This is a genomic window from Nonomuraea sp. NPDC049714, assembly GCF_044465295.1.
Classification (GTDB): Bacteria; Actinomycetota; Actinomycetes; order Streptosporangiales; family Streptosporangiaceae; genus Nonomuraea.
In genome coordinates this window covers 1232791-1287457 of record NZ_JBITLM010000001.1, presented here as the reverse complement: position 1 = coordinate 1287457, position 54667 = coordinate 1232791, and the positions used below count along the sequence as shown (strand labels likewise).

58 protein-coding genes and 1 riboswitch (2 of these 59 running past the window's edge) are annotated in these 54667 nt (G+C 72.2%); of the genes, 39 read left to right on the top strand and 19 right to left on the bottom strand.

Annotated elements, in window-relative coordinates:
- From ACIBQX_RS06180 to ACIBQX_RS06145, 8 genes are all read left to right on the top strand, one after another.
- Positions 1–92, top strand: the 3' portion of a protein-coding gene (locus ACIBQX_RS06180; RefSeq protein ID WP_397001152.1) for a sensor histidine kinase. Its footprint begins 1114 nt before the window's first position; 92 of the gene's 1206 nt are visible here — the last part of the coding sequence; the start codon falls outside the window, past its left edge; it ends in the stop codon at positions 90–92.
- Positions 89–745, top strand: a complete 657-nt coding sequence (locus tag ACIBQX_RS06175; RefSeq protein WP_397001150.1) for a response regulator — start codon at positions 89–91, stop codon at positions 743–745. Before ACIBQX_RS06180 ends, ACIBQX_RS06175 begins: the two co-directional genes overlap by 4 nt.
- Before the next feature lie 254 nt (positions 746–999).
- Positions 1000–2322 carry an NYN domain-containing protein gene (locus ACIBQX_RS06170; protein ID WP_397001148.1) on the top strand — a complete coding sequence of 441 codons (1323 nt, stop codon included), beginning with the start codon at positions 1000–1002 and terminating at the stop codon, positions 2320–2322.
- Between the two features lie 84 nt (positions 2323–2406).
- Positions 2407–3372 (top strand): NlpC/P60 family protein, encoded by a 966-nt coding sequence (locus ACIBQX_RS06165; protein WP_397001146.1) that lies wholly within the window; start codon positions 2407–2409, stop codon positions 3370–3372.
- Positions 3373–3736: 364 nt separating this feature from the next.
- A riboswitch (cyclic di-AMP (ydaO/yuaA leader) is annotated at positions 3737–3895 on the top strand.
- 130 nt (positions 3896–4025) lie between these two features.
- On the top strand, positions 4026–4469 hold the full coding sequence (locus ACIBQX_RS06160) for a C40 family peptidase (protein WP_397001144.1): 444 nt from the start codon (positions 4026–4028) through the stop codon (positions 4467–4469).
- Positions 4470–4602: 133 nt separating this feature from the next.
- Positions 4603–5400: a hypothetical protein gene (locus ACIBQX_RS06155; protein ID WP_397001142.1), complete on the top strand. Its 798-nt coding sequence runs from the start codon at positions 4603–4605 to the stop codon at positions 5398–5400.
- Between the two features lie 10 nt (positions 5401–5410).
- Positions 5411–6910, top strand: coding sequence for a M48 family metallopeptidase (locus tag ACIBQX_RS06150; protein WP_397001140.1), 1500 nt, complete (start codon positions 5411–5413; stop codon positions 6908–6910).
- Entirely contained in the window at positions 6907–8004 is a 1098-nt protein-coding gene (locus ACIBQX_RS06145; RefSeq protein WP_397001138.1) for a glycosyltransferase family 4 protein, read from the top strand. The genes ACIBQX_RS06150 and ACIBQX_RS06145 overlap by 4 nt, the downstream gene beginning before the upstream one ends.
- A gap of 37 nt (positions 8005–8041) precedes the next feature.
- Here ACIBQX_RS06145 and ACIBQX_RS06140 read toward each other — a convergent pair whose 3' ends face one another.
- Positions 8042–9820 (bottom strand): AMP-dependent synthetase/ligase, encoded by a 1779-nt coding sequence (locus ACIBQX_RS06140; protein ID WP_397001136.1) that lies wholly within the window; start codon positions 9818–9820, stop codon positions 8042–8044.
- A 141-nt stretch (positions 9821–9961) separates the two neighbouring features.
- On the opposite strand from ACIBQX_RS06140, the gene ACIBQX_RS06135 reads away from it, so the two are divergent.
- The 7 genes from ACIBQX_RS06135 to ACIBQX_RS06105 are packed head-to-tail and all read left to right on the top strand — an operon-like array spanning position 9962 to position 15755.
- Positions 9962–10729, top strand: a complete 768-nt coding sequence (locus tag ACIBQX_RS06135) for a metallophosphoesterase (RefSeq protein WP_397001134.1) — start codon at positions 9962–9964, stop codon at positions 10727–10729.
- Between the two features lie 47 nt (positions 10730–10776).
- Positions 10777–11214, top strand: coding sequence for an SRPBCC family protein (locus tag ACIBQX_RS06130; protein WP_397001132.1), 438 nt, complete (start codon positions 10777–10779; stop codon positions 11212–11214).
- A gap of 2 nt (positions 11215–11216) precedes the next feature.
- On the top strand, positions 11217–12431 hold the full coding sequence (locus tag ACIBQX_RS06125; protein ID WP_397001130.1) for an ArsA family ATPase: 1215 nt from the start codon (positions 11217–11219) through the stop codon (positions 12429–12431).
- 34 nt (positions 12432–12465) lie between these two features.
- Positions 12466–12906 (top strand): hypothetical protein, encoded by a 441-nt coding sequence (locus ACIBQX_RS06120; protein WP_397001128.1) that lies wholly within the window; start codon positions 12466–12468, stop codon positions 12904–12906.
- A gap of 14 nt (positions 12907–12920) precedes the next feature.
- A complete protein-coding gene (locus ACIBQX_RS06115; protein ID WP_397001126.1) occupies positions 12921–13853 on the top strand; it encodes an ROK family glucokinase in 933 nt (310 codons plus the stop codon).
- 29 nt (positions 13854–13882) lie between these two features.
- Complete coding sequence (locus ACIBQX_RS06110; RefSeq protein ID WP_397001124.1) at positions 13883–14578, top strand: endonuclease/exonuclease/phosphatase family protein; 696 nt, start codon at positions 13883–13885, stop codon at positions 14576–14578.
- 37 nt (positions 14579–14615) lie between these two features.
- The gene (locus ACIBQX_RS06105) at positions 14616–15755 is read left to right on the top strand and encodes a hypothetical protein (RefSeq protein WP_397001122.1); all 1140 of its coding nucleotides are present in this window, start codon (positions 14616–14618) and stop codon (positions 15753–15755) included.
- Between the two features lie 18 nt (positions 15756–15773).
- On the opposite strand, the gene ACIBQX_RS06100 is transcribed toward ACIBQX_RS06105, so the two are convergent.
- A complete protein-coding gene (locus ACIBQX_RS06100; protein WP_397001120.1) occupies positions 15774–16259 on the bottom strand; it encodes a hypothetical protein in 486 nt (161 codons plus the stop codon).
- A 46-nt stretch (positions 16260–16305) separates the two neighbouring features.
- Positions 16306–17064 carry an alpha/beta hydrolase gene (locus tag ACIBQX_RS06095; RefSeq protein WP_397001118.1) on the bottom strand — a complete coding sequence of 253 codons (759 nt, stop codon included), beginning with the start codon at positions 17062–17064 and terminating at the stop codon, positions 16306–16308.
- Positions 17065–17210: 146 nt separating this feature from the next.
- Between ACIBQX_RS06095 and ACIBQX_RS06090 the strand changes: the two genes are divergently transcribed.
- Positions 17211–17912, top strand: a complete 702-nt coding sequence (locus ACIBQX_RS06090; protein WP_397001116.1) for a lysophospholipid acyltransferase family protein — start codon at positions 17211–17213, stop codon at positions 17910–17912.
- A 15-nt stretch (positions 17913–17927) separates the two neighbouring features.
- On the opposite strand, the gene ACIBQX_RS06085 is transcribed toward ACIBQX_RS06090, so the two are convergent.
- Positions 17928–18383: a MarR family winged helix-turn-helix transcriptional regulator gene (locus tag ACIBQX_RS06085; protein WP_397001114.1), complete on the bottom strand. Its 456-nt coding sequence runs from the start codon at positions 18381–18383 to the stop codon at positions 17928–17930.
- Between the two features lie 81 nt (positions 18384–18464).
- Here ACIBQX_RS06085 and ACIBQX_RS06080 point away from each other — a divergent pair, with 81 nt between their 5' ends.
- The gene (locus ACIBQX_RS06080; protein ID WP_397001112.1) at positions 18465–18893 is read left to right on the top strand and encodes a DoxX family protein; all 429 of its coding nucleotides are present in this window, start codon (positions 18465–18467) and stop codon (positions 18891–18893) included.
- Positions 18894–18967: 74 nt separating this feature from the next.
- On the opposite strand, the gene mmuM is transcribed toward ACIBQX_RS06080, so the two are convergent.
- From mmuM to ACIBQX_RS06065, 3 genes are all read right to left on the bottom strand, one after another.
- Positions 18968–19834 carry a homocysteine S-methyltransferase gene (gene mmuM / locus ACIBQX_RS06075; RefSeq protein WP_397001110.1) on the bottom strand — a complete coding sequence of 289 codons (867 nt, stop codon included), beginning with the start codon at positions 19832–19834 and terminating at the stop codon, positions 18968–18970.
- Between the two features lie 118 nt (positions 19835–19952).
- The gene (locus ACIBQX_RS06070; RefSeq protein ID WP_397001108.1) at positions 19953–22268 is read right to left on the bottom strand and encodes a VIT domain-containing protein; all 2316 of its coding nucleotides are present in this window, start codon (positions 22266–22268) and stop codon (positions 19953–19955) included.
- On the bottom strand, positions 22265–22894 hold the full coding sequence (locus tag ACIBQX_RS06065; protein WP_397001106.1) for a MerR family transcriptional regulator: 630 nt from the start codon (positions 22892–22894) through the stop codon (positions 22265–22267). Before ACIBQX_RS06065 ends, ACIBQX_RS06070 begins: the two co-directional genes overlap by 4 nt.
- 89 nt (positions 22895–22983) lie before the next feature.
- On the opposite strand from ACIBQX_RS06065, the gene ACIBQX_RS06060 reads away from it, so the two are divergent.
- The 4 genes from ACIBQX_RS06060 (at position 22984) to ACIBQX_RS06045 (ending at position 26285) form a co-directional block, all read left to right on the top strand.
- Positions 22984–23451, top strand: a complete 468-nt coding sequence (locus tag ACIBQX_RS06060; protein WP_397001104.1) for a Dps family protein — start codon at positions 22984–22986, stop codon at positions 23449–23451.
- 237 nt (positions 23452–23688) lie between these two features.
- Positions 23689–24495 (top strand): TIGR04282 family arsenosugar biosynthesis glycosyltransferase, encoded by an 807-nt coding sequence (locus tag ACIBQX_RS06055; RefSeq protein ID WP_397001102.1) that lies wholly within the window; start codon positions 23689–23691, stop codon positions 24493–24495.
- Complete coding sequence (locus tag ACIBQX_RS06050) at positions 24492–25121, top strand: class I SAM-dependent methyltransferase (RefSeq protein ID WP_397001100.1); 630 nt, start codon at positions 24492–24494, stop codon at positions 25119–25121. The genes ACIBQX_RS06055 and ACIBQX_RS06050 overlap by 4 nt, the downstream gene beginning before the upstream one ends.
- A gap of 84 nt (positions 25122–25205) precedes the next feature.
- Entirely contained in the window at positions 25206–26285 is a 1080-nt protein-coding gene (locus ACIBQX_RS06045) for an alkaline phosphatase PhoX (protein WP_397001098.1), read from the top strand.
- A gap of 11 nt (positions 26286–26296) precedes the next feature.
- On the opposite strand, the gene ACIBQX_RS06040 is transcribed toward ACIBQX_RS06045, so the two are convergent.
- A complete protein-coding gene (locus ACIBQX_RS06040; protein WP_397001096.1) occupies positions 26297–26890 on the bottom strand; it encodes a TetR/AcrR family transcriptional regulator in 594 nt (197 codons plus the stop codon).
- Positions 26891–26995: 105 nt separating this feature from the next.
- On the opposite strand from ACIBQX_RS06040, the gene ACIBQX_RS06035 reads away from it, so the two are divergent.
- The gene (locus ACIBQX_RS06035; protein ID WP_397001094.1) at positions 26996–29167 is read left to right on the top strand and encodes an MMPL family transporter; all 2172 of its coding nucleotides are present in this window, start codon (positions 26996–26998) and stop codon (positions 29165–29167) included.
- Here ACIBQX_RS06035 and ACIBQX_RS06030 read toward each other — a convergent pair.
- Positions 29136–30047, bottom strand: coding sequence for a GNAT family N-acetyltransferase (locus ACIBQX_RS06030; RefSeq protein ID WP_397001092.1), 912 nt, complete (start codon positions 30045–30047; stop codon positions 29136–29138). The two genes, ACIBQX_RS06035 and ACIBQX_RS06030, sit on opposite strands and share 32 nt — an antisense overlap.
- Before the next feature lie 31 nt (positions 30048–30078).
- Between ACIBQX_RS06030 and ACIBQX_RS06025 the strand changes: the two genes are divergently transcribed.
- Positions 30079–30987, top strand: coding sequence for a lactonase family protein (locus ACIBQX_RS06025; protein WP_397001090.1), 909 nt, complete (start codon positions 30079–30081; stop codon positions 30985–30987).
- Positions 30988–30994: 7 nt separating this feature from the next.
- On the opposite strand, the gene ACIBQX_RS06020 is transcribed toward ACIBQX_RS06025, so the two are convergent.
- The 4 genes from ACIBQX_RS06020 to ACIBQX_RS06005 all read right to left on the bottom strand — a co-directional run bounded on the left by ACIBQX_RS06020 (position 30995) and on the right by ACIBQX_RS06005 (position 34808).
- Complete coding sequence (locus ACIBQX_RS06020) at positions 30995–31723, bottom strand: Clp protease N-terminal domain-containing protein (protein ID WP_397001088.1); 729 nt, start codon at positions 31721–31723, stop codon at positions 30995–30997.
- A gap of 64 nt (positions 31724–31787) precedes the next feature.
- Positions 31788–32459, bottom strand: a complete 672-nt coding sequence (locus ACIBQX_RS06015; RefSeq protein ID WP_397001086.1) for a hypothetical protein — start codon at positions 32457–32459, stop codon at positions 31788–31790.
- 249 nt (positions 32460–32708) lie between these two features.
- Positions 32709–33248 (bottom strand): DinB family protein, encoded by a 540-nt coding sequence (locus tag ACIBQX_RS06010; RefSeq protein ID WP_397001084.1) that lies wholly within the window; start codon positions 33246–33248, stop codon positions 32709–32711.
- A gap of 96 nt (positions 33249–33344) precedes the next feature.
- The gene (locus tag ACIBQX_RS06005) at positions 33345–34808 is read right to left on the bottom strand and encodes an FGGY family carbohydrate kinase (RefSeq protein WP_397001082.1); all 1464 of its coding nucleotides are present in this window, start codon (positions 34806–34808) and stop codon (positions 33345–33347) included.
- Between the two features lie 115 nt (positions 34809–34923).
- Between ACIBQX_RS06005 and ACIBQX_RS06000 the strand changes: the two genes are divergently transcribed.
- On the top strand, positions 34924–35949 hold the full coding sequence (locus ACIBQX_RS06000; RefSeq protein WP_397001080.1) for a 6-phosphofructokinase: 1026 nt from the start codon (positions 34924–34926) through the stop codon (positions 35947–35949).
- 124 nt (positions 35950–36073) lie between these two features.
- On the opposite strand, the gene ACIBQX_RS05995 is transcribed toward ACIBQX_RS06000, so the two are convergent.
- Positions 36074–36928, bottom strand: a complete 855-nt coding sequence (locus ACIBQX_RS05995) for an MHYT domain-containing protein (RefSeq protein ID WP_397001078.1) — start codon at positions 36926–36928, stop codon at positions 36074–36076.
- Between the two features lie 64 nt (positions 36929–36992).
- Complete coding sequence (locus ACIBQX_RS05990; RefSeq protein ID WP_397001076.1) at positions 36993–37994, bottom strand: MHYT domain-containing protein; 1002 nt, start codon at positions 37992–37994, stop codon at positions 36993–36995.
- Positions 37995–38209: 215 nt separating this feature from the next.
- Between ACIBQX_RS05990 and thiI the strand changes: the two genes are divergently transcribed.
- Complete coding sequence (gene thiI, locus ACIBQX_RS05985; RefSeq protein WP_397001074.1) at positions 38210–39406, top strand: tRNA uracil 4-sulfurtransferase ThiI; 1197 nt, start codon at positions 38210–38212, stop codon at positions 39404–39406.
- Between the two features lie 13 nt (positions 39407–39419).
- On the opposite strand, the gene aroF is transcribed toward thiI, so the two are convergent.
- Positions 39420–40448: a 3-deoxy-7-phosphoheptulonate synthase gene (gene aroF / locus ACIBQX_RS05980; protein ID WP_397001072.1), complete on the bottom strand. Its 1029-nt coding sequence runs from the start codon at positions 40446–40448 to the stop codon at positions 39420–39422.
- A 275-nt stretch (positions 40449–40723) separates the two neighbouring features.
- Between aroF and ACIBQX_RS05975 the strand changes: the two genes are divergently transcribed.
- The 5 genes from ACIBQX_RS05975 to ACIBQX_RS05955 all read left to right on the top strand — a co-directional run bounded on the left by ACIBQX_RS05975 (position 40724) and on the right by ACIBQX_RS05955 (position 45288).
- Complete coding sequence (locus ACIBQX_RS05975) at positions 40724–41320, top strand: molybdopterin-dependent oxidoreductase (protein WP_397001071.1); 597 nt, start codon at positions 40724–40726, stop codon at positions 41318–41320.
- Between the two features lie 67 nt (positions 41321–41387).
- Complete coding sequence (locus ACIBQX_RS05970; RefSeq protein WP_397001069.1) at positions 41388–42530, top strand: sensor histidine kinase; 1143 nt, start codon at positions 41388–41390, stop codon at positions 42528–42530.
- 66 nt (positions 42531–42596) lie between these two features.
- Positions 42597–43337, top strand: a complete 741-nt coding sequence (locus ACIBQX_RS05965) for a LytR/AlgR family response regulator transcription factor (protein WP_397001067.1) — start codon at positions 42597–42599, stop codon at positions 43335–43337.
- The gene (locus tag ACIBQX_RS05960; RefSeq protein WP_397001065.1) at positions 43334–43624 is read left to right on the top strand and encodes a hypothetical protein; all 291 of its coding nucleotides are present in this window, start codon (positions 43334–43336) and stop codon (positions 43622–43624) included. Before ACIBQX_RS05965 ends, ACIBQX_RS05960 begins: the two co-directional genes overlap by 4 nt.
- On the top strand, positions 43621–45288 hold the full coding sequence (locus tag ACIBQX_RS05955; RefSeq protein WP_397001063.1) for a hypothetical protein: 1668 nt from the start codon (positions 43621–43623) through the stop codon (positions 45286–45288). Before ACIBQX_RS05960 ends, ACIBQX_RS05955 begins: the two co-directional genes overlap by 4 nt.
- Positions 45289–45589: 301 nt before the next feature.
- On the opposite strand, the gene ACIBQX_RS05950 is transcribed toward ACIBQX_RS05955, so the two are convergent.
- Positions 45590–46429: a deoxyribonuclease IV gene (locus tag ACIBQX_RS05950; RefSeq protein ID WP_397001061.1), complete on the bottom strand. Its 840-nt coding sequence runs from the start codon at positions 46427–46429 to the stop codon at positions 45590–45592.
- A gap of 115 nt (positions 46430–46544) precedes the next feature.
- On the opposite strand from ACIBQX_RS05950, the gene ACIBQX_RS05945 reads away from it, so the two are divergent.
- The 8 genes from ACIBQX_RS05945 to ACIBQX_RS05910 all read left to right on the top strand — a co-directional run bounded on the left by ACIBQX_RS05945 (position 46545) and on the right by ACIBQX_RS05910 (position 52618).
- Positions 46545–47534: an aldo/keto reductase gene (locus tag ACIBQX_RS05945; RefSeq protein ID WP_397001059.1), complete on the top strand. Its 990-nt coding sequence runs from the start codon at positions 46545–46547 to the stop codon at positions 47532–47534.
- A gap of 13 nt (positions 47535–47547) precedes the next feature.
- A complete protein-coding gene (locus tag ACIBQX_RS05940) occupies positions 47548–48132 on the top strand; it encodes a TetR family transcriptional regulator (RefSeq protein ID WP_397001057.1) in 585 nt (194 codons plus the stop codon).
- A gap of 126 nt (positions 48133–48258) precedes the next feature.
- A complete protein-coding gene (gene uraD / locus ACIBQX_RS05935; RefSeq protein WP_397001055.1) occupies positions 48259–48768 on the top strand; it encodes a 2-oxo-4-hydroxy-4-carboxy-5-ureidoimidazoline decarboxylase in 510 nt (169 codons plus the stop codon).
- Positions 48765–49064, top strand: coding sequence for a hydroxyisourate hydrolase (gene uraH, locus ACIBQX_RS05930; protein ID WP_397001053.1), 300 nt, complete (start codon positions 48765–48767; stop codon positions 49062–49064). The genes uraD and uraH overlap by 4 nt, the downstream gene beginning before the upstream one ends.
- The gene (gene pucL, locus ACIBQX_RS05925) at positions 49065–49925 is read left to right on the top strand and encodes a factor-independent urate hydroxylase (RefSeq protein WP_397001051.1); all 861 of its coding nucleotides are present in this window, start codon (positions 49065–49067) and stop codon (positions 49923–49925) included.
- A gap of 4 nt (positions 49926–49929) precedes the next feature.
- Complete coding sequence (locus ACIBQX_RS05920; RefSeq protein ID WP_397001049.1) at positions 49930–50790, top strand: FAD binding domain-containing protein; 861 nt, start codon at positions 49930–49932, stop codon at positions 50788–50790.
- Positions 50790–51263: a (2Fe-2S)-binding protein gene (locus ACIBQX_RS05915; protein ID WP_397001047.1), complete on the top strand. Its 474-nt coding sequence runs from the start codon at positions 50790–50792 to the stop codon at positions 51261–51263. The genes ACIBQX_RS05920 and ACIBQX_RS05915 overlap by 1 nt, the downstream gene beginning before the upstream one ends.
- Positions 51260–52618, top strand: a complete 1359-nt coding sequence (locus ACIBQX_RS05910) for an 8-oxoguanine deaminase (protein WP_397001045.1) — start codon at positions 51260–51262, stop codon at positions 52616–52618. Before ACIBQX_RS05915 ends, ACIBQX_RS05910 begins: the two co-directional genes overlap by 4 nt.
- A 34-nt stretch (positions 52619–52652) precedes the next feature.
- Here ACIBQX_RS05910 and ACIBQX_RS05905 read toward each other — a convergent pair whose 3' ends face one another.
- A complete protein-coding gene (locus tag ACIBQX_RS05905; protein ID WP_397001043.1) occupies positions 52653–53300 on the bottom strand; it encodes a CGNR zinc finger domain-containing protein in 648 nt (215 codons plus the stop codon).
- Positions 53301–53345: 45 nt separating this feature from the next.
- Here ACIBQX_RS05905 and ACIBQX_RS05900 point away from each other — a divergent pair, with 45 nt between their 5' ends.
- Positions 53346–54533 (top strand): hypothetical protein, encoded by a 1188-nt coding sequence (locus ACIBQX_RS05900; protein ID WP_397001041.1) that lies wholly within the window; start codon positions 53346–53348, stop codon positions 54531–54533.
- Here the strand turns inward: ACIBQX_RS05900 and ACIBQX_RS05895 are convergent.
- A protein-coding gene (locus ACIBQX_RS05895) for a winged helix DNA-binding domain-containing protein (protein WP_397001039.1) crosses the window boundary here: on the bottom strand, positions 54487–54667 show its 3' end. It continues 971 nt past the right edge of the window; 181 of the gene's 1152 nt are visible here — the last part of the coding sequence; its start codon lies beyond the right edge, outside the window — the gene reads right to left on this strand; the stop codon is at positions 54487–54489. The two genes, ACIBQX_RS05900 and ACIBQX_RS05895, sit on opposite strands and share 47 nt — an antisense overlap.

The following is a 54667-nucleotide window of genomic DNA, read 5'->3' as shown; positions in this document are numbered from 1 at the left end:
GGCGGCTGGAGCACGGCGCGACCCCCGAGGGAGACTTCCTCGTGCGAGCCTGGCTACCATGGCCGGCCGACGACCCCAGGGAGGATGCATGACCGCGCCGATCCGCGTCCTGATCGTCGACGACGACGCGCTCGTCAGGGCCGGGCTGTCCATGATCCTGGGCGGCCAGGACGACATCGCGATCGTGGGGGAGGCGGGCGACGGGTCACAGGTGCCGCCGATGGTCGCCGAGCACCGGCCGGACGTGGTCCTGATGGACATCCGCATGCCGGAGGTCGACGGGCTCGCCGCGACCGAGGCGCTGCGCGGCACCAAGTCGCCGCCTGAGGTGCTGGTGCTGACCACCTTCCACGCCGACGCGCAGGTGCTGCGCGCGCTCCGCGCGGGCGCGGCCGGGTTCCTGCTCAAGGACATCCCACCGGCCGAGCTGGTGGCGGCCATCAGGAAGGTGGCGGCGGGCGAGCCGATCCTGTCGCCGGCGGTGACCCGCCAGCTCATCTCGCACGTGTCCGGCGACGGCGCGGGACAGCGCACCGAGCGCGCCCGCGCCCTGCTCGACCGGCTCAGCGAGCGTGAGCGCGAGGTGGCGGCGGCGGTCGGCCTGGGCAGGTCCAACGCCGAGATCGGACGTGAGCTGTTCATGAGCGTGCCCACGGTCAAGGCGCACGTCTCACGCATCCTCACCAAGCTGGGGCTGAACAACCGGGTGCAGATCGCGCTGCTGGTCTACGACGCCGGCCCGTGAGCGGCCGGTCGATCGTCGGAGCCGGTTCCCGGAGGCTGAGGGCTGGAATTCCAGCTTTTCGCCTGGCCGGCCGCGTCAGGTCGTACCGCGTTCCCTGACAGGGCCGGACGTGGCGCGCCTGCTGGGCGAGCGCCGGTCCTCGCGCGGTCCGCTGACGCCCACCAAGCGCTTGTCCCCTTTCGGGTGTCCGTTACGGACAGGTAGCCGACAGCCGTACCCTTGTCTGAAAGAGCATGTCATGAAGGGACAGTGGGATGAGTTCAGCGGGTGAAGGCCTGTCTCGCCCGCTTCCCGAGCAGGTGCGGCTGAATGTCGTCGACCTGGCGGCTCAGGTTCTCGGCTCGATGCCGCCTGTCGCCGTCCCGCCGCCGCTGCGCGGCATCGCCAAGTTCGACCCGCGCAAGCGCGCCAGGCTGGGCAGCGCCCCCATCGCCGCCCAGCTGGAGAACGACAAGGAGTTCCGCGAGGCGGTCGCCGAGTCGGTGGCGGCCGGCTGGCCGGAGCTCATCGCCTCACTGGCCGAGGGCAACGTGCCGCCCGCCGCCGATCCGGTGCTCGTCGCCGCGGCGGCCTACCTCATCCGCCCCCCCGGCTGGGCGGAGATGGTGGAGTCGGCCAGGGCGGATCTGGAGCGGTCGGCGGTCGCGGCCGAGGGCTCAGAGCGCGAGGAGGTCGTCTCCCGGCTGCGCGAGCAGCTCGCCGCCCTGAAGAGCACCGCCAAGGAGGAGGCCGAGCGGTTGCGCGAGCAGCTCAAGTCCGCCCGCGCCGAGAACTCCGACCTGCGCCGCAAGCTGCACGAGACGCGCGAGCGCGCCAAGGCCGCCGTGCGCCGCGCCGATGAGATGGCGCACGCCGCCGAGGACGCCAAGATCGCCGCCTCGGCCGCGGGCAGCGCCGGCGAGTCCGAGCTGCGGCGGCTGCGCGAGCGCCTGGCCGACGTCGAGAAGCAGCTCGAAGCCTCGCGCCGGGCCGCCCGCGAGGGCAGGAGCATCGAGGACGCCCGCATCAGAGTGCTGCTCGACGCGCTGCAGGACGCCTCGGCGGGGCTGCGCAGAGAGCTGGCCCTGCCCACCACGATCAGCAAGCCCGCCGACTCGGTCGCCGCGGCCACCGGCGAGCGTCCGGGGGTGCGCGGGGTGCCCGCCCGCGCGCTGGCCGACGACGACCCCCAGCTGCTCGACCAGCTCCTCGCGCTGCCCCAGGTGCATCTGATCATCGACGGCTACAACGTGACCAAGTCCGGCTACGGCACCCTCACCCTCGCCGACCAGCGCACCCGGTTGATGACCGGCCTCGGCGGGCTCGTCGCCCAGACCCGGGTCGAGGTGACCGCCGTGTTCGACGGCGCCGAGCTCAACTCGCCGGTGCAGGTGGTGGCGCCGCGCGGGGTGCGGGTGCTGTTCAGCGCGCCGGGCGAGATCGCCGACGACCTGATCCGCCAGCTCGTACGCGCGGAGCCGCCGGGCCGGGCCATCGCCGTGGTCTCCTCCGACCGCGAGGTGGCCGAATCGGTGCGGCGGATGGGAGCCAGACCCGTTCCGTCTGGATTGCTGCTTCGACGGCTGGGCCGCGCCTAGATTACAAATATGACGTTTAGGTGAGACTTACCCCGTCACTTCTGTACTATTTCGCCCCAGGTATATCCCCTGGGAGGCGACGCTGTGAGGTTGGGCCGGATACCCCTGGCCACGGGTCTTGCGATCGGGCTGCTGCTGACCCCGATGGGAGGCGCGCTGGCCGATCCCAAGCCCACGGTCAGCCAGGCCAAGGCGAAGCTGAAAAAGCTGAATGACAAGGCCGACAAGGTCGTCGACCGCTACAACACGGCGACCGAGAAGTACAAAGCGGCCAGCGGCCGCTACGCCAAGCTCAACGAGAGCTACAAACGCAAGCTGGCCACCGTGGCCGATCTGCGCGAGCAGGTGGTCGCGATGGCCGTCGACACCTACAAGATGGGCGACTACACCTCGTTGCCCACGATGATGACCAATGACGAGCCCGGCGACATGCTGTACAGCATGTCGCTGACCCAGCAGCTCTCCCAGGAGCGAGCCGACAAGCTCGCCGCCTTCGACCGGGAGAACCGCGGCCTCAAGATCGAGCGCGACAGCGCCCAGGACGCCCTCGGCGACGCCGACAAGGAGCGCGACGCGGTCAACAAGGACCGCAAGGAGATCCTGGCGCTCATCGCGCAGCAGAAGAAGCTCCTCAACAGGCTCGGCGCCTACCGCGCCGGCAATCCCAACAGCACCGGTCTGAAGTACACCGGTCCGGCCTCGGGCAACGCCGCGGCGGCGCTGTCCTTCGCCTACGGCCAGATCGGCAAGCCGTACGTCTTCGGCGGCACGGGACCGGGTGGGTTCGACTGCTCCGGCCTCACGCAGGCCGCCTGGCGCGCGGCGGGCGTCGAGCTGCCGCGCACCACCTGGCAGCAGTGGACGGCCGGCCGTGCGGTGGACATGAACGACCTGCAGCCCGGCGACCTCATCTTCAGTCAGGGACTGGGGCACGTGAGCCTCTACGCGGGCAACGGTCAGATGGTGCACGCACCGCAGACCGGTGATGTGGTCAAGGTGGTCTCCCTTTCCGCCTACGGCAGTAGTTTCGCGGGCGCCCGCCGCCCGTAATCCACACCCTTCGAGCCGGGTCCCGGAACATTTCCGGGGCCCGGTTTTGTGCTTTCCAGGCGTGAATGGATGTGACGCATGTGACAAGAGGTACGGATGGGACCTGACAATCCATTCATTCGTCAACTGTGAGAAGGGTCACTTTTCAATAACGAACCCCCATATCCCAGCAGTGGTTGAGGACTTGACTCGCCCTTTGTCTGATCTTGACTGAGGCACTCAGGCTTTGCCAGATCGTGACGACCGGGCGTAGCTTCTGGCCTCGCGGCGCCACGCCATGGCGCCGCGGACCGCCATCGGATCTTCCGAGGTGGACCGATGAACATTCCAGCCGGTCGCCGCCCCGCCCTTGTAGACGAATGGAGGCGGTGACCTGCCGAGTCCGTGCAGCCAGGAGGCACGGAGCCGGGGACCCAGCGATCCGCGTTTCCGGATCAGGGGTGAATCGGCGCGACACGCGCCGTAGGGCGACTTCCAGGCCCGAATCCGTCAGCTAACCCGGTAGGCGTTCGTGGAAGCTCCAAGGAGAAATCCTGTCTACCTCTTCGCAGAACCCCCGTCTGTCCCGCATCGCCCTGAGTGGCGTGGCGCTGACCATGACCGTGACAGCCGGAGGGATGGTCCTCCCTGCCACGTCGGCGCAGGCGGCGACGATGAGCGAATCCTCCGGCTCCTCCGGGACGAAGGCGGCCAAGTCCGCCAAGTCCGCGAAGCGGGCCAAGGTCGCTCGGCAACAGCTGATGGCCGGTAAGGCGGTCGCGGTGGCCAAGAAGCAGATCGGTGACCCGTACCGTTACGGCGGCACCGGACCCGGTTCGTTCGACTGCTCGGGTCTCGTCCAGTTCGCCTGGAAGAAGGCCGGAGTGAAGATCCCGCGCGTCACGTACAGCCAGTTCGCGCGCATCAGGACGAAGGTCTCCTACAAGAACCTGCGGGAAGGAGACCTGATGTTCTTCCGCGGGCTCGGCCACGTCGGCATGTACGTCGGCGGCGGCAAGATGATCCATTCGCCGAGGACAGGCGAACGGGTGCGCATCGAGAAGCTCGCGGGATGGCGCAAGTCGTCGTTCGTGGGCGCGGTACGTCCCGGGTTGTGATCCCCGGTCCGAAGGCCTCGTCCCGCCCGGGACGGGGCCTTCGGCCGTCCCGGCCGCCATCAGGCTGCCATCGGGCCGTCTTCGGGCCGTCTTCAAGGCGGAGCTGCCGTTCGGACGGCTACCATCGGGCATCGTGTCCGTGCGGGTGAGCCGTCGAGCGGTGCTGGCGGCCCTGCTGCTGGCCGGGGCCGCCACGGCCAGCGCTCCGGACCTCGCCGAGGTCCCGGCCCCGTGGGGTGACGAAGCGGTGGTCGTACGAGGGAGAAGCTCTTCGGTCGCCGGGCACCACGCCCCCGCCGAGCTGCTCCGCGACCTGGCGCGCCGGGCCGACGCGGCCGGGCGGCGGGTGGCGGGCGTGCTGGGCCGGCCGGTGCGTCCGGTGGTCCTGGTGCCCGGCTCCGCCGCCGAGGCCGCCGGGCTAGCGGGGGTGGCGTCGGTCGACGGGCTGGCCGCCGTGGCGGACGACGGCCGGGTGATCGTGGTGCCCGAGTTCTTCGCCCGGCTCACGGCGACCGGCAGGGACGTGGTGCTGACGCACGAGCTGACCCATGTCGCCGCGGGCACCGGCGGGCTGCCGATCTGGCTCTACGAGGGTTTCGCCGACTACGTCGCCTACCGGGACGCCGGGCTGCCCGTGCGGGTGGCCGCCGCCGAGCTCGCCGCCGAGGTCAGAGCGGGACGAATGCCCCGCCATCTGCCGGGACCGGCGGACTTCGCCCTCCAAGGGGACGGCGCCAGGCTCGCGCGGGCGTACCAGGAGGCCTGGCTGGCGTGTCGCTTCCTCGCCGGGAACCGGGGTGAGAGGACCCTGGTGAGGCTCTACCGTGAAGCTCAGGCGGGCGGCGTCGACGGGGCGCTCGCCTCGCTGGGGCTCTCGACCGGCATGCTGACGGAGCGGTGGCGCGCGTACATGCGCGACCAGCTGGCGTGAGGGGACGCGAATGGACCAGAACAGAAACGACGCGGCGGACGACGACGTCGGCGTCACAGAGGCGGGCGAGGTCGCCGTAGAGGCCGGCGAGAGCGCCGAGCCCGCCGGCCGAGCCGCGCCCGGCAACGGCGCCGGACAGCCCGCAGCGGGGCGACCCGCTGGACAGGCCCCGGAGGGGGGAGCCGCGCCCGGCAACGGTGCTGGACGGCCTCCAGAGGGGCAGGGGAGGGGTGTGGCGGAAGCGGGGGACGAGCGGCGGGCCACGATGCTGCGGCGGCAGGCCGGGGCGGCGTTCGCCGTGCTGGGCGCCGTGCTGGTGGGCGTGGTGGCGTTCACCACGCCCTGGCAGGCGCTGCCTTCCTCCGCGCCCGCCGTCACGCCCGACCCGGCCCGGGACTTCACCGCCGCCCAGCTGGCCAGGTCGCAGGCGTTCGACGCGGCCACCAGCCTGCCCAGCTATCTGTCCCTCGGGCTCGGCCTGGTGTTCGCGGGCCTGCTCGTCGCCACCCCGCTCGGCGCGAAGCTGCTGGGATGGGTGCGCGGCCCGTGGTGGGTGCGGGTCCTGCTGGGCGTGTTCGCCATCACCGCGATCGAGGAGGCCCTGCGCTGGCCGCTCGGCATCTGGTTCGAGACGGTGCTGCGCGACTATGGGCTGTCCACCCAGGACTGGGTGGGCTGGACGGCGGACCGGCTCAAGGGCATCGGCATCAACGCGGCCCTGCTGACCGTCATGGTGCTCGCGATCGTGGCCCTGGCCCGCCGGATCAGGCGCTGGTGGATTCCCGCCGCGGTGGGGGCGTTCGCGCTGACCGTGAGCGCCTCCTTCGTCTACCCCGTGGTGTTCGAGCCGGTGTTCAACGACTTCCACGCCATGCCCGCCGGGCCGCTGCGCACCAACCTGATGGCGATGGCCGAGCGCGACGGCGTCCCGGTGGAGGACGTGCTGGTGGCCGACGCTTCACGCAGGACGACCGCGCTCAACGCCTACGTCTCCGGTTTCGGCGCCACCCGCCGGATCGTGGTCTACGACACCCTGCTCAAGGCGCCGCAGCCCGAGGTGGAGCTGATCGTGGCGCACGAGCTGGGTCACGCCAAGCGCGACGACGTGCTCTACGGCACGCTCGTCGGCGCGATGGGGACCGCGCTCGGCGCGATCATGCTGTTCCTCGGGTTCCGGCTGCTGCGCAGGCGCACGGGCATCGCCTCGATCACCGATCCCCGCGCGGTCGGCGTGATCATGGGGTTGATGACCCTGGCCACGTTCCTGTCCGGCCCCGTCCAGAACATGCTCAGCCGCACCGTCGAGGCCAGGGCCGATGTCCATGCCCTGGACCTGACGAGGGACCCGGTCACGTTCGCCGCGATGCAGAAACGCCTGGCAAGCACCAACATTTCTGACTTGTCGCCGGATGCGGTGGAATATGTGCTCTATGCATCTCATCCCACGACGCCTCAGCGGATCGCCCTCGCGCGCTCCTGGGCAGAACTGAACGGCGTCCCCGGCCCGTGACCAAGGTGGTCTTCGTCACGAACGACTTCCCGCCCCGGCCGGGCGGCATCCAGTCGTTCGTGCACGGCCTCGCCCTGCGCACGCCGGACGCGGCCGTCTACGCCCCGGCCTGGCCCGGGTGCGCCGAATTCGACCGGCGGCAGCCGTACCGGATCGTGCGTCACCCGGGCCGGCTCATGCTGCCCACGCCCGCCGTCGCCCGCCGGGCCGCCCGGCTGGTCGCCGAGCACGGCGCGGGCACGGTCGTGCTGGGCGCGGCGGCGCCGCTCGGCCTGCTCGCCCCGCGCCTGCGCGCGGCGGGCGCGCGGCGGGTGGTGATGCTCACCCACGGCCACGAGGCGTCGTGGGCCGGCGCACCGGTCTTCCGCTCGGTGCTGCGCAGGATCGGCGAGCACGCCGACGTGGTCACCTACCTGGGCGACTACACCCGCGCCCGGCTGGCGGCCGTGATCGGGGAGGACAAGCTGGTCCGGCTCGCGCCGGGCGTGGACACCGAGCTGTTCCGCCCCCCGGCGGTCAGGGCGGAGCCGCGCGAGCTCGCAGGCCTGAGCGGCCGGCCGGTGGTCGCCTGCGTGTCCAGGCTGGTGCCGCGCAAAGGGCAGGACCAGCTCATCCGGGCCTGGCCCGAGGTGCTGCGGGCGGTGCCGGACGCCGTGCTGCTGCTGGTGGGCGGCGGCCCGTACCGGCGCGAGCTGGACAAGCTCGCCGCGGGCCTGCCGTCGATCGTGTTCACCGGCACGGTCCCCGCCGCCGACCTGCCCGGCTACTACGCCGCCGCCGACGTCTTCGCCATGCCGTGCCGCACCCGATGGGGCGGCGTGGACGTGGAAGGGCTCGGCATCGTCTTCCTGGAGGCGTCCGCGACCGGGCTGCCGGTCGTGGCGGGCGATTCCGGCGGCGCGCCCGAGGCGGTGCGGCACCGCGAGACCGGCCTCGTCGTCGACGGCGACAGCGTCGAGGAGATCGCCGCCGCGCTGATCGAGCTGCTGGCCAACCCCGACCAGGCGCGCAAGCTCGGCGCGGCCGGCCGCGACTGGATCGCCGGGGAGTGGTCCTGGGACCAGGCGGCCGCCCGCTTCCGCGCCCTGCTGTGACGGGCCCAGCTGTGACGGCCGCTGCTGTAGCGCTGCTCTAGCGCTGGTCCCCGGTGTAGAGAGCCTCGATGTCGGCGGCGAAGTCCTTCACGATGAGGTTGCGCTTGACCTTGAGCGTCGGCGTCAGGTGGCCGCTCTCCTCGGTGATGTCCGCGGCCAGCACGGTGAACTTCTTGATCTGCTCCGGCCTGGACACCATGCTGTTGGCCCGGTCGACCGCGCCCTGCACCTCCGCCAGGATCCGCGCGTCGGCGCGCAGCTCGGCGGGCGCGGCGGAGGACAGCCCGTTGGCGGGCGCCCACTGCTCCAGCGCCTCCGGGTCCAGGGTGATCAGGGCCGCCACGAACGGCCGCCCGTCACCCACGACCATGGCCTGGGAGATCAGCGGATGCGCCCGCAGGGCGTCCTCCAGCGGGCCCGGCGCGACGTTCTTGCCCGCGGCCGTCACCAGGATCTCCTTCTTGCGGCCGGTGATGCTCAGGTAGCCGTCGGCGTCGAGCTCGCCCACGTCGCCCGTGTGGAACCACCCGTCGGCGTCGAGCACCTCGCCCGTGGCCTCGTCGTTGTGCCAGTAGCCGCCGAACACGTTGCGCCCCCTGGCCAGCACCTCGCCGTCGTCGGCGATGCGCAGGGTGACGCCCGGCAGCGGCTTGCCCACCGTGCCGATCTTGTTGGCGCCCGGCATGTTGACCGAGCAGGGGGCGGAGGTCTCGGTCAGGCCGTAGCCCTCGAAGACCTCGATGCCGACGCCCTTGAAGAAGTGGCCCAGCCGCTCGCCCAGCGCCGATCCGCCGGACACCGCCGCCGACAGCCTGCCGCCTGTAGCCGCGCGGAGCTTGCCGTACACGAGCCTGTCGAACAGGGCGTGCCGCAGCCGGAGCCCGACGCCCGCCCCGCCGGCGCTCTCGGCCTTGCTCCAGGCGACGGCCACGTCCACGGCGCGGGCGAAGATCTTGCCCTTGCCGCCCGCGATGGCCTTCTGCTCGGCGCTGTTGTAGACCTTCTCGAAGACCCGGGGCACGCCCAGCAGGAAGGTCGGCTTGAAGTCCTGGAGGTCGGGGGCGACGTTCTTCATGTTCGGGGTGTGCGCGATGACCGCGCCCGCCTCGATGAGCACCACCTGGATCATGCGCGCGAAGATGTGCGCCAGCGGCAGGAACAGCAGCCCGGCCGGATCCTTGGCGGAGAACAGCGGCTCCAGCGGCCCCGACGCCACGTTGCGCGCCGTGAACAGCAGGTTGTCGTGGGTGATCAGGCAGCCCTTGGGCCTGCCGGTGGTGCCGGAGGTGTAGACGACCGTCGCCAGGTCCGACGCGGTCACCCGCGCCCTGCGCCCGGCCACCTCGGCGTCCTCGACGCCGGAGCCGTCGAGGGCGGCGTCGACCCGCCAGACGTTCTTCAGCGTGGGCGCGGCCTCCCGCACGGTCTCCTCGTGCGCGTCGAGCTCGACGAAGGCGGCCTTGACCTCGCTGTCGGACAGGATCCACCGGACCTGGTCGACCGAGGACGTCTCGTAGATCGGCACGGTCACCGCGCCGATCGTCCAGATCGCGTAGTCGATGAGGGTCCACTCGTAGCGGGTGCGCGACACCAGCGCCACCCGGTCGCCGTGCTCGATCCCGGCCGCGACCAGCCCACGGGCGAGCGCCACCACCTGGTCGCGGAACTCGCCGGCGGTCACGACGGGCCAGTCGTCACCGATCTTGCGGCGCATGATGACCCTGCCGGGCTCCCGCTCACCCCGCTCGAAGACGGTGTCGGTCAGACAGGCTGAGGCGGGAACATCCACCAGCACGGGGACGCTGTACTCGCGCACGGATCCACACTCCTCCGGGTGCACGCCACGGATGACGGCCTGGACGTTACCGGGTTAAGTTACGCGCCGGTAGCCCTCGTCATCCAGGCGTTATGAAGGCCGTTCATCACGCTAGCAGTCCCGGCTCGTAAGATGCCCCGCATGAGGGTCCACGTGGTCAGCGACGTGCACGGCCGGACCGACGCGCTGGCCCGGGCGGGCGACGGCGCCGACGCCCTGATCTGTCTCGGCGACCTGATCCTGTTCATCGACTACGCCGACCACGCGCAGGGCATCTTCGCCGACCTGTTCGGCGCGGAGCAGGCCGGCAGGTTCATCGCCCTGCGCACCGCCAAGCGGTTCGACGAGGCCAGGGCCATGGCCGCCACGCTGTGGGCGAGCCTCGGCGGCGACCCGCGCGAGCACATCGAGCGCAACGTGCGCGCCCAGTACCGCGACCTGTTCGCCGCCATGCCGGTGCCCTCCTACCTCACCTACGGCAACGTGGACATCCCGCGCCTGTGGGGCGACTATCTGCGGCCTGGCCAGCGGGTGCTCGACGGCGAGAGCGTGGAGATCGGCGGCCTGCGCTTCGGTTTCGTCGGCGGCGGCCTGCGGACCGACTACCGCACGCCGTACGAGATCAGCGACGAGGAGTACGCCGCCAAGGTGGCTGCCGTCGGAGAGGTGGACGTGCTGTGCTGCCACATCCCGCCCGCGGTGCCGGAACTGCTCTACGACGTGGTCGCCAGGCGCTTCGAGCGGGGCAGCGAGGCGACCCTGGAGGCGATCAGGCGCACGCAGCCGCGCTACGCCCTGTTCGGGCATGTGCACCAGCCGCTCCACCGGCGCACCCGCATCGGCCGCACCGAATGCGTGAACGTGGGTCATTTCCGGGGAAAAGGCGTTCCGTACGTCCTCGAATGGTGAGAACCGGAGTCCACCGCGATCGACCGATTCTGCACTACGGTGGTCGCATGGCTGATCGCACCACTTCGAGCATCACCATCGACGCCGGCCGCGCCGCCGTGATGGCGGTCATCGCCGACCTGGCGGCCTACCCCGAGTGGGCCGGGCAGGTGAAGAGCACCGAGGTGCTCACCACGGGCGCCGACGGCAGGCCGGAGACGGTCCGGTTCGTCCTCGACGCCGGCGTGATCAGCGACACCTACACCCTCGCCTACACCTGGCAGGACGACCGGAGCGTCAGCTGGCGGGTGGCCGAGCCCGGCAAGATGGTCTCGCGGCTCGACGGGAGTTATCTGCTCGGCGACACGGGCAGGGGGATCGAGGTGACGTACGAGCTCGCGGTCGACCTCGCCGTCCCCATGATCGGGATGATCAAGCGCAAGGCGGAGAAGGTGATCGTGGACACCGCCCTCAAGGGGCTCAAGAAGCGCGTCGAAGGCCGCTGAAGGTGAGCCCCCGGGTCCTGCTCTTCACCGGCAAAGGCGGCGTCGGCAAGACTACCGCCGCGGCGGCCACCGCCACCCTCGCCGCCAAGCGCGGGCTCAAGACGCTGGTCGTCTCCACCGACACCGCCCACTCGCTGGCCGACGCGCTCGACGTGCGGCCGGATCGTGATGATCTGGAGGTCGCGCCGGGTCTTCACCTGCACCAGGTCGACACCCAGGCGACGATGGAGCGCCACTGGGGCGAGCTGCAGGACTACGCCCGCAACCTCCTGATCGAGCTGGGCCTGGACGAGATCACCTCCGAGGAGATCACCGTCCTGCCCGGCGCCGAGGAGATCATCGCCCTGCTGGAGCTGCGCGAGCACGCCCGCGAGGGCCGCTGGGACGTCATCGTCGTCGACTGCGCCCCCACCGCCGAGACGCTGCGGCTGCTCGCCCTGCCCGAGGCGCTCGAGTGGCACATGACCAGGCTGATGCCCGTCGGCCGCAAGCTGATGCGGCTGGTCTCCCCGTTCGTGCGCGGCGTGGCCCGCGTCAGCACGCCGGGGGAGGAGGTGATGGGCGCGGGTGAGCGCCTCCACCGCGGCCTGCTGGAGGTCCGCGAGCTCCTCACCGGCGACCGGGCCTCGGTGCGCCTGGTGCTCACCCCCGAGTCCGTGGTGCTCGCCGAGGCCCGCCGCACCCTCACCTCGCTCAACCTGTACGGCTACCGCGTCGACGCCGTCATCGCCAACCGGGTCTTCCCCGCCGGTGGCGCCGACGAGTGGCGTGCTCAGTGGGTGGCCGCCCAGTCCCGGCTGCTGGCCGAGGCGGAGGAGTCGTTCGCGCCGCTGCCCATCCACGTCGTCCCCTACCTGCCGGCCGAGCCCGTGGGGAAGGACGCGCTGGCCGAGGTCGGCGCGGTGCTCTACGGCGAGGCCGACCCGTTCGCCGCCCCCACGGCGCCGCCGCCGCTGCGGCTGGCCGCCGACGAGCTGACCCTCGCCCTGCCCGGCGCCGAGCGGGGTGACGTCGACCTGGCCCGCAAGGGCGACGAGCTGATCATCACGACGGGCCCGTACCGGAGGATCCTGGCGCTGCCCTCGTCGCTGGCCCGCCGGAAGATCAGCGGCGCGGTGCTCCGCGACGGCGTCCTCCGGGTACGGTTCACCTCGGAGGCGAAACCCGACGAAGCTAACGTTACGGGCCACCCGGATGCGGGACCGGCCGCGACGTGAGCCACGAGGGTGAGCGCACGAGCCGGGAGGGCACATGACAGACAACACCGCTAACAACGACAGGGATCCCATCGGGACCGTCGCGGAGGAGGCGCGCAAGCTCTTCGACGCGATCCAGGGACGCGCCACCCGCCAGGTCGGCAAGAGCGTGTTCAACTCCTTCACGGGCGGGGGCGGCTCCCGCACGGAGAAGGACGTGTGGGGCGAGGCGGTCTCCGAGCCCGAGGACGAGTACATCTGCCGCGCGTGCCCCTTCTGCCGGGCCATCGCCGCCCAGCGTGAGGCGGCCGCCGCGGGGGCCGCGTCCGGTGTCGGCGGCGCGGCCGGCGACGTCGCCGGGCACATCATGGCCGCGGGCGGCGAGCTGTTCGCCGCGTTCCGTCAGGCCCTTGACTCGCTGAACAAGCCGGCCGCCCCCCGTACACCGCGAGACGACGACGGCCGCGACAATGTGGAACACATAGATCTGGGATAAAGGGGACATCGGTAATGCTCACGATCGGTGTGGACATCGGCGGCACCAAGGTGGCCGCGGGTGTGGTCGACGATGACGGAACGATCGTCGCCCACACACTCAGGCCGACCGCCGCCGACCGGCCGGACGTGGTCGCCGACACGGTCGCCGACGTCGTGCGCGAGCTGTCGCAGGGCCGGCAGATCGAGGCCGTCGGCATCGGCGCGGCCGGGTTCGTCGACGAGACCCGCTCGATCGTGCGCTTCGCCCCCAACCTCGCCTGGCGCGAGGAGCCGCTGCAGAAGAAGATCAGCGGGCTGGTCGGGCTGCCCGTCGTGGTGGAGAACGACGCCAACGCCATGGCCTGGGCCGAGGTCAGGTTCGGCGCCGGCCGCGGGCAGTCCCACGTCATCTGCCTGACCGTCGGCACCGGCATCGGCGGCGGCATCGTCTTCGACGGCCGCCTCTACCGGGGCCGGTGGGGGATGGGCGCCGAGCTGGGCCACATGCAGGTGGTGCCGGACGGGCGCCTGTGCGGATGCGGCCGCCACGGCTGCTGGGAGCAGTACGCCAGCGGCAACGCGCTGGTCGCCGACGCCAGGGAGACCGCCAGCGCGCACCCGGAACGGGCCGAGATCCTCATCGGGCTGGCCGGCGGCAAGATCGAGGGCGAGGAGGTCACCGAGGCGGCCCGGCAGGGTGACAAGGCCTCGCTCGACGCGTTCGCCACCGTCGCCGACTGGCTCGGTCAGGGCATGGCCGACCTCGCCGCGGTGCTCGACCCCGGCTGCTTCATCCTGGGCGGCGGCGTGTCCCGCGCCGCCGACCTGTTCTTCGACCGGGCCCGCGAGGCGTTCGAGGAGCGGCTGACCGGCAAGGGGCACCGGCCGGTCGCCGACGTGCGGCTGGCCGAGCTCGGCGCCTCGGCCGGCCTGGTGGGCGCCGCAGACCTGGCCCGCAGGCGCTGACCGGCGCGCTGACCCATGGTGGGCCGTACGTGACCGTCAGGGCCGCCACCTACAACGTGCGCGGCCTGAGGGACAGCGTCCCGGCCCTGCGGCGGGTGATCAGCGCCATGCGCGCCGACGTCGTGTGCGTCCAGGAGGCGCCCCGGCTGCTCAACTGGCGGGCCAGGCGCCGGGACCTGGCCGCCCGGTGCGGCCTGCGGGTCGCCGCGGGCCGCAGGCGCGGCGGCGTGGCCGTGCTCACCGGCCCCCGCGTCGAGGTGCTGCACGCCGAGAGCCACCTGCTCAGCGTCATCGCCGGCCTGGAGACCCGCGCGCTGGCCGTCGCCGTCGTGGCGGTCGAGGGGGTCCGGCTCGCTGTCGGCTCCCTCCACCTCGATCTCAGGGAGCCGGCCAGGCTCCGGCACGCCGCCGAGGCGATGGCGCTGATGCGCCGCGCGGCCTCCAGGTTCGACGCCGGGATGCTGCTGGGCGGCGACCTCAACGAGCACCCGCACCAGCCCACCTGGCGCTACCTCGCCGCCCAGCTCACCGACTGCTACGCCGCCGCGCCCGGTGACGACGGGCTCACCTTCCCCGCCAGGCGGCCCCAGCATCGCATCGACGCGCTGTTCGCCACGCGCGACACGCGCGTCGCCTCCTGCGGCGGCGTGGCCGCCGCGAACGCCGATCTGACCGAGGCGAGCGACCATCTGCCGGTCCTCGCCGAGTTGCGAGTTGTCCCGTAACGGGCAATCGACACCGCTCACCCAATAGCATTTGCTCATGACCCGTCGCACTCTGCGGCGTGCGCTCACCTTGATCCTGGCGACGTCCGTGGCCCTGCCTGCGGCTTCACCCGCCGCGCACGCCGACCCCCGCCACACCGACCCCCGCCACACCGACCCCCGCCCCGCCGCCATTGACGCGTGGCAGGAGTCGAGCACCGTACGCCTGACGGCCGACGGATCGCTGTCCGACGTGCTGGCCCTGTCCTCCGGCGACGTGTGGGCGGTCGGCCAGCAGCAGATCTGGGACGTGTGGAAGAACCGCGGCACGATCCGCCACTGGAACGGCGAGCGCTGGAGCGAGGTCGCCATCCGCGACTCCACCGGCGCCGGCAACCTGCGTGCCGTCTCCGCCTCGGCCGGCCAGGTGTGGGCGGCCGGAGACGGCCACGACGGCCTGCCCTACCTCGCCCGCGGCGACGTGAACGGCTTCGACCGGGTCAGGCCGGAGGGGCTGCGCAGCGGCGACTGGCTCGGCGGGGTCTACGCCGGCGACGAGCGCGTGGTGGCGGTCGGCAGCCGAGACGACAACGGCCTGATCGTCGGCTGGCACGAGGGTGAGTGGACCTTCCAGGTCACCAAGGAAGAGGGCGCCCTCTACGCGGTGGCCGGCGCGTTCGCCGTCGGCGACACCGGCACGGCGCCGCTCATCATGCACCACACCGGCGACACCTGGAAGTCCATGCCGGTGCCGCACATCCCGGGCGGCTACCTACGCGACATCCAGGTCGACAGCGGCAAGCGGGCGCTGGCCGTCGGCGGCGTCTACCGCGGCCCCGGCGCGGTGGAGCCGCTCGCGCTCGCCTGGAACGGCAAGCGCTGGCGGCAGCTGGCGCTGCCGATCCGGTCCGTGCGCCTGTACGGCGTCACGGGTGACGGCAAGGGCCACTACTGGATCTCCGGGTACGACCCGGAGCGCGCGGCGGAGCCGTTCATGCTGCGCTGCGACAAGCGCTCGTGCGAGGTCATCCGCGGCGGCGAGGTGGAAGGCAGGAGCAGCGTCAGGCTGCAGGCCGTCACCTACCTGGCGGGCAAGCAGGCGGTGTGGGCGGTCGGGCACGCCGTGGACGCCCGGGAGCGCTACACCGACGTGGTGGAGTCCTTCGGGCCCGGTGTCCCCGAGCCCGCCAAGTCCTAGCGTCCTGGGCCTCGCGTCCTAGAGGACCGCTCCGTCGTCCCAGCCGTCGTTGCCGGGCGGGCCGTCGCCCATCCGCACCACCAGCGCCACGAACCCGCCGATGAACGCGGCCACGGCGGTGAACAGCGCCCAGCCGTCCATGTGCCAGTCGGCCACCGCCGCGACCAGCAGATAGGCGGGGCCGCCGAACAGCGCCACCCACGCGAGCTTGGTCGTCAGGTCCAGCTTGGGCAGCGGGGGCGGCACGGGAGGCTCGAAGTGCCCCTCGTCCTGCTCCTCGTCGTCCTCCTCGGACTCGTCGGTCGCCTGGCCGGCCTCGTCCCGCTCGCCGGGCGGCTGCTCGTCGTCGAACTCCTCCGGCGGCTTCACCACCCGGCGCAGGGGCTCGGCGGGGACGTTCTCGCTGTCCGGCCATGGCTGGTCAGCCGAGTCGCGCTCGGCCGTGTCGTTGAAGGACGCGACGATCTGCCGCCAGACCTCGTCCTCGTCACTCTGGGGCGTCACCTAGATCGGCCTCTCCGCAGCGATCGCGACTTCCCCCTGGGTGCGATCAGTCCCTCTGCAAGGGTACCGAGGCATGTGTCCGGATGAAGTCGAGGCTCCCGGCAAAGATCCTGTCGGCATCGTTGTCCAGCGTCGCAACATGGTAGCTATCGGTAAGCTCCTCGATCGTGGCCTGAGGCACCTTCTGGCGAATGATCGCCACGCTTTTCGGTTTCACCACGTGGTCGTCGGCGCTGTGGAAGACCAGCAGCGGCTGCACCACCCGGTGGAGATCGGCCTGGACCAGCGACCACAGCTCGGGCAGCGACGCGGCCGCCTTCACCGGAGTGCGGGCATAGGCCAGCTCGGACACTCCCGGCTTCTTCACATCGTTGGCCACCCCCGGCACTGACGCGATGAACCACTTGAGCACCGGCGCCAGCCGCAGCAGCGGCACGTCGTTGGTGATCGAGGGATTGACCACCATAACGCCTCTGATCGCCTCGCCGTGCACCTCGGCCAGCCGCAACGCCAGGCAGCCGCCCAGCGACAGCCCCGCCACGAACACCTCCGCGCAGCGGCCCTGGAGGTCCTTGAACGCCTTGTCGACCTCGGCGTACCAGTCCTCCCACCGGGTGTGGTTCATCTCCTGCCAGGTGGTGCCGTGTCCGGGCTGCCGGGGCAGCGACACGCTCACCCCGTGCCCGGCCAGATGCTCGCCCCACGGCCGGAGCGACTGCGGGGTGCCGGTGAAGCCGTGGCACAGCAGCACACCGACCTCGCCTGCTTGGTGGTGGTACGGCTCAGCGCCTGGCATGAGCGGCATAACAGCTCCTCCATGCAATTTCATCCCCGAACTGCCCGATCGTCGCACGATCTGGGGCAATTGTGCGAGCGCTGGTGTAGGAGCATCGGGGTCTAGGTGGAATGATGACTACGCTTGAGACCAAAGCATGAGGAAGAGGTGGCCGGGTGTTGTACTGGGTGGTCAAGGCCATCTTGGGGCCGATCCTCCACATCGTCTTCCGCCCATGGGCCGAAGGCGTCGAGAACGTGCCCAAGCAGGGGCCGGCCATCCTGGCCGGAAATCATCTGTCCTTCGCCGACCATTTCTTCGGCCCGCTGAATCTGCGCCGCAAGGTCATCTCACTCGGTAAGTCCGACTACTTCACCGGCCGTGGCATCAAAGGCTACCTCAGCAGGCTGTTCTTCAGCGGGGTCGGCACGGTGCCGATCGACCGCTCGGGCGGCAAGGCCAGTGAGGCCGCGTTGCGCACCGGCCTGCGCGTGCTGCGCGAGGGCCACCTGCTCGGCATCTATCCGGAGGGCACCCGCTCGCCCGACGGGCGCCTGTACAAGGGCAAGACGGGCGTCGCCAGGCTGGCGCTGGAGTCGCGCGCGCCGGTCGTCCCGTGGGCGATGATCAACACCTTCGAGATGATGCCTCCGGGGAGCCACCTGCCCAAGCTGGGCATCCGGCCCGGCATCCGGTTCGGCAAGCCGCTGGACTTCTCCCGCTACTACGGGATGGAGGAGGACCGGCTGGTGCTGCGCGCGGTGACGGACGAGATCATGTACGCCCTGATGGAGCTGTCGGAGCAGGAGTACGTCGACAAGTACGCCGCCAGCGCCAAGGTGGAGATGGAGCGCGCGGCCCGCGCGACCGGCGGCTGAGCCGACCACGCCGGGTCACCGGCGCAGCGCCTGCTCCGTCTTGCGCATGGCGGTGGTCATCGACTCGAGCTCTTCCCGGGTGAGCTGGTCGATCAGGAAGGCGCGCACCACGTCCACATGACCGGGGGCCACCCGGCGCAGGCACTCCAGCCCGGCCTCGGTGATCACGGCCAGGACGCCCCGCTCGTCGGACGGGCAGGTGGTCCGCTCGACCAGCCCCGTCTTCTCCAACTGGGTGATCTGGTAGGTAAGCGCGCTTTTCGACGCCACGACGACCCTGGCGAGCTCTGACATGCGCATCTGTCGGCCCGGTGCGTCTGCCAACCGGACCAGGACCTCGTATTGTGGATGGGTCAGCCCGGCGGCCGATTTGAGCTGCTCCTCAATGCGCCGTTCGAGCAGATGTGTGGTGGACACAAAGGCGCGCCAGGCCGCCATTTCTGTCGCGTCGAGCCACCGGGTCTCTGTCACCGCCCAAGTGTACTGGTTGTTCACTTTTGTACTTCGCGCTAACCTGCTGGTTCAAATCTGAACAAACAATGAGGAGTCAGGATGATTGACCAGGCGCGTAATGTCTCACTGCTGCTCGCCCGGGTGGCCATCGGGGTGATCTTCCTGGTGCACGGCTACCAGAAGTTCGCGACGATGGGCATCGCGGGCACCACCAAGTTCTTCGAGTCGGTCGGGATCCCGCTGGCCGGTGTGGCCGCCCCGCTGGTCGCGGCGCTCGAGGTGGCCGGCGGCATCGCGCTGATCCTCGGCGTCGGGCTGCCCATCGCCGGGACGTTGCTGGCGCTCGACATGGTGGGCGCGATCCTGTTCGTGCACCTGTCGGCCGGTTTCTCGGCGGCCGAGGGCGGCTACGAGTTCGTCCTGGCGCTCGCGGCGGCCAGCCTGGCCATCGGCTTCACCGGCGGCGGCGCGCTGGCGCTCGACACCGTGCTCGGCCGCCGCCGCACGCCGGCGTCCGTCTCCGCCTGACGCCCTGTACGCGGCCCCCGTCCAGCGGTCGGTCCAGCCGTCCGAGCAGTGCGGCGGTCGGATCAGTCCGGGCGTCAGGACAGGTGGGCCCGGATCTGCCTGATGTGCTCGGGAGTGGTGCGGCAGCAGCCGCCGATCAGCGAGGCGCCCGCGGCCTGCCACTCCTTGGCCGCCTGGCCGTACTCCACCGGGTCGGCCGTGCCCGTCCACCGCCGTCGCCCGGCGTCCCAGGTCTCCCCCGAGTTGGGGTAGACCACCACCGGCAGCCTCCCGGTGAGCGAGGCGATCAGGCCGGGGATGTGGCGCGGCGCCGTGCAGTTGGCGCCGACGGCCACCACCTGCGAGTCGCCGGTGAACAGCGCGGCCGCCTCGGTGATCGGGGTGCCGTCGTTGAGGTGGGCGGCGTCACGGCAGGAGAAGCTCACCCACACCTTGACGGCGGGCGTCTCGGCCAGCAGCCTGGCCAGCGCCTTCGCCTCGTCGTAGGAGGGGATGGTCTCGCAGGCCAGCAGGTCGGCCTCGGACGAGGCGAGGATCTCCCAGCGCGGCCGGTGCCAGGCGAGCAGGCCGTCCTCGTCGAGGTCGTAGTCGCCGGTGTACTCGGCGCCGTTGGCCAGGAAGGCGCCGTAGGGGCCGATCGAGGCCGCCACCAGGCCGCCGCCCGCCTCGTCGCGGGCCTGCGCCGCCAGCTCCACCGACAGCCTCATCAGCCGCTCCGCCCGCGCCGCGTCCAGGCCCCTGCGGGCGAAGCCGGGCAGGGAGGCCTGGTAGCTCGCGGTCGTGGCCACGTCCGCCCCGGCGGAGAAGTAGGCCGCGTGCGCGCTCCTGATGAGCGCCGGATCCTCCAGGAGCAGCCGCGCAGACCAGAGCTCGTCGCCGAGATCGGCGCCGAGTGCTTCGAGTTGGGTGGACAGGCCACCGTCGAGGACGAGTGTGGTCACCCGTCCAGAGTATGGTCCCGGCGCCGCTGCCCGCCCCCCGCGAGCCGGCCGATCTCATCCTGACCTGCCGGCTCGCGGCCACCGGTACGCCCGCGGCGAGCGACGCCGCCCGGCCGGGTCAGGCGCGCTTCCAGAAGGGGCGGTGAGGGGTGTCGGTGCCGGTCGTCGGTGAGCCTCCCGTCAGGGCCGTGAGGACCTCGACGGCGCGCAGCCGCAGCGCCTCCGGGTCGGCGCCCGGCTGTTCGGCCGCCTCCAGCTCGCGGGCCAGGGCGGCGAGCTCGGTGTGGCCGCCGAGGTAGGCCGCCAGTGCCGCCAGCCGGGAGCCGAGGTCGGCCAGGTAGAGCACGTCCGGGGTGCGCAGGGCCGTGAGCCGGTCGAGCTCCGCGACGAGCTGCGCCCTGACCGTGTCCAGGCCGTGCGGCGCGGGACCGGGCGGTGCGGACCGGGCGAACATCGGCGCGCGCGGGTGGCCTCCCGGCCTTCCGGCGGGCGGCATCCCGGCCGGTGGCATCCCGGCGGGCCCGGGCTCCGCGCCCAGGGCGGCGGAGAAGCCGGGGTCGGGCGCGGCCATGGTGCTCAGCCCCCGGGGAGACTGCGCCGCCATCGCGGCGAAGCCGAAGGACATCGGCGCGCTCGGCGGCTGTTCCCAGCCGCTCGGCGGCTCCACCGGCTGGATGACGCGGTGCTCGGGGCCGCCCTCGGCGACCTGCCGGCTGTCCACCGCCACGTACGCGGTGAACCGGCACAGCACGCCGTACTCCAGCGAGACGCGGACGATCTCCGCCTCCAGCTCGTGCTCGCCCATGGCGTACCGGTCCTCCAGCTCACGCAGGTGAGCGCGCGCCCAGACGGCGCGGATGGCCGGATTGTCCACGACGCCGCCAGGCACGCGCTGCTCCCACGGCGCGCCCGCCGCCAGCCCGCGCACGGTCACCGATGAGCCGCCCCGATAGCGGCCGTGCACCCGCAGCGGCACGCCGGGGAAGATGCCGCCCAGGTGGGTGACCGTACCCGGCTCGACGTCGAGGTCTTTCAGCGACAGGTCGGTCACCAGCGGCGCGCCGATCCGCCGGTGGATCTGCTCCATGGCGGCGTCCAGCCGGTCCTCCGACTCCACCAGCTCACAGCGGCCCGCGCCGAGCCCGGCCAGCCGGCCGAGGAAGGCGGCGTTCACCGCCCGGTCGATGCCGACCGCGTGCACCCGCATGGCCGACAGCGCCCCGCCGACCTGCTCCAGGATCTGGTCCTCGTTGCCCACCTGGCCGTCGGTGACCAGCACCACGACCCGCTCTCGGTCGTGCGGGCCGTCCAGCAGGGCGATGGCCTGGCGCAGCGGTTCGAGCAGCTCGGTGCCGCCCCGCGCGTCCACCCGCGCCAGGTGCTCGACCGCGCGGTAGCGCCGGCGGTCGGATCCTTCGGCGAGGCCCTCGAAGGCGGACTCCACCACCGAGTCGAAGGTCAGCACCGCGAAGCGGTCCTGCGGGGTGAGCGTGTCCACGATGCGGGCCGCCGCCCTGCGCGCGGCGACCATCTTCCAGCCGCCCATGCTGCCCGACCGGTCCAGCAGCAGCACCAGGTCGCGCGGCCGGCGGGCCGACTCCAGCTCCGGCGGCACGACGGTCAGCGCGAACGTCCCGGCACCGTCGAGCCGCAACGACGTGGACGCGTCGAACGCCAGCCGCAGGATGAAGTCGCGGTCCAGCCGCTCGCCGGGGCGCAGCCGTACGGTGCCGGCCTCCTCCTCCACCACGTGCAGGCTGGAGGCGAGCTCCCGCAGCTCCAGCCCGCCCGCGTCGACCGTGGCGGTGAGGCTGAGCCGGACCGGGTCCGGGAAGCCGGGCAGCAGGACCGGAGGAGTGATCCGGGAGGCGTCGGGCACCGCGTCGGTGTCGGGCGCGGTGCCGTCACCGGCGGGCGGGCTGTCGATCGGGCTGCCGGGGATGTAGCGCGGCGCGACGACCAGCGGGAAGCGGAAGGTGGCCGCCCCGTCCTCGTACGGCAGCGGCTGGCTCATCGTCAGCCTGATCGTGACCCGCTCGCCGGGCAGGATGTTGCCCACCCTGATGGTGAACACGTCGGGGCGGTCCTCCTCGGCGATCGCCGCCCGCCTGCCCTCACGCAGCGCCCGGTCGTAGTCGGCCCTGGCCTGGCCGCGCTCCTTCAGGACGCCCTCGATCACCCGGTCGTCCGCCTCCATGGTGAACGCCGTCACCGCCGCCCTGTCGGGCAGCGGGAAGACATAGGTGGCCTCCAGGGTGACGTCGAACGGGTTGCGGAACCCCTGCGTCACCTCGACTCCGGCGTCGAGCCCGGCGATGCGGGCGGCCACGTCGACGCTGTCCAGCGGCAGGTTGCCGCGCTCGGTCCGCAGCGCGCCGAACCCGGCGTCGGGCAGCGGTGCGCATCGGGCGGGCTCGAGCGACGTGATCCTCATGTCAGTTTCCTCTCTTCGAGCACCGCGAGCAGCGGTCCCGCCGCTGCGAGCACGGCTTGTACGTCGTCCTTCGTCAGGGTGCGACCCGCGCCGTCGAACAGCAGCGACACCCCACCCCCCAGCCGGACCCCGCGCACCGGAGCCCCCGCCGCGCCCTCGCCCGCGCCGTCGCCCTCGGTCGTGGTGCCGGTCGTGGTGCCGGGCATGGTGCCGGGCATGGTGTCCGGCCGGGCGGACGCGGTGTCCGCGGGGCTTCTGGTCCAGAACCTGGTTGCCTGGCCGTCCGGAGGCGGTGCCGCCGGCGCCGGGCGCTGGGCACCGGATCCGGCGGCCTCCTCCAGCATCGCGTCCGTCGCACCGGCCAGGGTCGCCTGGATGTCGGCGATGGACATCCCGCCGGCCTGCATCCGTTTGACGGCCACGAGCTGGAGCAGGTGACGCCTGCCGTACCGGGCGATCCTGCCGCGCCGCGACAGCGGTGGGTCGACGAGCCCGATCGTGGTGTACCACCTGATCAGGCGCTCGCCCGGCACGTCGCGGACCCGGCCGTTGAGCGGCTGGCCGTGCGCGCGCAGCGCGTCGGCCGCGTGCTCCGCCAGCTCGCCGATGGTCCAGGTGTCGCTCATATCTCCACAGTGACACTGTCACTATTGCACTGTCAAGGATAGCGGTGACCAGCGGGAATGAAGGCCGGATCGGCGGGGAGGGGTAGGACATGGCTACGATTTCCGGCCCGCTCTCGGGCGACGACAAGACCACTACCGTCCAGGCACTCCAGGGTGCCCTGATCGATCTCATAGACCTCTCGCTGGTCGCCAAGCAGTCCCACTGGAACGTCATCGGCTCCCACTTCCGGCCGATCCACCGGCAACTCGACAAGGTCACGGACCTCGCGCGCAAGCACGCCGACACCGTCGCGGAGCGGCTTTCGGCGCTGGGCGCCAACGCGGACGGCCGCGCGGCCACGGTCGCCAAGTCCACCAAGCTCCCGCAGCCCGAACTGGGCTGGATCGAGGACGGCAAGGTGGTGGCGACCCTCACCGACCTTCTCGACGGGATCAGCAGGCGGATGCGCGAGCGCATCGACGCCACGGAAGAACCGGACCTGGTCACCCAGGACATCCTGATCGCCGTCGCGCGCGACATCGAGCAGCAGCACTGGATGTTCCAGGCGCAGCGCTGAGCGACGCCCGTCAAGCCCGGGAGCCGACCGGCCCCGGGCTTCCGCGTGCCACCCCGGCCGGGTGCGTGGTCAAGCGTGCCGGCTCGGCCGGGTGCCTGATCAAGCGTGCCACCCCGGCCCGGCGTGTGATCAAGTGTGTCGGCTCGGCCGGGTGCGTGGTCAAGCGTGCCGCCTCGGCCGGGTGCGTAATCAGGTCGTAAGAGCTGGACCGTTTCCGTGGATCTAGCGTGGCTGGTCATGACCAACCGCGCGCAGATCGTCGTGCTCGCCAAGCGGCCCGTGCCCGGCCGGGTGAAGACCCGGCTGACCCCGCCCCACACCCCCGGCGAGGCGGCCGCCCTGGCGGCGGCCTGTCTGCAGGACACGCTCGCCGCCGTGGCGGCCACACCCGCCGCCGGCCGGGTGCTCGCGGTCGACGACCCGCGATGGACGGCTCCCGGCTTCTCGATGATCGAGCAGCGAGGGGGCGGGCTCGACGAGCGGCTGGCCTGGGCCTTCCAGGACGCCTACGCGGCCGACCCCGCGCCCGTCGTGCTGATCGGCATGGACACCCCGCAGATCACGCCCGTGCTGCTCAGCCGGGCAGGTGAGGCGCTGGACGAGGCCGACGCGGTGCTCGGGCCGGCGAGCGACGGCGGCTACTGGCTCCTGGGGCTGCGCGTGCCCGATCCGGCGCTGCTGCTGGGCGTGCCCATGTCCCAGCCGTGCACGGGTGAGGCCCAGCTGCGGCGGCTGCGCGACGCCGGGCTGCGGGTGGCGTCGCTGCCGCGCCTCACCGACGTGGACGACGCCGCCACCGCCCGCGAGGTCGCCGCCACGGCCCCGGACACCCACTTCGCCGCCACCCTGGCCGGCCTCGGCTCGTCGGCCGCGAGCGGCCTTCCGTACACCGGATCGGGAACCGGCTCGTCGGCCGCGAGCGGCCTTCCGTACGCCGGCGCGTCGCGGCCGGCGGTCCCACCGGGGACCGGCTCGTCGTCGGTGGTCCCATCGGGGACCGGCTCGTCGTGGCCGGCCGTCGGCTCGGGGCGGGGGGCGCGATGATCGGGCCGTTGTACGCCGACTCGCTGGAGGGGGCGGAGGTCGAGCTCGAGTACGCCGACGGCCGCCGGGGACCGCTGGACGCCACCCGGTGGCTGGAGCCGATCGACGGGGACGAGGCGATGCTGTCGCGGTGCGGCGGGCCCACCCTCGACGTGGGCTCCGGTCCCGGGAGGCTGACCGTCGCGCTCACCAGGCGCGGCGTCGCCGCGCTCGGCATCGACATCACCCCGCACGCGGTACGGCTGACCCGCCGGGCGGGCGGGCTGGCCCTGTGCCGGGACGTGTTCGGCCAGGTGCCGGGGAGCGGCCGCTGGGCCACGGTGCTGCTGGCCGACGGGAACATCGGCATCGGCGGCGATCCGGTCGCGCTGCTGGGCCGGGTTCGGGAGCTGGTCAGGCCGGGCGGGGAGGTGATCGCCGAGGTGGCGGCGCCGGAAACGGCCGGCGCGGTGGACCGGGTCCGCCTGCGCCACGGCGGCGTCGTCGGCGCCTGGTTCCCGTGGGCGACGGTGTCGGTGTCCGAACTGCCCGCTCTCGCCGCGCGCACCGGTCTCACCCTGACACATCGGTGGCAGGAGGCCGGACGCTGGTTCGCCGTGCTGCGACAGGGGATGTACGGCGGGTGAGTTTCCACGGTGTTCGATCTCGGTATCCCCTGCCATTCATGTCCGTGCGGTCGACTAGCGTGGCGTCTAGAGGGAGGCCTGACGATGTCCCGCAAGACTCTTCTGCGCGCGGGCCCGCTCTGGCAGGGCGGCGAGAGCCCGTACGGCCCGATCGGGGAGCCCGGCGCCGTCGCCGGCCTGGCGCTTCCCGCCGGTTTCCGCGGCAGGGTGGTGGCCCGGTCCGGGCACAAGGTGGCCGGGCTGACCTGGCACGCCGCGCCCGACGGCGGCGCCTGCTTTCCTGACGGCACGGGCTGGATCTACGTGTCCAACTCGGGGCTGCCGCTGGTCGGTGGCGCCTCGGCGCTGTGCTTCCGGGCCGACGGCTCGATCGGCGACGCCTACCGCATCCTGTCCGGCACCGAGCTCAACCGCTCGGGCGGGGCGACGCCCTGGCACACCTGGCTCTCCTGTGAGCTCGGCCATCGCGGGCGCGTCTTCGAGTGCGACCCCTACGGCACCCGCGCGGCCCGGCCCCGGCTGGACATGGGGCGCTTCAAGCACCAGGCGGCCGCCGGCGATCCGGACCGGCAGGTGGTCTACCTCACCGAGGGCGAGCGTGACGGCTGCTTCTACCGGTTCCGGCCGGGGGACTGGGGTGACCTGACCGAGGGCAGGCTGGAGGTGCTGTGCGCCTCCGGCGCCTGGGAGCCGGTGCCGTCGCCGGCCGCCCTGCTCAAGGGGACCCGCCACCAGGTGCGCGGCGCGCGCCGCTTCGACGGCGGCGACGCCTGCCACTACGCGGGCGGCGTCTGCTTCTTCACCACCCGCGGCGACGGCGCCCTGTGGGCGTACGACGCGCGGACCTCCACGCTCGACCGGATCGCCTTCGGCGGCGTGGCCGGGGCGATGGCCGGGGTCGTGGCCCTCACGTCCGCGCCGTCCGGCGACCTCTACGTGGCCCGGCGGGGCGGCCGGATCGACGTGGTCACCCCGGACCGGACGGTCGCGCCGTTCCTCAGGCTCGACGGGCCGGCGGGCCTTGAGCTGACCGGGCTGGCGTTCGCGCCCGGCGGCGGGCGGCTCTACTTCTCCGCCAGGCGCGGCCGCACCGGCGGCGACACCTTCGAGGTGGCGGGGGCGTTCCGCACGGCCTGGCCCGGCGAGGCCGCGTCGAGCGGGTGAGGGCGAGGTGCCTAGGCCAGGTAGCGGGTGAGGGCGAGCTTGAGCTCGGCCACGAGCTCCTCGGCGCGCTCGGGGGACGCCGTGGAGACCAGAGGCATGACGGCCTTGACCATCGCCACGGCCATGGTCCCCATCAGCTGGGCGCGCTCCTCGGGCAAGCCGGGGGAGCGGCGCCGGAGCAGCGCGGCGACCTGGCGGGCGACGGCGTCGTGCAGCGCCTGCGAAGCCGCGGCCAGCCGGTCGCCGGTGGCGCTGCCGTACAGGAGCGACCAGTAGGCGGGTGAGCGGCCCTTGAAGGCGACGCTCTCGTCCACCAGCCCGCTGACCAGCGTCTCCAGCGGCGTCTCGGAGGAGACGGCGGCGAGGGTCGCGTCCCAGAACTCCTGCCGCTCGACGGTGTAGCGGGACACCAGGGCGTCGAGGATCTCCTCCTTGTTGCGGAAGAACTGGTAGAGGGAGCCGGGTGACAGGCCCGCCCTGGCGGCGACCTGGTTCGTGGTCATCTCCGGATAGCCGACCTCGGCGATGACGAGCTGCGCCGCGTCGAGGATCTCCGCCATGCGCTTCAGGCCGCGCGCCTGCCGGCGCACGGTGCGCTCAGCCATGGGGCACCACGTTGACAAATACGAGCATTTACTTGTATTCCTTGGTCCAATGAGTAAAACACGAGTAGTTTACCGAGTTTTTCCCGGGGATCGAGGGCGGACGTGATGTTGATCACGGAGAGGCGGCCGGTGCGCGATGAGGCCGGGCCGCCGCTGCGCAGGCTGGGGTTCTTCCTGGTGAGGAGGCGGCGGGCGGTGCTGGGGGTGGCCCTGGCGCTCGCCGTCGTGGCCGGCGTGCTCGCCGCGGGGGCGGTGCCGCGGCTGTCGCTGTCCAGGTTCGAGGCGCCCGGATCGGAGTCCGACCGGGCGCAGGCCGAGCTGGTCGAGCGGTTCGGCACGGGCAGCCCCGACATGATCTTCCTGGTGACCGCGAGGCGGGGGACGGTCGACGACCCCGAGGTCGCCGCCGCCGGGCGGGAGCTGGCCGAGCGGGTCGCGCGGCACGAGGGCGTGGCGGAGGTCGAGTCCTACTGGAGCCGGGGCCGGCCCGCGACGATGCGCAGCGGCGACGGTGCGCACGCGCTGATCCTGGTGCGCGTCCCCGGTGACGCCGACCATGTGCGGGCGACGGTGCTGCCCCGGCTCGTGCCCGACATCACCCGGGGCGGCGACCTGCTCCAGGTGCGTGCCGGAGGCGGCGAGGAGGTCTTCAGGGCGACCGTGCCGCTGGCCAGGGACGACTTCGTACGCGCCGAGCTGGTGATCTTCCCGCTGGCCTTCGCGCTGCTCTGGCTCTACCTGCGGCGCGCGGTCGCCGCGCTGGTGCCGATCCTGGCCGGCGTGTTCGCCATGGCCGTCGCGCTGGCGCTGCTGCGTATCCCCCTGCTGTTCGTGGACGTCTCCACCTTCGCCCTGAACCTGACCCTCGCCATGGGCCTGGGACTCGGCATCGACTACTGCCTGATCATGATCTCGCGGTTCCGGGAGGAGGTGCGCGCCGGGCGGGACCGGGCGGCGGCCGTCGCCGGGACCGTGCAGCACGCCGGGCGGACGGTGATCTACAGCGGGCTCACCGTCACCGCCTCGCTCGCCGTGCTGTTCGCGCTGCCGTTCGACTTCCTGCGGTCCTTCGCGTACGGGGGCATCGCCGTCGTCGTCGGCGGCCTGATCGCGGCCGTCGTGGTGCTGCCCGCGGTGCTCGCCACGATCGGCGGCGCGCTGCTGCCACGGCGTGAGCCGAGCGCGCGGGGCGCCGGATTCTGGCACGGGCTGGCGATCCGGGTGATGCGGCGGCCGCTGCTGTACGGCGGGCTGGCCACGGCGCTGCTGCTCATGCTGGCCTCGCCGTTCCTGGGCCTGCGCCTGGGCACCGCCGACGACCGGATCCTGCCGCCGGACGCCGCGCCCCGGCAGACGCAGGACCTCATCAGGCAGACCTTCTCCGCCGAGGAGTCCGACGCCGTGCAGATCGTCTCCACGGGCGCCGCCGGCCAGGACGTGACGGGCTACGCCGGCGCGCTGTCCCGGGTGCCCGGGGTCGCCCAGGTGGACTCCGCCGCCGGGATCTTCGCGGGCGGGCAGCGGGTCGGCGACGGCGAGGTGTCCAGGTTCGCCGGCGGTGCGGGGACCTGGCTGTCGGTGGTGCCTTCGGCCGAGGCGATGGCCGGCGACCCCGTCCGGTTCGTCGACGCGGTGCGCGCCGTCCAGCCGCCCTTCCCGGCGCTGGTCGGCGGCTACCCGGCCGAGCTGGCCGACTACCGCGCCTCGGTGGTCGACCGGCTGCCGCTGCTGCTCGGGCTGATGCTCGGCGTGACGTTCCTGGTGCTGCTGCTCATGACGCGCAGCGTGATCCTGCCGATCAAGGCGACCGTCCTGAACGTGCTCAGCCTCGGCGTCATGTTCGGCGCGATGGTCTGGATCTTCCAGGAGGGCAACCTGTCCGTGCTGCTCGGCTTCACCGCCACCGGCACGCTCGACACCAGCATCCCGATCCTCATGCTCTGCGTCGCCTACGGGCTGTCGATGGACTACGAGGTGTTCCTGCTGTCACGGATCAAGGAGGAGTACGACCGGACCGGCGACACGGAGGAGGCGGTGGCGGCCGGGCTGCAGAACGGCGCCCCGCTGATCACCGCCGCGGGCGGGATCCTGGCGCTCACGTTCGCCGCCTACCTCACCGCCTCGGTGTCGTTCGTGCAGATGCTCGGCCTCGGCATGGCGGTCGCGGTGCTGGTGGACGCGACCGTGATCAGGACGGTGCTGGTGCCGAGCCTGATGCGCCTGGCCGGGCCGCTCAACTGGTGGCCTAGAGGTCGCGCGACCACATCTGCTCGTTGACCTCGACGCCGTTCTCCATCCCCTTCTCCTGGGAGTCCAGCTCGAACCCGGCCGCCTGGTAGATGCGCCTCGCGCTCACCAGGCTGTCGCGGGTCCACAGCACGATCCGCTTGTAGCCCTCCGCCTTGGCGTGCCGCAGGCACTCCTCGACCAGCCGCCCGCCCAGCCCGAGCCCCCGGGCGGACGGCTCGACCAGCAGCAGCCGCAGCTGCGCGGTGGTGTCGTCCCGGCGCACGCAGAACACGCAGCCCGCGCGGGCCCCGCCGGCCTCGGCGATCCAGCACGTGTCGTGCGCCTGGTCGAAGTCGGCGACGATCCGCGCGACGGTGCGCTCGAAGTCCATGCCCCAGCCGTACTCCTGGGCGTAGAGCGCGCCGTGCCGCTGGACGACCCAGCTCAGGTCGCCGGCGCGCGGCGGCCTGATGAGGGTCTGCGGCCGCTCGGCGGGAGCGTCGAGCAGGCTCCTGATCGTCCGCATGCCGGCGACCAGCCGCTCCTGGCCGTCCTCCGGCAGCCCGGCGAGCAGCCGCTCGGCGTCCCTGTCGGAGCCGCTGTCGAGGGTGGCGAAGGCCTCGCCGCCCGCCGGGGTGAGGCGTACGACGTGCTTGCGGGCGTCGGTGGCCGAACGCTCCCTGACGATCAGCCCGTCGCCGTCGAACCGTGCCAGGATCCTGCTCAGGTAGCCGGCGTCCAGGTCGAGCAGCCCGCGCAGCTCGCCGGTCTCCATCTGGCCGGCGTGCGCCACCTCGAACAGCACCCTGCACTCGGTGAGGGAGTAGGGCGAGCTGTGCATGCCGGCCTGCAGCAGGCCGATCACCTTCGTGTAGAAGCGGTTGAACGCCCGGACCTCCGCGATCCTTGCCTCCGTCAACGAACTCATTGCCTCAGTCAAGCATGAGAGAATGGCCCTTGTGAAGAGGCACCTCCACATCGGCGGCTACGGCCCCGGCATCCTGACGATCGGCGAGGGGCTGACGCGGGTCGCCTCGCCGTCGTTCCTGGCCGCACACCCCGCACTGCCCGTCATCTACGCGGTGGGAGAGCTCTCCCAGGGCTGGATCACCGCCTACGGCGCGGAGGGCGGCACGCTCGCGCCGTGGGGCGAGCGCGCCAGCGAGGGCGACAGCCCCTGCCATGTCGCGGTCCACCCGTCCGGCGACCTGCTCGCGGTCGCCCACTACGGCGACGGCGTCGCCGGGCTGCACCGGCTCGACGAGCGCGGGCTGTTCACCGGCGAGCCGACCGTGCTCGGCCACCAAGGCTCGGGGCCGGTCGCGGACCGCCAGGAGGGTCCGCACGCCCACCAGTGCGTCTTCCAGGACGACCTGCTGTACGTCTCCGACCTCGGCACCGACGAGATCCGCCGCTACACGCTCGACGGCGTCGCGCTGGAGCCGATCGTGCTGCCGCCCGGCACCGGCCCGCGCCACTTCGCCTTCGCCGGCTCCCGCCTCTACGTCGCCGGCGAGCTCGACGGCAGTGTCACGCTGGTCGACGGCGAGCGGACCGTCCGTGTGCCGGCCTCCGCGACCGGCGCCGCCAACGCCCCTTCGCACCTGGAGCTCGCGGGCGACCTGGTCTACGTGGCCAACCGCGGCCCCGACACGATCTCCGTGCTGCGGGCCGACGACCTGACGCCGGTGGCGGAGGTGCCGTCGGGAGGCGCGTGGCCCCGGCACTTCGCCGTGGACGGCGAGCGCCTGTACGTCGCCAACCAGAATTCGGGCGGGGTCGCGGTGTTCGCGCTCAAGGACGGCGTCCCGGAGCCGACGGGTGAGGCGCACGAGGTGGAGAGCCCCGCCTGCGTGCTGCTCCGGTAGGCGGCCCCTACGCCTTCCCGTCGGTGATCGCGTCCAGTACGAGCTTGACGTACTCCTCGGCGGCCGCCTTGGTCACCCCGAGGTCGTTCAGCGCCCGAACGGCGGGCTCGTCCTCCACCGACAGGATGGCGAGCAGCAGGTGCTCGGTGCCCACGTAGTTGTGGCCGAGCCGCAACGCCTCACGGAGGGTGAGCTCCAGCGCCTTCTTGCCCTGGACGGAGAACGGGACGGACTCGGGCGTCGTGGCGCCCCCCGGCCCGAGCGTGGGCTCCACGGCCGCGCGCACCGCGTCGAGCGATGCCCCGGCCGCTCCCATGGCCTTGGCCGCCAGCGCGTGGGGCTCGTGCAGCAGGCCGAGCGTCAGATGGCCGACGCCGATGTGATCGTGTCCGAGGCGGCGCGCCTCGTCCTGGGCGCGCACGATCACCGTCCGGGCCCGGTCGGTGTAGCGGGTGAAGGTGCGCAGGTCGTCGGCCAGCGAGCCGGAGCCGCCCTCCTTGGGGACGAACCTCTTCTGCGCGGCCTGCTTGGTGACGCCCATGCTGCGGCCGATGTCGGTCCAGGAGGTGCCGGCGTGCCGGGCGCGGTCGACGAAGTGGCCGATCAGATGGTCGGCCACCTCGCCCAGGTGCTCGCCGAGGGTGACGGCGTCCGACAGCTCGCTCAGCGGGTCGTTGTCGGGGTGGCGGCTCCTGATCGCGTTGATCAGATCATCGAGACGAACGGAGTGTTCCATGCGTCAACCATAAGTTGACGCACCTCCATCGTCAACCATGGGTTGACGGTATCGGTTCTTGAGATCAGCACATGAGCGGGACGAGCGCGGGGAGGCACGAGCGCGTCGGTTGTGGATCCGACGGTTCGGGCTGCTGCGAGGGTGGCCGCTCGTCGGGTGGCGAAGTTTCGGCGGTTCCCTCGGCCGGGCTCTGACTCGGCGCGGGGGCGGGCGAGCCGGAAAGCGCCGGCGTGCTCGTCGGTGTGGAGACAGGCTGAGCGGTCGGCGTCGGCGTCGGGGTGGTGGCCGCCGGACGTGGGGACACGTGCCCGGATGGAGTCATGGCCGGCTGCGTCGCCGGCACCTGAAGGGCGGGCTCCACGTGCCTGTGCTGCTTGAGCGGTGGCTTGTCGCGTTTGGCCTCCTGCCTGGGCTTGCCGGTGATCTGGTCGGCGACGGTCTGACCGGCTACGGCCTGGTAGGCCAGGATGCCGCCCATGCTGACGGCGAAGACCAGTGCGGCGGCGATGGCCACCTTGGTCCATGACGGTTTTCCGCGCTGCACCGGTGTGGACGGCTCCTTTTCCGCGAGATGTCCGTGCCAGGCGCTCACCGTGTGCTTCTTGACCTTGGCGCCGGTGCGCTTGAGGTAATGCGTGTAGACGGCGGTCCCCACCGTGGTGCCGGCGCTCATGAGCGCGGCGCCGATCACGGTGCCCGCCACTCCGAGGTAGGAGGCGGCCACCGCGACGGTCACCGCGGCGAGAGCACTTCCCACGATCTGCGGCCCGGTCAGCTCGAATTTCCGACTCGGCCGATCCCCATCGGGGCCTGTCATCATTGGGGCCGCTCCGTACGCCGGCGAGGTGTTATCGATGGGTTCATCAGCTCGAGCCTAGATTCGTCACCCCGCACGGACCGGAAGACCCACCGCTGACCAGGACGGCTCTTTACCTGGAGATACGCGACCTGGAGATACGCGGCTGAGAAGTCACCACGATGGGCGTTACTCCCCGGTGGCCCCGTCCACCGACTCCCGGAGCAGATCGGCATGGCCGTTGTGCCGGGCGTACTCCTCGATCATGTGCAGCAGGATCCACCGCAGGCTGGGCGTCCGGCCATCGGGCCAGGAGCGCTGGGCCGGACGCTCCAGGCCGCCGTCTGCCAGCGCCTCCGCGACCAGGGTGCGGGAACGGGCCACGGTGTCCTGCCAGAGCTCGAGCAGGTGTTCGGGAGTGTCCTGCGCGGCCGAGTGCCAGGCCCAGTCGGGGTCGGCCGCCCAGTCCACCGCGTCCCACGGCGGCTGCCGGTCGTGCCCGTGCAGCCACCGGGAGAACCAGGAGTCCTCGACGTGGGCCAGGTGCTTGAGCATCCCGCCGAGGGTCATCGGCGAGGGGGCGATGGCGGCGCTCAGGCCGGCCTCGTCCAGCCCCGCGCACTTCCACGCGAGCGTCGCACGGTGGTAGTCCAGGAAGGCCAGGAGCATGGTGGTCTCGTCGGCTGCCGGGGGAGGCTCGGGACGGCCCTGCTCATCGAGGAGGATCACGGGCGGCGAGTCTACCGGTCTACCGGCGAGCTCACCGCCCGGCCAGAAACCGTCACGACGGACGGGCGGTGGCCGGGTCGATCCGGCCGGGGATCGTCACGACGGACGGGCCGTGGCCAGGTCGATCGCCGCGCGCCACCGCTCGTACGCCTCGTCGTCGCGCCCGCCCGGCTCGAAGCGGCGGTCGAGCTGCCAGGTCTTGCGCAACTCGTCGCGCGAGCCCCACACCCCGGCGCCCAGCCCGGCCAGGAACGCCGCGCCCAGCGCCGTGGTCTCCTGGATCAACGGCCGCTCCACGGCCGTGCCGAGCTGGTCGGCCTGGAGCTGCATCAGCAGGTCGTTGGCGCTGGCCCCGCCGTCGGCCTTGAGCACCGGCGGGGTGCCGTCCGTCATCACCTCCACCACGTCCCGCACCTCGAACGCGATCGCCTCCAGGGTGGCCCTGACCAGATGCGCCCTGGTCGTGCCCCGGGTGATCCCGGTGATCAGGCCGCGCGCCCGCGGGTCCCAGTGGGGCGCGCCGAGCCCGGTCAGGGCGGGCACGAACACCACGCCGCCGCTGTCGCGCACGGTGCGCGCCACCGCCTCCGACTCGGCCGCCGTGCCGATCAGGCCGAGCCCGTCACGCAGCCACTGCACCGCGGCCCCGGTCACGAAGATCGACCCCTCCAGCGCGTACGTGCGCTCGCCCGAAGGCGCCTGCCAGGCGACCGTGGTCAGCAGCCCCGCCTGTGAGCGGACGATCTCCGTGCCGGTGTTGGTCAGGATGAACGAGCCCGTCCCGTAGGTGCACTTCACCTCGCCCACGCCGTAGCAGGTCTGCCCGAACAGCGCCGCCTGCTGGTCGCCGGCCACTCCGCTGATGGGCAGGTCCAGCCCGAGGAACGCGGCCGGATCCGTCCGGCCGATCGGGCCGAAGTTGGGCACGATCGACGGCAGCGCCGCCTCCGGCACGCCGAACAGCTCGCACAGCTCCGGCTCCCACGCGCCGGAGCTCAGGCCGTACAGCAGGGTGCGCGCGGCGTTGGACGGGTCGGTGACGTGGCGCGCGCCCGCGGTGAGGCGGGTGATGAGGTAGGAGTCGACGGTGCCGACCACGACCTGGCCCGAGGTGACGCCCTGCCAGGCGCGCGGGTCGTGCGCGGCGATCCAGGCGAGCTTGGAGGCGGTGAAGTACGGGTCCAGGCGCAGGCCGGTCAGCTCGGACACGCGTGGCTCGTGGCCCCGCGAGCGCAGGTCCTCGCAGATCGCGGCGGTGCGGCGGTCCTGCCAGACGATCGCGCGGCGCGGCGCGGCCAGCGTCCGGCGGTCCCACAGCACCGCCGTCTCCCGTTGGTTGGTGATCCCGACGCAGGCCGGGATGGCCGAGGCCGCCGCCAGGGCCGCCGAGCAGGCGCTCAGCGTGGCCTGCCAGATATCCTCGGGATTGTGCTCGACCCAGCCGGGTTCGGGAAAGTGCTGGGCGAATTCCTGATATCCGCGGGCCTCGATCCGGCCGTCCTCGGTCACCACCAATGCGGTGACCCCCGTCGTTCCCGCGTCGATGGCCAACACGCTCACGAAATCGCCTCCAGCACTGGTTTCGGTCGGTACGCTCTGGTTTGGTCTAGACCAGTGCCCGACGGTACGGGCACAATGCGATTCTGGTCGTGAACCCCATCGGGAGGAACCCGTCATGCGTATCGGAGTGCTCACCGGAGGTGGCGATTGCCCCGGTCTCAACGCTGTGATCAGAGCCGTCGTCCGGAAGGGCGTGAGCGTTTACGGCCACGAGTTCGTCGGCTTCCGTGATGGCTGGCGAGGTCCGCTCGAAGGCGAGACGATGCCGCTGGACATCCAGGCCGTACGCGGCATCCTGCCCAGAGGCGGCACCATCCTCGGCTCGTCGCGCACCAACCCCATCAAGATCGAGGGCGGTGTCGACCGGATCAAGGAGAACCTCGCCTCGAGCGGGGTCGACGCGCTGATCGCCATCGGCGGCGAGGACACGCTCGGCGTGGCCCGGCAGCTGTTCGACCGCGGCGTCCAGGTCGTCGGTGTCCCCAAGACCATCGACAACGACCTGTCGGGCACCGACTACACCTTCGGCTTCGACACCGCCGTCAACATCGCCACGGAGGCCATCGACCGGCTGCACACCACCGCCGAGTCCCACCACCGGGCGCTGATCTGCGAGGTCATGGGCAGGCACGCCGGCTGGATCGCCCTGCACGCCGGCATGGCCGGTGGCGCCAACGTCATCCTCATCCCGGAGAAGCCGTTCGACATCGACCGGGTGTGCGAGTACGTCGAGTCGCGCTTCCGCACCCGCTACTCGCCGATCCTCGTCGTGGCCGAGGGCGCGCACCCCATCGAGGGGCAGATGGAGCTGCAGGCGGGCGAGCTCGACGCGTTCGGGCACGTACGTCTCGGCGGCATCGGCGAGATGCTGGCCAAGGAGATCGAGAAGCGCACCGGCAAGGAGGCCCGCACCACCGTGCTCGGCCACATCCAGCGCGGCGGCACCCCCACCGCGTTCGACCGGGTGCTGGCCACCAGGTTCGGGCTGCAGGCGATCGACGCGGTGCACGAGGGAGAGTACGGGACGATGGTCGCGCTGCGCGGCACCGACATCGTCCGGGTCGGCCTCGACGAGGCGACGGCCGAGCTGAAGACCGTGCCGGTGTCGCGTTACGCCGAGGCCGAGGTGTTCTTCGGCTGATTGTAAGCGGCTTGCAAGCGGGCGGCCGTAGCTTGAGGACCAGCGGGGTTACCGCTGAAACCCCCCTCAGGGTACGGCTTGCGCCGCGGAGAGTCGGCGGCCCACCACGCGCCGCAAGCCGTACCTAAGAGATAGCTGGACCGCGGGGCGTGCCGAAGAGATCCACTTCCGGCGCGCCCTCGCCGGTCGCCGGGGCCACGGAGCCGTCCCGGCGCCTCTGGAGGCGGTCGAGGAACTCCCGCTCCCTGCGGAGCTCCCGCTCCGACGGGGAGAGCAGGAGGGCCAGCAGCAGCCCCATGGTGATCATGCTGATCCCGACGATCACCGGCAGCATGAAGTCGATCGGCCTGGCCCCGGTGATCGGCATCGGCTCCTGGTGGACCTCCACCGCCATCGCGTGCATGCCGGTGAAGTGCATCCCGGTCACCGCGACGCCCATGACCAGCGCCGCGCCGCCGATCCGCAGCGCGCCGTGGACCCGCAGGGTGAACCAGAGCGCCGTGGTCGCCGCCGCCACGGCGATGAGCACCGACGCGGCCACGAGCAGCGGGTCGTAGGAGACGTGGGCGGACATGTTCATCGCGGCCATGCCGAGGTAGTGCATGCCGGCCACGCCGAGCCCGGTCAGCGCGCCACCGCCGAACAGGAACCCCGGCCGCTCGCCGCCCTGCCGGACGAGGAACAGGCCGGCGGCGACGACCACGATGGCGATGATCGCCGACCCGACGGTGAGGGGCACGTCGTAGCGGATCGCCGTGCCGTGCACCGCGAATCCCATCATGGCGATGAAGTGCATCGTCCAGATGCCGGTGCCGCCGATCGCGACGGCGGCCCCCGTCAGCCAGTAGCGGCTCTCCTTGGCGCTGACCAGGCGCGCGCGTGACGTGAGGAGCAGGCCGAGCATGGAGCCCACGCTGGAGATGACGTACGCGACGACGGGTGTCAGCAACCCGTAGGCGTAGTGATCAATAGCGGACATGCCTCCCCCTCGATCGCGATGATCGGAGTATGCGGGGCAGGCGGTGGAGAACGCAACCAACCAACTACGGGCGACGACCACGCGTCGGAACCTGCTGGTCAGAGGGCGCGGGATAGCCGGGCTGACGCCCGTACCCGGGGGGCGGCCCGTGAGGCGGCCCGTGAGGCGGCCCGTGAGGCGGCCCGTGAGGCGGCTCGTAGGGCGTGGGAGCGGGCATGACCGGCCCCGGGCGCGGGGCCGGAGCGGGTCGCGAGGGCGGAGCGGGGTAGGCGAACTGCTGCTCCTCGGCGGCCCGCCGGCGCCGCTCCAGGCGGGCGACCAGCTCGGCGTCCTCGCTCAGCTCCCGCTCGGACGGCGACAGGATGACCATGAGCAGCATGGTGAGCGTGATGAGGCTGATCACCGTCATCAGCGGCACCAGGAAGTCGAGCGCGTCGGCGCCGCCCACGTCCCCCGGCTGCGTCGTCGGCGTGACGATCAGCGCGAACATGCCGGTGTAGTGCATGCCGGCCACGGCCAGGCCCATGACCATGGCCGCCGCGGTGATCCAGACAGGGCTCTTGACCCGGAGGGTGAACCACAGGGCGACGGTCGCGGCGACCACCGCGATGACCACGGACGCGATCACCAGGGTGCGGTCGTAGGAGATGTGCGCGGACATGTTCATGGCGTACATGCCGAGGTAGTGCATGCTGGCCACGCCGAGCCCGGTCAGCACGCCGCCGCCGAGCAGCGGGAGCAGCCGGCCCCGGCCGTAGGAGACGAGGAACAGGCCGGTGCCGACGACCACGATGGCGACGATCACCGAGGCGACGGTCAGCGGGACGTCGTACTTGATCTGGGTGCCCTCGACCTCGAAGCCCATCATGGCGATGAAGTGCATGACCCAGATGCCGGTGCCACCGATGGAGACCGCCGCCCCGAGCAGCCAGCGGATCCGCGCGCCGCCTCGTGAGGCATGGGCCTGCGCGGTGAGCCGCAGCCCGAGCATCGAGCCCACGCAGGACATCACGTAGGCGAGGACCGGGGTGAGCAGACCGTGGGTGAAATGGTCAACAGCCGACATTCAGTAGATTCCTTGCATTAGGGGTCTCCGGATTCTTCCAGGGGACCTGTCCCTTACGCATGGATACCTCGACTATCTGTCAATCTGAGTGTCGGGAATGTGAGAAGTGCTCATGGCTGCTCGGGGCATCGAACGGACGCCGGAGCCGGACTAAACTCGATGCACCGAAGCGTTGGTACCAGCGGCGCATTCCCCATCTTCCCGGAGGTTCCACCATGACGATGTCCGCCCTGGGCGAGCCATGCGTTCTGCTCAAGCTGGGCGAGATCGTCCTGAAGGGCAAGAACCGCGAAGTCTTCGAACGCCGCCTCATCAGCAACATCCGCGACGCGCTCCGGGAGCTCGGCATCAAGCTCGACGTGCGTAAGCGGCACGGCGTCATCGCGATCTTCCTGCCCGAGGGCGCCACCGCCGAGCAGGCGCAGACCGTGGCCGAGCGCGTCGCCGACGTGCCCGGACTGGTCTGGATCCACCCCGCCTGGCGGGTCGCCAAGGACCCCGAAGCCGTGCTCAAGGCCGGCCTGGAGCTCGTGGGCGAGCGCGAGGAGGTCAAGCGCAAGCAGTCGTTCGCGGTCCGCTCCCGCCGCCGCGACAAGCGCTTCCCGCTGCGCTCCAACGAGCTCGACCGGCTCGTCGGCGGCGCCATCAACGACGAGTACGGCCTGCCCGTCGACCTGAAGAACCCGGCGCTGACCCTGTCCATCGAGGTCGACCGGGACGAGGTGTTCGTCTTCACCGGCGGCCTGCCCGGCCAGGGCGGCCTGCCCGTCGGCAGCAGCGGCCGGGCGCTGGTGCTCATGTCCGGCGGCATCGACTCACCGGTCGCGGCCTACCGCATGATGCGGCGCGGCCTGCACGTCGACTTCCTGCACTTCTCCGGCATCCCGTTCAGCACCTCCGAGTCCATCTACAAGGCCTACGCGCTGGTCCGAAAGCTCGACCGGTTCCAGGGCGGCTCGCGCCTGTGGGTGGTGCCGTTCGGCAAGGCCCAGCAGTCCATCCGCAACTCCGGCCAGGACCGGCTGGCGGTCATCACCCAGCGGCGGCTGATGCTGAAGACGGCCGAGGAGGTCGCCCACCGCATCCGCGCCACGGCGCTCGTCACCGGCGACGCGCTCGGCCAGGTCTCCTCGCAGACCCTGACCAACATCACCGCCCAGGACCACGCGGTCGAGCTGCCGATCCTGCGCCCGCTGGTGGGCTGGGACAAGACCGAGATCATGGCCGAGGCCCGGCGCATCGACACTCTGGCGATCTCCGAGCTGCCCGACGAGGACTGCTGCAGCCTGCTCGCCCCCAAGCGCGCCGAGACCCGGGCCAAGATCGCGGACCTCAAGCAGATCGAGAAGCGGCTGGACGCCGAGGAACTCGCCGTCCAGCTCGCCGACTCGATCCAGGAGTACACCCTCTAGCCGGGGGCGCCGGCTAGCTGAAGGCCGGTGCGGCCGACTTGCCGAGCATCGCCGGGAAGTCCCGCATGACCTGCGCCAGCTCGCCCAGGTCGGTGTCCACCAGGGCCTGCGGGCCGTCGCAGAGCGCCTGCTCCGGGTGCGGATGCACGTCGATGATGACGCCGTCCGCGCCCACCGCGATGGCCGCCCGGGTCAGCGGCAGCACCAGGTCACGGCGGCCGCCCGAGTGTGACGGGTCCACGATCACCGGCAGGTGCGACAGGCGCTGCGCCACCGGGACGGCGGACACGTCGAGGGTGTTGCGGGTGGCGGTCTCGAACGTCCTGATGCCCCGCTCGCACAGCACCACGTCGAGGTTGCCGCGCTGCGCGATGTACTCGGCCGCCATCAGCCACTCCTCGATGGTGGCGTTCATGCCGCGCTTGAGCATGACCGGCCGGCCCGCCGCCCCGACGGCCTGCAGCAGCGCGAAGTTCTGCGCGTTGCGGGTGCCCACCTGCAGCATGTCGGCGTAGGAGGCGACCAGCTCCACGTCGTTGGCGTCGACCACCTCCGTCACGATCGGCAGGCCGGTCTCCTCGCGCACGTCGGCCAGGATCCGCAGCCCGCGCTCGCCCAGCCCCTGGAACGCGTACGGCGACGTGCGCGGCTTGTAGGCGCCGCCGCGCAGCAGCGTCGCACCCGCCGCCTGCGCCATCCGTGCCGCCAGGAGCGTCTGCTCGGGCGTCTCCACCGCACACGGCCCCGCGATCAGCGTCACCGTCTGCGGGCCGATCGGCACCCCGCCCACATGCACGGTGGAGCGCTCGGGATGATTCTCCCGGCTGACCAGCTTGTACGGGGTCGACACCCGCATCACGTCGCGCACCCCCGGCATGCCACGCAGGCTCGCCGGGTCGAGCTGCGTCACGTCGCCCACCAGGCCGATGATCGTCCGCTTGACGCCCTTGCTCACGAACGCCTCCACTCCCGCCGTCCGCACGACGCCGACGATCGAGACCACGTCGTCGCCGGTCGCTTCGGGGCCCATCACGATGACCATGTCTTCTCCTTTGGAGAGCTCTCGGAAAACCCTGGAAAAAACCCTTGGAAAACGCAGAAGGCCCCGGGTCCGTTCGGACCCGGGGCCTTCTGTTCGCCTGTCTGCTAGCGCAGCGTCAGGTGGCGAACGGTCCGACCAACAGGTCCGTCGCCATACCAAAACACGAACGCGGTGCGCATAGTGCGCCAATAGTAGCGCACCCCAACCCGCTGGCGAACCGGCCTCGGCCCGGTGGCAGGATGGTCAAGACCGCGAGACCCGTGAGGAGAGTGATCGTGGCGGAGTCACGCCTGCCTCCAGGCCAGTACGTCCCCCGCGGCCTACCCGTGGTCCACTACGGCAGGGTCCCCTCGTTCAAGCCGGACACCTGGGACTTCCGCGTGTTCGGGGCCACCGCCTCGGGCCGGGAGCACGGTTTCGGCTGGGACGAGTTCGAGCGCCTGCCCCGGACGAGCGTCACCGCGGACTTCCACTGCGTCACCAAGTTCTCGATGATGGGCCTGGAGTGGCGCGGCGTCACCCCGGCCACCATCCTGGAGGCGGTCCCGCCCGCCGTCGGCGTGCGGCACGTGATGATCTGGGCCGAGTACGGCTACAGCGCCAACCTCAGGTCGTCCGACTTCACCGCCCCCGGCACGCTGCTGGCCACCGACCTCGGCGACGAGCCGCTCACCGCCGAGCACGGCGCCCCGGTGCGGCTCATCGTGCCCCACCTGTACGCGTGGAAGAGCGTCAAGTGGGTGCGCGCCATCGAGTATCTGGTCGACGACCGCCGCGGGTTCTGGGAGGAGCGCGGCTACCACAACGTCGCCGACCCCTGGCGCGAGCAGCGCTACTCCTACCAGGAAGAACCAGGGGAGGGCCCGGCCTAGGAGGACGCCGGAGGGCAACGCAGAGTTTCCGCCCGGACACACCGCGTCGTTGGCTACGGTTGCCCGCATGCTGACCACCGTGTGCGTGGCGCTCGCCTGCCTGGCCTTCGCCCTGGGCTACACGCTCGGCCGGGTCGCGCGGCGCCGCACCCGGCTCGACTGCCGCTGGAACGACCAGGCGACCTTCGCCACGCTGCATCTCGCCGCGATGGCCGCCCCCGCGCTCCGCACCGGGCTCACCCGTGACTCCGCCCGCAAGGCCGTACGCCATCTGCACGCCCTGCTCGGCACCTACGCCGTCGCGATCACCTCCACCGACACGGCGCTCGCCTGGGACGGCCCCTGCGCCGACGAGGTCCTCGGCTACGCCCGCACCACGCTCGCCTCCGGACGCGCGCAGGTGTTCGCCGGCGAGCCGTACGGCGCGGTCGTGGTGCCGCTGACCGTCGACGGCACGATCGTCGGCGCGCTGGCGGTCTTCGACGAGGAGCTGAGCGCGGGTCTGGTGCGGACCGTCACCGAGGTCGGCCGCTGGGTGTCGGGCCAGCTGGAGCTGGCCGAGCTCGACTCCTCGCGGCGGCGCGCGCTCGAGGCGGAGATGAGGGCGCTGCGCGCCCAGATCTCTCCGCACTTCGTCTACAACGCGCTGACCACGATCGCGTCGTTCGTCCGCACCGACCCGAAGCGCGCCCGCGAGCTGCTGCTGGACTTCGCCGACTTCGCCCGTTACGCGCTGTCCAAGGCGCACGACTTCACCACCCTCGCCGACGAGCTGACCTGCGTCGACCGCTATCTGCTGCTGGAGCGGGCCAGGTTCGGCGACAAGCTGCGCTTCAGCCTGCAGGTGGCCCCCGAGGTGCTGCCGGTGCCGGTGCCGTTCCTGTGCCTGCAACCCCTGGTAGAGAACGCCATCAAGCACGGCATGCGAGGCCGCGGCGGCATCGGTGAGGTCCGCGTGGTGGCACGCGACGCGGGCCCGGAGGCGCACATCACCGTCGAGGACGACGGCACCGGCATGGACCCCGAGCGGGCCAGGCGGGTGCTCGACGACGACCCCACCCGCGAGGGCAGCGGCATCGGCCTGGCCAACGTGGATCTGCGCATGCGCCAGATCTACGGCGATGGCTACGGGCTGGTGGTGGAGACGGCCCTGGGCGCGGGCACCAGGGTGCGGCTCCGGGTGCCCAAGGCACAACTCGGCTCTATGTGACCGAATCTTTACTCAGAGTGGCGGGAGGGGTTGTGACCTTTGACTTCATACGGCAGCGTAGGGGTCATGCTACGTGTGCTGGCCGTGGACGACGAGGAGCCCGCGCTGGAGGAGCTGGCCTACCTGCTGCGCCAGGACCGCCGGGTCGAGCACGTGATCACCGCCTGCGACGGCGTCGCGGCGTTGCAGGACATGGTGCAGATGATGGGCGGCGGAGAGCGGCTCGACGCGATCTTCCTCGACATCAGGATGCCCGGCCTGGACGGCCTCGACCTGGCCAGGCTCGTCGGCGGGTTCCCCAGCCCGCCGAAACTGGTCTTCGTCACCGCCCACGACCGGTGCGCGGTGCAGGCCTTCGACCTCGAAGCCGTCGACTACCTCCTGAAGCCGGTCAGGGCGGAGCGGCTGGCGGAGGCGGTGCGCCGGCTGGAGGTGGCCGCCGCCCCCGCCGTGGAGCCCGGCCAGGACGACGTGATCCCGGTCGAGCTCGGCGGCCGCACCAGGTTCGTGCCGCAGCAGGCGGTCCGTTTCGCCGAGGCCAAGGGCGACTACGTGCGCCTGCACACCGACGACGGCAGCTATCTGGTGCGCATGTCGCTGGCGGCGCTGGAGCGGCGCTGGGCGGAGGCGGGCTTCATCCGGGTGCACCGCAGCACACTCGTCTCCACCCGCCACGTCAGCGAGCTCAGGTTCGAGGGCGGCCGGGTCACGGTCACCGTCGGCAGCGAGGTCCTGCAGGTCAGCAGGAGACACAGCCGCCAGGTGCGCGAGCAGCTCGTCCGCCAGCACAGAGGAGTGATCTCGTGACCGCTCGCCGGGTGCCGGTGACCCGCCGCCAGGGGGTGGCCGGCCGCCTGAGCGGTCCCTTCACCCCCGAGGGCGAGGCCCCCGACGTGGCCGAGCTCGTCTCCCGGCAGTTACGCCAGGCGCTGGCCACCATCGCCGCCGCGCTCACCTCGCTCGCCGGGCTGCCCGCCGCCGCGCTCTGGCTGCGCGCCCCCGACGCCTGGGTGGCGATGACCTTGGCGGTGCAGCCCGCCCTCGTGGCGCTGGCCGTACACCATCTCAAGCGCGCGGAGCGACTCGAACGATGACCGTCGCGGTGCTGACCTGGACCGCCTTCATCGTGCTGCTGGGCATCTCCGTGAGCGCCGCGCGCCCGCGCCGCTACACCGCCCCCGCCCAGCTGCACGCCGCCCGCCGGGCGGTGCGGCCGTGGCGTAACGGGGCGGCGATCAGCTCCGAGTTCACCTCGGCCGCCGTGTGCCTGGGGCTGGCCGGGCTGAGCACCGCGAGCGGCGTGTGGCATCCGGCGGGCGTCGCAGGCGGGTTCGTCCTCGTCCTCGCCCTCGTCGTCGCGCCGCTGCGCCGCTCGCGCACCTACACGCTGCCGGACTTCGCCGAGTGGCGGCTCGGGTCGGTGCCGCTGCGGTGCCTCACCACGGCGCTCTCGCTGGTCATCGGGATGGCGTTCCTGGTCGCCCAGCTGCACGCGGCGGGGGTGGTGATGCGGCTGCTGACCGGGCTGCCCGCCTGGGCCGGGTGGGCGGCGCTGGCCTCGGCCGGGGTCGCCATCGCCCTGGCCGGGGGGACGGGCAGCGTGACGAGCGTGCAGGCGTCGCAGTACTGGCTGAAACTGGTGATCTTCCTCGGCGTCGGGGTGGTGCTGTGGGCGGTCTGGTGGCACGACCAGCCGTCCGGCGACGTCGCCGCCTTCGTCACGGGGCTGCCGGGCGGGCTCTGGGACGGCGCCGTCGGATCGTACGGCGCCGTCGGGTCGTCGTACGGCGCCGGAGGGGCTTCGGGCGGGTCCCCGGGCGGCTACGACGGGATGGCGGGACTGGTGCCGGGAGCGCTCATGGTCCTTCTGGCGTGCGCGCTGGGTACGATGGGCCTGCCGCACGTGATCGTCCGGCTTCACGTCAGCCTGGACGGCCACGAGGCCAGGCGCTCCATCGTGGCGGCGCAGGCGACGCTGGCGCTGTTCTGCGTGGTGCCGCCGCTCTACGGCGTGCTGAGCACCGTCCAGCAGCCCGTCCAGCAGCCCGTCCAGCCCTTCCAGTCGCCCGTCCAATCGCTCATCGGATCGCCCGTTCAGCCGAAGGGCGACGTCATGGACGAGATCATGCTGCTGCTGCCGGCCAGGATGCTGCCCGGGTCGGCCGGCGAGCTGCTGACCGGGCTGCTGGCCGCCGGCGCGTTCGTCGCCTTCCTGGCCACCGCGTGCGGGGTGTTGAGCGCGGTCGGGGGCGCCATCTCGTCCTGTGTCTCGCGGGCCACCGGAGTCAGCGTCTTCCGCGGCGCCGTGCTGGCCGTGGCGGTCACCGCGCTGGGCCTCACCACGGCCACGGACCCCGGCGGCTCGATGCCGCTCATGATGCTCGGTTTCAGCCTGTCGGCGGCCACCTTCTGCCCGCTGCTGCTGCTCGGCATCTGGTGGCGGCGGCTCACCGACGCCGGCGTGCTGGCCGGGGCGCTGGCGGGCGGAGGGGTGACCGCCGCGCTCGTGGTGTGCGAACAGGCGGGCGTGAACATGGGCGTGCCGACTTCCCACCCCGCGTCGGTGGCGGTGCCTCTCGCGTTCGCCGTGATGGTGGTGATGTCCCTGGTCACGCCGGGTCGGGTGCCCGGGGGAGTGGGCCGGATGATGGCCAGAATGCATCTGCCGGAGCCTTCTGAGGGCGCCGGAGGCGACCGCTCGTCGCCCGGCGATGACCGCTCACCGTCCGGGCGCGTCCCGCATATCGATGACTACTGACCGTTTGGCGAGGCGGCGGTCAACGGGGTGTCGTGCGGAAGGCCGCAACCGTAGTGTTTCGGCATCGGAGCCACTCCGGCGCAGCAGGAGGGGAGCCGCAAGGCTCTCGCCGAACGCGCTGGATCCATGGTGGCCACACTGGCCGCCACGGCTGTCGGGCCCTCGACCGGGGGGTTGGGCCCGCTGCCGACCACGTGAAGGGGCGCCCGCCGTGGCCGGGGATCGGACCGCGATCCGGCCAAACGGGGGCGGTCGGACCGCGAGCGCGGGCGCCCCTGTCACGCCTGGCCCGCCCGGCGGATCAGCCGTCGCGCAACCGCTTCAACGTCTCGATGTCCGCACGGTGCTCGTCGGCCTTGCCAGGGGTCTCGATGCAGATCGGCACGCCCGCCACGGCGGGGTGGCGCATCAGCTCCGCGAACGGCTCGGCGCCGATCCGGCCGGCGCCGATGTTCTCGTGGCGGTCCTTCTTGGAGCCGCAGGCGTCCTTGGAGTCGTTGGCGTGGATGAGCTTGAGCCGTCCGGGCGCGATCTTGTGGAGCAGGTCGAACGTCTCCTGGACGCCGCCCTCGGCCGTCAGGTCGTGCCCGGCCGAGAAGGCGTGGCAGGTGTCGAGGCAGACGCCCGCGCGGGGATGCCACTCCAGGGCGTCAAGATAGGGCTCCAGGTCCTGCACGGTGGCGCAGAGCATCGCGCCCTGGCCCGCCATCGGCTCTAGCAGCAGGTCGGGCCCGTCGTCCGGGATCTCGTCGAGCAGCGGCAGCAGGTGCTCGCGCAACTGGCGCAGCGCGTCGTCGCGGGACTGGGACACCGCCGAGCCCGTGTGCACCACGACTCCCTTGGCCCCGATGTCGGCGCCGCGCCCCAGGGTGTGGCGGACGAGCGCGACCGAGCCGGCCAGCGTCTCGGGGGTGGGGGAGCCGAAGTTGGCGAGGTAGGGGACGTGGACGAAGGTGTCGACGCCCGCCTCGCGCAGCTGGGCGTCCTGCTCGGGCTTGCCGGGGGTGAGCGCCCAGCCGCGCGGGTTGGTGACGAACACCTGGATCATCTCGGCGCCGATGTCGGCCATGTAGGCGAGACCGCCCTTGGCCAGGCCGCCGGTGACGAAGACGTGTCCGCCGATGAGAGATCTTGAGGTCATGGTGCCACCCAGTCTAGGCCCATCGCCGGCACTCCCGCGCAGGTCAGGCAAGGTCCTGAGGGATATCTAATGACAGAATTTGAAATCTGTCATCTGATAGGCCATACTTCACGGTATGAGAACTCTGGGAAAGAACGGGCCGCAGGTCGGCGCTCTCGGCCTGGGCTGCATGGGCATGTCCGACCTCTACGGACCGGCGGACGAGGGCGAGGGGATCGCGACCATTCGCGCCGCGCTCGACGCGGGGGTCCATCTCCTGGACACCGGCGACTTCTACGGGATGGGACACAACGAGCTCCTCATCCGCCAGGCGCTCGACGGCCGGGACCGCGACGGGGTGCGGATCAGCGTCAAGTTCGGGGCGCAGCGCGACTACGACGGCGACTGGCTCGGCTACGACGGCCGTCCGGCCGCCGTCAAGACCGCACTCGCCTACACCCTGCGCCGCCTCGGCACCGACTACGTCGACGTCTACCGCCCGTCCAGGGTGGACCCCCAGGTGCCCATCGAGGAGACCGTGGGCGCCATCGCCGAAGAAGTGCAGAAGGGACACGTACGGCACATCGGGCTGTCGGAGGTCGGAGCCGAGACGATCAGGCGCGCGCACGCCGTGCACCCGATCGCCGACCTGCAGATCGAATACTCCCTGCTGTCGCGGGGGATCGAGGACGACATCCTGCCCACCTGCCGTGAGCTCGGCATCGGCATCACCGCGTACGGCGTGCTGTCGCGCGGGCTGCTGAGCGGGCACTGGGCCAAGGACCGCACGCTCTCACCGGGTGACTTCCGCGCCCATGGCCCGCGATTCTCCGGCGACAACCTGGCGCGCAACCTCGACCTGACCGAGGCGCTGCGCGAGATCGCCGACGCCAAGGGCGTGACCGTGGCGCAGCTGGCCATCGCCTGGGTCCTCGGGCGGGGGGACGACATCGTCCCGCTGGTCGGCGCCCGGCGCCGGGACCGGCTCGCCGAGGCGCTGGGGGCGCTCGACGTGACGCTGACCGCCGAGGAAGCCGGGCGCATCGAGGCTGCCGTGCCCGCCGACGCGGCCGCCGGGGAGCGCTATCCGGTCCCCATGCTGGCGCACCTCGACAGTGAGCGCTGACAGACTTGGGCATATGACCGATGGCAGCTTGACCCGTGACCAGATCCTCAGCGCGGCGGTGGAGGTTCTGCGCCGGTACGGGCCCGCCAAGGCCACGGTGGTGGACGTGGCGCGGGCGCTGAAGGTGAGCCACGGGAGCGTCTATCGGCATTTTTCGAGCAAGGCGGCGCTGCGGGAAGCGGTGATGAAGGGCTGGCTGCGCGAGTCGCACAGCCTGCTCGACGCCGTGATGGCCGGCGACGGGCCCGCCGACGTCCGGCTGCGGGACTGGCTGGCCACGCTGTTCGCGGCCAAGCGGAAGAAGGCCCTGGACGACGCGGAGCTGTTCGCGATGTACATGGCGCTCATCGGGGACGCCAGTGAGGCGGTCGAGCAGCACGTGGCCGACCTCGTGGGGCAGCTTCGCGAGATCATCTCCGACGGGGTGGCCCGCGGTGAGTTCGCCACCCCCGACCCGGCCGCGGCGGCGCGTGCGGTGTTCGACGCCTCGCTCCGGTTCCACTCTCCCGTCCACTCGGCGGACTGGGGGCGGCCGGAGATCGACGACGAGTTCGACGCGCTCTGCGCCCTCGTCCTGGACGGCCTCCGCTCCCGCTGACCTGCCTGGCTGGGCCGGTTGCCGCCGGCCGTTGGAGCATGACACGAAAAGTCTTGACCAAGCCCTCCCGCAGTTGGGAGCTCTGGCGGGTGGACCGGGCACCACCCGCGTGTGTCTACTCGTGTCATGCCCAACACGCCTCCCGGCCTCGCCGCCTTCAACGCCCTCGGGCCGGACGACGCGGAGAAGGAGCTGCTCTCCTGCTGCGCCAGCCGTGCCTTCGCCACGGAGGTGGCCGCCCGCCGCCCGTTCCGGGACCCGGACGCGCTGGCCGGCGCGGCCGGCGCGGCGGTGCGCGAGCTGACCTGGCCCCAGGTGCTGGAGGCGCTGGCGGCGCATCCGAGGATCGGGGAGCGGGCGCGCGGCGGCTCCCGGGAGTCGGCCTGGTCCGCGCGGGAGCAATCAGGCGTCGAGGAGGAGCTGCGCGCCGCCCTGGCGGAGGGGAACCGGGCCTACGAGCGCCGCTTCGGCCACGTCTACCTCGTCTGCGCCACCGGCCTGACCGGCGGCGAGATGCTCCGGCGGCTGCGCGAGAGACTGGCCGCCGACGAGGAGAGCGAGCGGCGCACGGTCCGCGAGGAGCTGGCGAAGATCGCCCGGCTGCGCGTCGGCAAGCTGGTGGAGGAGGCCGGGTGAGCTTCTCCACGCATGTGCTGGACGCGGTCACGGGCCGGCCCGCCGCCGGGATGCGCGTACGGCTGGAGCACGAGGGCCGGGTGGTCGCCGAAGGGCGCACGGACGGCGACGGCCGCCTCAAGGGCTGGGAGCCGGACGCGGGGGTGCACCGGGTCGTCTTCGACACCGGCGGCTACCTGCCGGACACCTTCTATCCCGAGGTCGTCATCACCTTCACCGTGACCGACCCCGGCGACCACTATCACGTGCCGCTGCTGCTCAGCCCGTACGCCTACTCCACCTACCGAGGGAGTTAGATGTCGATCGTTCTCGGACCCAACCGCTACGGCAAGGCGGAGACCAGGCTGGTGCGGGTCGTCAGGGACGGCGACCGCCACCACATCAAGGACGTCAACGTCAGCTCCAGCCTGTCCGGCGACATGGAGGCCGCGCACCTGACCGGCGACAACGCCGCCGTGCTGCCGACCGACACGCAGAAGAACACCGTGTACGCCTTCGCCAAGAAGCACGGCGTGGACCAGATCGAGGACTTCGCGCTGCTGCTGGCCGGGCACTTCGTCGAGGAGCACCCGACCATCCGGCACGCCAGGGTGGAGATCGAGGAGTACGGCTGGGACCGCCGGGGCGACCACTCCTTCGTCCGCCACGGCGGCGAGGTGCGCACCTGCGTGGTCCACCACGACGCCGACGGCCGCAGCACCGTGGTGTCGGGGCTGACGGACCTGGTGGTGCTGAACTCGACCGGCTCGGAGTTCCACGGCTTCCTCGCCGACGAGTACACCACCCTCCAGCCCACCAACGACCGCGTCCTGGCCACCGCGGTGACCGCCCGCTGGCGGCACACGGGCGGCGGGCGGGACTACCGGGCCTCCTACGACGCCGTACGCGAATGCCTGCTCCAGGCGTTCGCCGACACGCACAGCCTGTCCCTCCAGCAGACCCTGTACGCCATGGGCGAGCGCGCGCTGACCAGCCGCGCCGAGATCTGCGAGGTCAGGCTGGCGATGCCGAACAAGCACCACTTCCCCGTGGACCTGTCGCCCTACGGGCTGGCCAACGAGAACGAGGTCTTCTTCGCCGCCGACCGGCCCTACGGCCTGATCGAGGGCAGTGTGCTGCGGGAGGACGCCCCTGATGCCGGATTCGCCTGGGAGTGAAGCGATGGACTTCTTGCGGCCCACGACATGGGCGGAGGCGCTGGCCGCCAAGGCGGACCAGCCGGAGGCGGTGCCCCTCCAGGGCGGCACCGACGTGATGGTGGAGATCAACTTCGCCGTACGGCGCCCGGTGGCGCTGCTGGACCTCACCCGGGTGGCCGAGCTGGCGACCTGGTCGGTGCAGGACGGGCGCTACCGGGTGGGCGCGGCGGTGCCGTACAGCACGATCATCAGTGAGCTCGGCGGCCCGCTGCCGGGACTGGCGCAGGCGTCGCGGACGGTCGGCTCGCCGCAGATCCGCAACCGCGGATCCGTCGGCGGGAACCTCGGCGCGGCCTCGCCCGCCGGCGACAGCCACCCGCCGCTGCTCGCCGCCGACGCGGTGATCGAGGCAGAGTCGCTGGCCGAGGGCGTCCGGCTGATCCCGGCGGCGGAGTTCTACCTCGGCGTCAAGCGCAACGCGCTGCGCCCCGACGAGCTGATCAGGGCCTTCCACGTCCGGGCGGCGGGCGGCCCGCAGTACTTCTCCAAGGTCGGCACCCGCAACGCGATGGTGATCGCGGTCTGCTCGTTCGCCGTCGCGCTGTGGCCCGGGGAGAGGCGGGTCGGCACCGGGCTCGGCTCGGCCGCGCCCACTCCGCGCAGGGCGCTGAAGGCGGAGGAGCTCCTGGCCGGCGAGCTCGACTGGGACGCGCCGCTCGACCCGGCGCTGCTGCGGCGCTTCGGCGAGCTGGCCGCGCTGGCCGCCTCGCCGATCGACGACGTGCGCGGCACCGCCGACTACCGCAGGCACGCCATCGACGTGATGGCCCGCCGCACCCTCACCTGGGCGTGGCACGACCATCTGGGAAGGAGGGCCGCCTGATGCGCGTCACGTTCACCGTCAACGGCCGCGAGGAGACCGCCGAGGACGTGTGGGAGGGCGAGAGCCTGCTGTACGTCCTGCGTGAGCGGCTCGGTCTGCCCGGCTCCAAGAACGCCTGTGAGCAGGGCGAGTGCGGCTCCTGCACGGTCTACCTGGACGGCGCGCCGGTCTGCGCCTGCCTGGTCGCCGCGGGACAGGCCGACGGCCGCCGGGTGCGGACCGTCGAAGGGCTGGCCGAGGGGGACCGGCTCGATCCGCTGCAGGAGGCGTTCGTGGAGTGCGGCGCGGTGCAGTGCGGCTTCTGCACCCCCGGCCTCATCGTGCAGGCCCACGACCTGCTCGAACGCGTCGCCCAGCCCTCGGACGCGGAGATCCGCGAGGCCCTCGCGGGCAACCTGTGCCGGTGCACCGGCTACGAGAAGATCCTCGACGCCGTGCGGCTGGCGGCCACGCGGAAGTCTGCGCCCAGGTGACCGGCACCCTGATCGAGAACGTCCACATCGCCCCCGTCACAGGGCCGGAGATCGCCTCCGGATACATCCGCGTCGAGGGGGACCGGATCGCCGAGCTCGGCCCCATGGCGCGGTCCCCTGAGGCGCCCGGGGCGACCCGGATCGACGCGACCGGCTGCCTGGCCACACCCGGCCTGATCAACACCCACCACCACCTCTACCAGTGGGCGACCCAGGGGCTCGCCCAGGACGCCACCCTGTTCGAGTGGCTGGTCACCCTGTACGAGGTGTGGGCCGCCATGGACGCCGACGTCGTCAAGGGCGCCGCGTCGGCGGGCCTCGGCTATCTGGCGCTGTCGGGCTGCACCACCTCCAGCGACCACCACTACGTCTTCCCCAAGGGCCGGGGCGACCTGTTCGCCGCCGAGATCGAGGCCGCCCGCGAGCTGGGCATCCGCTTCCACCCCGCGCGCGGTTCGATGGATCGCGGTCAGTCGGCGGGCGGGCTGCCGCCGGACGTCGTCGTGGAGGAGCTCGACGAGATCCTCGCCGCCACGGCCGAGGCCGTCGACACCTACCACGACCCCTCCTTCTCCTCCATGCTGCGCGTCGCGGTCGCGCCCTGCTCGCCGTTCTCGGTGAGCGCGGAGCTGATGACCGAGGCCGCCAGGCTCGCCAGGGACAAGGGCGTACGCCTGCACACCCACCTGGCCGAGACCCTGGACGAGGAGGAGCACTGCCTGGAGCAGTTCGGCATGCGCCCGGTCGACTACATGGACAAGCTCGGCTGGCTCGGCCAGGACGTGTGGTTCGCGCACGCGGTGCACCTGAGCGACGCCGACATCGCCAAGTTCGCCGCCACCGGCACCGGCTCGGCGCACTGCCCCTCCTCCAACGGGCGCCTGGGGGCCGGGATCGCGCGGGTGTCGGAGATGCTGCGGCGCGGCGCGAACGTCGGGCTCGGCGTCGACGGCAGCGCCTCATCCGAGCTGACCACGATGGCGGGGGAGATGCGGCAGGCCCTGCTCTTCCAGCGCGCCAGGTACGGGCCGAAGGCGCTGTCGGCCAGGCAGGCGCTGGAGCTGGCCACGCTCGGCGGCGCACGCAACCTCGGCCGCCGGCACGAGCTCGGCTCGCTGGAGCCGGGCAAGCTGGCCGACCTCGCGCTGTGGCGGGTGGACGGCCCGTTCACGGCGGCCGTCGACGACCCCGTCTGCGCGCTGGTCTTCGGGCCGCAGCCGCCGCTGGCCCGGCTGCTGGTGGGCGGGCGGACAGTGGTGGAGGACGGCGAACTGCGCACCGTCGCGCACGACGCCGCTGGGCGGGCGGGCGCCGAGGCCCACCGCCGCCTGACGCGCCTGGCCGCCGACCGCTAGACCCCGCCGACCGCTGGATCCCGCTGGTGGCTGCTCAGACCCGCTTGCGCTCACGGTAGGAGCGCACCTTGGCGATGCTGCCGCAGCCGCGCCCGTACGGGCTGCCGGCGGTCATCGCGCACCACCGGCGGCCCCCGTTGCGGCTGTGGTCGTAGAAGACCCACTTGCAGTCCGGGCACGCCTTGAGCCGGGCCCACTGCCCCGCCCGGATCGCCTCGGCCGCCAGCGCCAGGATGTGCCCGATCGGGCCGGCGGTCTCCGGGCGCAGGGCCAGCGGGGGCGCGTCCGGGTCCGCGGGGATCTGCGCCCGGAGCGGATGGCGGCGCAGCCAGCCGTCGAGCTCGACGGGCCGCTCCAGGCCGAGCGAGCGCCGGAGCGCCTCCCGGAGCCTCATGAGCTCGCCCGGGTCGCCCGGGTCGCCCGGGTCGCCCGGGTCGCCCGGGTCGCCCGGGTCGCCCGGGTCGCCCGGGTCGCCCGGGTCGCCCGGGTCGCCCGGGTCACCTGGGTCGCCTGGGTCGAGCGGGTCCGGCGGCACACCGGGCAGCTCCGCCCGCCAGCGTGCGGGATCGGCGACCAGCTCCGGCAGCCGGTCCTCCGGTACGCGCGTGTCGTTGGGCACCAGCCAGGTGTTGATGAACGCCCTGACCTGCTCCAGCCCGCCCGGGGCGGCTTTCTCGTCCACGTCACCACTGTACCGGTTAGCTGGTAACTGTTACCGTCTAAAGTTATGACCGGTAAACAGTACGCGGTGGTACTGCGCTCGCCGGGAATCGGCGGGTGGTTCGCCGTCCTGATCTGCCAGCGCTTCCCCGTGGCCATGGCGCCCCTGGCCTTGGTGTTCCTGGGGCACGCGGTCACCGGCTCCTACGCCGTCGGCGCGCTGCTCGGCGGCGGCCACGCGCTGGCCGAGGCGGCCGCGGCGGGGCCGCTCGGCAGGCGCTTCGACGTCAGGCCCGCTCCCCGGGAGACGGCGTCGGTGCTCGGTGTGGAGGCCGCCGCCTTCGCGGCGCTCGCCGCGTTCGCGCCCGTGCTGCCGGTCGCGGGCCTGTTCGCCCTGGCCGCCGTCGGCGGCGCGATCTCGTCGGGCGCACACGGCGGGCTGCGCGCCCTCCTCGTCCGGGTGGTGCCCGCAGAGCGGCGGATTCCGGCCCTCAGCCTGGAGTCGACGGCCAGCACCACCGTGTGGGCGATCGCGCCGGCGCTGGTGGCCGTGCTCGCCGTGCTCGACGCCCGGCTGCCCGTGCTCGCCATGGCCCTGCTGGCGGGCGGGGGCGCGCTCGCCGGGCTGCGGCTGCGTGACCCGGGGCCGCCTCCCGTCACGGCGCGGGCCGGGCTCTGGCGGCTGGGCTGGCCCGCCATGGTCTACGACGGGGCGGTCATGTTCGGGTTCGGGGCGGTCACCCTGGCGCTGCCCGTGCTGCTGACCGGCTTCGGCGCCCGCGCCGACCTGGCGGGGCCGGTGCTGACGGCCTGCACGCTCGCCGGCATCGCCGGCGCCCTGGCCTACGGCGCCCGAGCCTGGAAGGGCTCACCGCTCGCCCACGCCATGCTGCTGGCGACCGGCATCGCCCTGGCGATCGGATCCGCCGCGCTCGTGCCCTCGCCCGGCCCGGCCGTCGCCCTGCTCGCGCTGGCCGGCCTCTGCCTGACCCCCGCGCTCACCGCCAGGGCCGTCGCCCTTCAGGACCGGCTGCCGCGCTCGCAGTGGGCGGCGGGCTTCTCCGGCATGTACGCGGCGGGCGGTCTCGGCTACGGTGCCGCCGGGGTCGCCGTGGCCTGGCTGCTGGAGCGGACGGGCGCACAGGCCGCGATCGGCCTGTGCGCGCTGGCCGGCGCCGTGCTGGCGCTGGGCTCGTCGGCCCTGGAGGTCAGGTCGACAGCTCGCGTTCCAGCGGAGTACGGAAGCGGGGGGTGACCTTGACCCCGCCGAGCCACGCGGCCAGCCCGGCCACCTCCGCCTCGATCGCCGCCCTGGCGTCCGCGCCCACGTCCGTCAGCGGCCGCCAGACGATCTCACCGTCGGCGCGCTGTGCCCAGCCGCCCACCACC

Excerpts from the sequence above, each read along its gene's own strand:
- ACIBQX_RS06175 (WP_397001150.1), top strand. The coding sequence starts at position 89 with ATGACCGCGCCGATCCGCGTCCTGATCGTCGACGACGACGCGCTCGTC.
- ACIBQX_RS06170 (WP_397001148.1), top strand. The coding sequence starts at position 1,000 with ATGAGTTCAGCGGGTGAAGGCCTGTCTCGCCCGCTTCCCGAGCAGGTG.
- ACIBQX_RS06160 (WP_397001144.1), top strand. The coding sequence starts at position 4,026 with ATGAGCGAATCCTCCGGCTCCTCCGGGACGAAGGCGGCCAAGTCCGCC.
- ACIBQX_RS06150 (WP_397001140.1), top strand. The coding sequence starts at position 5,411 with ATGGACCAGAACAGAAACGACGCGGCGGACGACGACGTCGGCGTCACA.
- ACIBQX_RS06135 (WP_397001134.1), top strand. The coding sequence starts at position 9,962 with ATGAGGGTCCACGTGGTCAGCGACGTGCACGGCCGGACCGACGCGCTG.
- ACIBQX_RS06130 (WP_397001132.1), top strand. The coding sequence starts at position 10,777 with ATGGCTGATCGCACCACTTCGAGCATCACCATCGACGCCGGCCGCGCC.
- ACIBQX_RS06120 (WP_397001128.1), top strand. The coding sequence starts at position 12,466 with ATGACAGACAACACCGCTAACAACGACAGGGATCCCATCGGGACCGTC.
- ACIBQX_RS06115 (WP_397001126.1), top strand. The coding sequence starts at position 12,921 with ATGCTCACGATCGGTGTGGACATCGGCGGCACCAAGGTGGCCGCGGGT.
- ACIBQX_RS06105 (WP_397001122.1), top strand. The coding sequence starts at position 14,616 with ATGACCCGTCGCACTCTGCGGCGTGCGCTCACCTTGATCCTGGCGACG.
- ACIBQX_RS06095 (WP_397001118.1), bottom strand. The coding sequence starts at position 17,064 with ATGCCGCTCATGCCAGGCGCTGAGCCGTACCACCACCAAGCAGGCGAG.
- ACIBQX_RS06080 (WP_397001112.1), top strand. The coding sequence starts at position 18,465 with ATGATTGACCAGGCGCGTAATGTCTCACTGCTGCTCGCCCGGGTGGCC.
- ACIBQX_RS06070 (WP_397001108.1), bottom strand. The coding sequence starts at position 22,268 with ATGAGGATCACGTCGCTCGAGCCCGCCCGATGCGCACCGCTGCCCGAC.
- ACIBQX_RS06065 (WP_397001106.1), bottom strand. The coding sequence starts at position 22,894 with ATGAGCGACACCTGGACCATCGGCGAGCTGGCGGAGCACGCGGCCGAC.
- ACIBQX_RS06060 (WP_397001104.1), top strand. The coding sequence starts at position 22,984 with ATGGCTACGATTTCCGGCCCGCTCTCGGGCGACGACAAGACCACTACC.
- ACIBQX_RS06055 (WP_397001102.1), top strand. The coding sequence starts at position 23,689 with ATGACCAACCGCGCGCAGATCGTCGTGCTCGCCAAGCGGCCCGTGCCC.
- ACIBQX_RS06050 (WP_397001100.1), top strand. The coding sequence starts at position 24,492 with ATGATCGGGCCGTTGTACGCCGACTCGCTGGAGGGGGCGGAGGTCGAG.
- ACIBQX_RS06045 (WP_397001098.1), top strand. The coding sequence starts at position 25,206 with ATGTCCCGCAAGACTCTTCTGCGCGCGGGCCCGCTCTGGCAGGGCGGC.
- ACIBQX_RS06040 (WP_397001096.1), bottom strand. The coding sequence starts at position 26,890 with ATGGCTGAGCGCACCGTGCGCCGGCAGGCGCGCGGCCTGAAGCGCATG.
- ACIBQX_RS06035 (WP_397001094.1), top strand. The coding sequence starts at position 26,996 with ATGTTGATCACGGAGAGGCGGCCGGTGCGCGATGAGGCCGGGCCGCCG.
- ACIBQX_RS06030 (WP_397001092.1), bottom strand. The coding sequence starts at position 30,047 with ATGAGTTCGTTGACGGAGGCAAGGATCGCGGAGGTCCGGGCGTTCAAC.
- ACIBQX_RS06020 (WP_397001088.1), bottom strand. The coding sequence starts at position 31,723 with ATGGAACACTCCGTTCGTCTCGATGATCTGATCAACGCGATCAGGAGC.
- ACIBQX_RS06000 (WP_397001080.1), top strand. The coding sequence starts at position 34,924 with ATGCGTATCGGAGTGCTCACCGGAGGTGGCGATTGCCCCGGTCTCAAC.
- ACIBQX_RS05995 (WP_397001078.1), bottom strand. The coding sequence starts at position 36,928 with ATGTCCGCTATTGATCACTACGCCTACGGGTTGCTGACACCCGTCGTC.
- ACIBQX_RS05990 (WP_397001076.1), bottom strand. The coding sequence starts at position 37,994 with ATGTCGGCTGTTGACCATTTCACCCACGGTCTGCTCACCCCGGTCCTC.
- thiI (WP_397001074.1), top strand. The coding sequence starts at position 38,210 with ATGACGATGTCCGCCCTGGGCGAGCCATGCGTTCTGCTCAAGCTGGGC.
- aroF (WP_397001072.1), bottom strand. The coding sequence starts at position 40,448 with ATGGTCATCGTGATGGGCCCCGAAGCGACCGGCGACGACGTGGTCTCG.
- ACIBQX_RS05970 (WP_397001069.1), top strand. The coding sequence starts at position 41,388 with ATGCTGACCACCGTGTGCGTGGCGCTCGCCTGCCTGGCCTTCGCCCTG.
- ACIBQX_RS05965 (WP_397001067.1), top strand. The coding sequence starts at position 42,597 with ATGCTACGTGTGCTGGCCGTGGACGACGAGGAGCCCGCGCTGGAGGAG.
- ACIBQX_RS05955 (WP_397001063.1), top strand. The coding sequence starts at position 43,621 with ATGACCGTCGCGGTGCTGACCTGGACCGCCTTCATCGTGCTGCTGGGC.
- ACIBQX_RS05950 (WP_397001061.1), bottom strand. The coding sequence starts at position 46,429 with ATGACCTCAAGATCTCTCATCGGCGGACACGTCTTCGTCACCGGCGGC.
- ACIBQX_RS05945 (WP_397001059.1), top strand. The coding sequence starts at position 46,545 with ATGAGAACTCTGGGAAAGAACGGGCCGCAGGTCGGCGCTCTCGGCCTG.
- ACIBQX_RS05940 (WP_397001057.1), top strand. The coding sequence starts at position 47,548 with ATGACCGATGGCAGCTTGACCCGTGACCAGATCCTCAGCGCGGCGGTG.
- uraD (WP_397001055.1), top strand. The coding sequence starts at position 48,259 with ATGCCCAACACGCCTCCCGGCCTCGCCGCCTTCAACGCCCTCGGGCCG.
- pucL (WP_397001051.1), top strand. The coding sequence starts at position 49,065 with ATGTCGATCGTTCTCGGACCCAACCGCTACGGCAAGGCGGAGACCAGG.
- ACIBQX_RS05920 (WP_397001049.1), top strand. The coding sequence starts at position 49,930 with ATGGACTTCTTGCGGCCCACGACATGGGCGGAGGCGCTGGCCGCCAAG.
- ACIBQX_RS05915 (WP_397001047.1), top strand. The coding sequence starts at position 50,790 with ATGCGCGTCACGTTCACCGTCAACGGCCGCGAGGAGACCGCCGAGGAC.
- ACIBQX_RS05900 (WP_397001041.1), top strand. The coding sequence starts at position 53,346 with ATGACCGGTAAACAGTACGCGGTGGTACTGCGCTCGCCGGGAATCGGC.